61 protein-coding genes (2 of these 61 running past the window's edge) are annotated in these 57,159 nt (G+C 43.0%); 20 read left to right on the top strand and 41 right to left on the bottom strand.

Going from position 1 to position 57,159, the window contains the following annotated elements; translation table 11 throughout:
- Positions 1-3,624 carry the 3' portion of a response regulator gene (locus ACI882_RS02390; RefSeq protein WP_411746405.1) on the top strand. It extends 537 nt beyond the left edge of the window, so 3,624 of the gene's 4,161 nt are visible here — the last part of the coding sequence; the start codon falls outside the window, past its left edge; it ends in the stop codon at positions 3,622-3,624.
- Positions 3,614-4,549, top strand: a complete 936-nt coding sequence (locus ACI882_RS02385; RefSeq protein ID WP_411746404.1) for a diguanylate cyclase — start codon at positions 3,614-3,616, stop codon at positions 4,547-4,549. The genes ACI882_RS02390 and ACI882_RS02385 overlap by 11 nt, the downstream gene beginning before the upstream one ends.
- A 38-nt stretch (positions 4,550-4,587) precedes the next feature.
- Here the strand turns inward: ACI882_RS02385 and ACI882_RS02380 are convergent, their stop codons facing one another.
- The 4 genes from ACI882_RS02380 to ACI882_RS02365 form a co-directional block, all read right to left on the bottom strand.
- The gene (locus ACI882_RS02380) at positions 4,588-5,223 is read right to left on the bottom strand and encodes a YdeI/OmpD-associated family protein (RefSeq protein WP_411746403.1); all 636 of its coding nucleotides are present in this window, start codon (positions 5,221-5,223) and stop codon (positions 4,588-4,590) included.
- Complete coding sequence (locus ACI882_RS02375; protein ID WP_411746402.1) at positions 5,220-6,233, bottom strand: GGDEF domain-containing protein; 1,014 nt, start codon at positions 6,231-6,233, stop codon at positions 5,220-5,222. The genes ACI882_RS02380 and ACI882_RS02375 overlap by 4 nt, the downstream gene beginning before the upstream one ends.
- A gap of 81 nt (positions 6,234-6,314) precedes the next feature.
- Positions 6,315-6,668 (bottom strand): YkgJ family cysteine cluster protein, encoded by a 354-nt coding sequence (locus ACI882_RS02370; RefSeq protein ID WP_411746401.1) that lies wholly within the window; start codon positions 6,666-6,668, stop codon positions 6,315-6,317.
- A gap of 30 nt (positions 6,669-6,698) precedes the next feature.
- Positions 6,699-7,106, bottom strand: coding sequence for a DUF1801 domain-containing protein (locus ACI882_RS02365; RefSeq protein ID WP_411746400.1), 408 nt, complete (start codon positions 7,104-7,106; stop codon positions 6,699-6,701).
- A 282-nt stretch (positions 7,107-7,388) separates the two neighbouring features.
- On the opposite strand from ACI882_RS02365, the gene ACI882_RS02360 reads away from it, so the two are divergent.
- The gene (locus ACI882_RS02360) at positions 7,389-8,762 is read left to right on the top strand and encodes an MFS transporter (RefSeq protein WP_411746399.1); all 1,374 of its coding nucleotides are present in this window, start codon (positions 7,389-7,391) and stop codon (positions 8,760-8,762) included.
- A 56-nt stretch (positions 8,763-8,818) separates the two neighbouring features.
- Here ACI882_RS02360 and ACI882_RS02355 read toward each other — a convergent pair whose 3' ends face one another.
- Genes ACI882_RS02355 through ACI882_RS02345 form a run of 3 tightly spaced genes read right to left on the bottom strand, consistent with a single transcriptional unit; the run spans position 8,819 to position 10,106 of the window.
- On the bottom strand, positions 8,819-9,049 hold the full coding sequence (locus ACI882_RS02355; protein ID WP_411746398.1) for a hexameric tyrosine-coordinated heme protein: 231 nt from the start codon (positions 9,047-9,049) through the stop codon (positions 8,819-8,821).
- 59 nt (positions 9,050-9,108) lie between these two features.
- Positions 9,109-9,498, bottom strand: coding sequence for a DUF1801 domain-containing protein (locus ACI882_RS02350; RefSeq protein WP_411746397.1), 390 nt, complete (start codon positions 9,496-9,498; stop codon positions 9,109-9,111).
- Positions 9,499-9,512: 14 nt separating this feature from the next.
- The gene (locus ACI882_RS02345) at positions 9,513-10,106 is read right to left on the bottom strand and encodes a GNAT family N-acetyltransferase (protein WP_411746396.1); all 594 of its coding nucleotides are present in this window, start codon (positions 10,104-10,106) and stop codon (positions 9,513-9,515) included.
- A 234-nt stretch (positions 10,107-10,340) separates the two neighbouring features.
- On the opposite strand from ACI882_RS02345, the gene ACI882_RS02340 reads away from it, so the two are divergent.
- Both ACI882_RS02340 and ACI882_RS02335 read left to right on the top strand, forming a co-directional pair.
- The gene (locus ACI882_RS02340) at positions 10,341-10,682 is read left to right on the top strand and encodes a zinc ribbon domain-containing protein YjdM (RefSeq protein WP_411746395.1); all 342 of its coding nucleotides are present in this window, start codon (positions 10,341-10,343) and stop codon (positions 10,680-10,682) included.
- A 275-nt stretch (positions 10,683-10,957) separates the two neighbouring features.
- Positions 10,958-12,025: a hypothetical protein gene (locus ACI882_RS02335; protein ID WP_411746394.1), complete on the top strand. Its 1,068-nt coding sequence runs from the start codon at positions 10,958-10,960 to the stop codon at positions 12,023-12,025.
- Positions 12,026-12,028: 3 nt separating this feature from the next.
- On the opposite strand, the gene ACI882_RS02330 is transcribed toward ACI882_RS02335, so the two are convergent.
- The 6 genes from ACI882_RS02330 to ACI882_RS02305 form a co-directional block, all read right to left on the bottom strand.
- Entirely contained in the window at positions 12,029-12,496 is a 468-nt protein-coding gene (locus ACI882_RS02330; RefSeq protein ID WP_411746393.1) for an OsmC family protein, read from the bottom strand.
- Between the two features lie 34 nt (positions 12,497-12,530).
- A complete protein-coding gene (locus tag ACI882_RS02325; RefSeq protein WP_411746392.1) occupies positions 12,531-12,962 on the bottom strand; it encodes a GNAT family N-acetyltransferase in 432 nt (143 codons plus the stop codon).
- Positions 12,963-12,971: 9 nt separating this feature from the next.
- Positions 12,972-13,517 (bottom strand): ClbS/DfsB family four-helix bundle protein, encoded by a 546-nt coding sequence (locus ACI882_RS02320; RefSeq protein WP_411746391.1) that lies wholly within the window; start codon positions 13,515-13,517, stop codon positions 12,972-12,974.
- Positions 13,518-13,875: 358 nt separating this feature from the next.
- Complete coding sequence (locus tag ACI882_RS02315) at positions 13,876-14,871, bottom strand: potassium channel beta subunit family protein (protein WP_411746390.1); 996 nt, start codon at positions 14,869-14,871, stop codon at positions 13,876-13,878.
- 26 nt (positions 14,872-14,897) lie between these two features.
- A complete protein-coding gene (locus ACI882_RS02310) occupies positions 14,898-15,842 on the bottom strand; it encodes an aldo/keto reductase (protein ID WP_411746389.1) in 945 nt (314 codons plus the stop codon).
- A gap of 7 nt (positions 15,843-15,849) precedes the next feature.
- Complete coding sequence (locus ACI882_RS02305; protein ID WP_411745374.1) at positions 15,850-16,836, bottom strand: aldo/keto reductase; 987 nt, start codon at positions 16,834-16,836, stop codon at positions 15,850-15,852.
- A 115-nt stretch (positions 16,837-16,951) separates the two neighbouring features.
- On the opposite strand from ACI882_RS02305, the gene ACI882_RS02300 reads away from it, so the two are divergent.
- A complete protein-coding gene (locus ACI882_RS02300) occupies positions 16,952-17,872 on the top strand; it encodes a LysR family transcriptional regulator (RefSeq protein ID WP_411745373.1) in 921 nt (306 codons plus the stop codon).
- Between the two features lie 88 nt (positions 17,873-17,960).
- Complete coding sequence (locus ACI882_RS02295; protein WP_411745372.1) at positions 17,961-18,881, top strand: manganese-dependent inorganic pyrophosphatase; 921 nt, start codon at positions 17,961-17,963, stop codon at positions 18,879-18,881.
- Between the two features lie 171 nt (positions 18,882-19,052).
- Here the strand turns inward: ACI882_RS02295 and ACI882_RS02290 are convergent, their stop codons facing one another.
- The 5 genes from ACI882_RS02290 to recQ form a co-directional block, all read right to left on the bottom strand.
- On the bottom strand, positions 19,053-19,517 hold the full coding sequence (locus ACI882_RS02290; RefSeq protein WP_411745371.1) for a copper chaperone PCu(A)C: 465 nt from the start codon (positions 19,515-19,517) through the stop codon (positions 19,053-19,055).
- 82 nt (positions 19,518-19,599) lie between these two features.
- The gene (locus tag ACI882_RS02285) at positions 19,600-19,941 is read right to left on the bottom strand and encodes a hypothetical protein (RefSeq protein ID WP_411745370.1); all 342 of its coding nucleotides are present in this window, start codon (positions 19,939-19,941) and stop codon (positions 19,600-19,602) included.
- Between the two features lie 96 nt (positions 19,942-20,037).
- A complete protein-coding gene (locus tag ACI882_RS02280; RefSeq protein WP_411745369.1) occupies positions 20,038-20,559 on the bottom strand; it encodes a GNAT family N-acetyltransferase in 522 nt (173 codons plus the stop codon).
- Between the two features lie 22 nt (positions 20,560-20,581).
- Positions 20,582-21,451 (bottom strand): GNAT family N-acetyltransferase, encoded by an 870-nt coding sequence (locus tag ACI882_RS02275; protein ID WP_411745368.1) that lies wholly within the window; start codon positions 21,449-21,451, stop codon positions 20,582-20,584.
- A gap of 40 nt (positions 21,452-21,491) precedes the next feature.
- Entirely contained in the window at positions 21,492-23,294 is a 1,803-nt protein-coding gene (recQ, locus tag ACI882_RS02270) for a DNA helicase RecQ (protein WP_411745367.1), read from the bottom strand.
- A gap of 88 nt (positions 23,295-23,382) precedes the next feature.
- On the opposite strand from recQ, the gene ACI882_RS02265 reads away from it, so the two are divergent.
- Positions 23,383-23,958 carry a hypothetical protein gene (locus ACI882_RS02265; RefSeq protein ID WP_411746388.1) on the top strand — a complete coding sequence of 192 codons (576 nt, stop codon included), beginning with the start codon at positions 23,383-23,385 and terminating at the stop codon, positions 23,956-23,958.
- Between the two features lie 119 nt (positions 23,959-24,077).
- Positions 24,078-24,527, top strand: coding sequence for a YaiI/YqxD family protein (locus tag ACI882_RS02260; RefSeq protein ID WP_411743220.1), 450 nt, complete (start codon positions 24,078-24,080; stop codon positions 24,525-24,527).
- 85 nt (positions 24,528-24,612) lie between these two features.
- Here the strand turns inward: ACI882_RS02260 and ACI882_RS02255 are convergent, their stop codons facing one another.
- The 6 genes from ACI882_RS02255 to ACI882_RS02230 form a co-directional block, all read right to left on the bottom strand.
- Positions 24,613-25,488: an N-acetylneuraminate lyase gene (locus tag ACI882_RS02255; RefSeq protein ID WP_411743219.1), complete on the bottom strand. Its 876-nt coding sequence runs from the start codon at positions 25,486-25,488 to the stop codon at positions 24,613-24,615.
- Positions 25,489-25,521: 33 nt separating this feature from the next.
- Positions 25,522-26,793 (bottom strand): TRAP transporter large permease, encoded by a 1,272-nt coding sequence (locus ACI882_RS02250; protein WP_411743218.1) that lies wholly within the window; start codon positions 26,791-26,793, stop codon positions 25,522-25,524.
- 2 nt (positions 26,794-26,795) lie between these two features.
- Positions 26,796-27,299, bottom strand: a complete 504-nt coding sequence (locus ACI882_RS02245; protein ID WP_411743217.1) for a TRAP transporter small permease — start codon at positions 27,297-27,299, stop codon at positions 26,796-26,798.
- Positions 27,300-27,411: 112 nt separating this feature from the next.
- A complete protein-coding gene (locus ACI882_RS02240; RefSeq protein WP_411743216.1) occupies positions 27,412-28,389 on the bottom strand; it encodes a sialic acid TRAP transporter substrate-binding protein SiaP in 978 nt (325 codons plus the stop codon).
- Between the two features lie 126 nt (positions 28,390-28,515).
- The gene (locus ACI882_RS02235; protein ID WP_411743215.1) at positions 28,516-29,394 is read right to left on the bottom strand and encodes an ROK family protein; all 879 of its coding nucleotides are present in this window, start codon (positions 29,392-29,394) and stop codon (positions 28,516-28,518) included.
- Positions 29,394-30,104 (bottom strand): N-acetylmannosamine-6-phosphate 2-epimerase, encoded by a 711-nt coding sequence (locus ACI882_RS02230; RefSeq protein ID WP_411743214.1) that lies wholly within the window; start codon positions 30,102-30,104, stop codon positions 29,394-29,396. The genes ACI882_RS02235 and ACI882_RS02230 overlap by 1 nt, the downstream gene beginning before the upstream one ends.
- A gap of 205 nt (positions 30,105-30,309) precedes the next feature.
- Here ACI882_RS02230 and ACI882_RS02225 point away from each other — a divergent pair, with 205 nt between their 5' ends.
- Entirely contained in the window at positions 30,310-31,155 is an 846-nt protein-coding gene (locus tag ACI882_RS02225; protein WP_411743213.1) for a MurR/RpiR family transcriptional regulator, read from the top strand.
- Between the two features lie 12 nt (positions 31,156-31,167).
- On the opposite strand, the gene ACI882_RS02220 is transcribed toward ACI882_RS02225, so the two are convergent.
- Both ACI882_RS02220 and ACI882_RS02215 read right to left on the bottom strand, forming a co-directional pair.
- A complete protein-coding gene (locus tag ACI882_RS02220; protein WP_411743212.1) occupies positions 31,168-32,052 on the bottom strand; it encodes an alpha/beta hydrolase in 885 nt (294 codons plus the stop codon).
- A 70-nt stretch (positions 32,053-32,122) separates the two neighbouring features.
- The gene (locus tag ACI882_RS02215) at positions 32,123-33,280 is read right to left on the bottom strand and encodes an N-acetylneuraminate epimerase (RefSeq protein WP_411743211.1); all 1,158 of its coding nucleotides are present in this window, start codon (positions 33,278-33,280) and stop codon (positions 32,123-32,125) included.
- Positions 33,281-33,440: 160 nt separating this feature from the next.
- On the opposite strand from ACI882_RS02215, the gene ACI882_RS02210 reads away from it, so the two are divergent.
- On the top strand, positions 33,441-33,890 hold the full coding sequence (locus tag ACI882_RS02210) for a YhcH/YjgK/YiaL family protein (RefSeq protein ID WP_411743210.1): 450 nt from the start codon (positions 33,441-33,443) through the stop codon (positions 33,888-33,890).
- A gap of 62 nt (positions 33,891-33,952) precedes the next feature.
- On the opposite strand, the gene ACI882_RS02205 is transcribed toward ACI882_RS02210, so the two are convergent.
- Positions 33,953-35,713 carry an aldehyde dehydrogenase family protein gene (locus tag ACI882_RS02205; RefSeq protein ID WP_411743209.1) on the bottom strand — a complete coding sequence of 587 codons (1,761 nt, stop codon included), beginning with the start codon at positions 35,711-35,713 and terminating at the stop codon, positions 33,953-33,955.
- A gap of 311 nt (positions 35,714-36,024) precedes the next feature.
- On the opposite strand from ACI882_RS02205, the gene ACI882_RS02200 reads away from it, so the two are divergent.
- Both ACI882_RS02200 and ACI882_RS02195 read left to right on the top strand, forming a co-directional pair.
- On the top strand, positions 36,025-37,233 hold the full coding sequence (locus ACI882_RS02200; RefSeq protein WP_411743208.1) for a hypothetical protein: 1,209 nt from the start codon (positions 36,025-36,027) through the stop codon (positions 37,231-37,233).
- Positions 37,234-37,253: 20 nt separating this feature from the next.
- The gene (locus ACI882_RS02195; protein ID WP_411743207.1) at positions 37,254-38,273 is read left to right on the top strand and encodes a DUF6976 family protein; all 1,020 of its coding nucleotides are present in this window, start codon (positions 37,254-37,256) and stop codon (positions 38,271-38,273) included.
- Between the two features lie 210 nt (positions 38,274-38,483).
- On the opposite strand, the gene ACI882_RS02190 is transcribed toward ACI882_RS02195, so the two are convergent.
- Positions 38,484-39,356: a LysR substrate-binding domain-containing protein gene (locus tag ACI882_RS02190; protein WP_411743206.1), complete on the bottom strand. Its 873-nt coding sequence runs from the start codon at positions 39,354-39,356 to the stop codon at positions 38,484-38,486.
- A gap of 105 nt (positions 39,357-39,461) precedes the next feature.
- Between ACI882_RS02190 and ACI882_RS02185 the strand changes: the two genes are divergently transcribed.
- Positions 39,462-40,592: an S-(hydroxymethyl)glutathione dehydrogenase/class III alcohol dehydrogenase gene (locus tag ACI882_RS02185; protein ID WP_411743205.1), complete on the top strand. Its 1,131-nt coding sequence runs from the start codon at positions 39,462-39,464 to the stop codon at positions 40,590-40,592.
- A gap of 79 nt (positions 40,593-40,671) precedes the next feature.
- Complete coding sequence (gene fghA / locus ACI882_RS02180; RefSeq protein ID WP_411743204.1) at positions 40,672-41,517, top strand: S-formylglutathione hydrolase; 846 nt, start codon at positions 40,672-40,674, stop codon at positions 41,515-41,517.
- Between the two features lie 50 nt (positions 41,518-41,567).
- Here fghA and ACI882_RS02175 read toward each other — a convergent pair whose 3' ends face one another.
- From ACI882_RS02175 to ubiE, 13 genes are all read right to left on the bottom strand, one after another.
- Positions 41,568-41,912 carry a HopJ type III effector protein gene (locus tag ACI882_RS02175; RefSeq protein ID WP_411743203.1) on the bottom strand — a complete coding sequence of 115 codons (345 nt, stop codon included), beginning with the start codon at positions 41,910-41,912 and terminating at the stop codon, positions 41,568-41,570.
- A gap of 49 nt (positions 41,913-41,961) precedes the next feature.
- On the bottom strand, positions 41,962-42,843 hold the full coding sequence (locus ACI882_RS02170; protein WP_411743202.1) for a c-type cytochrome: 882 nt from the start codon (positions 42,841-42,843) through the stop codon (positions 41,962-41,964).
- Between the two features lie 32 nt (positions 42,844-42,875).
- Positions 42,876-43,823, bottom strand: a complete 948-nt coding sequence (locus ACI882_RS02165; protein WP_411743201.1) for an SPOR domain-containing protein — start codon at positions 43,821-43,823, stop codon at positions 42,876-42,878.
- Between the two features lie 67 nt (positions 43,824-43,890).
- Positions 43,891-44,709, bottom strand: coding sequence for a shikimate dehydrogenase (gene aroE / locus ACI882_RS02160; RefSeq protein ID WP_411743200.1), 819 nt, complete (start codon positions 44,707-44,709; stop codon positions 43,891-43,893).
- Between the two features lie 72 nt (positions 44,710-44,781).
- Positions 44,782-46,440: a putative bifunctional diguanylate cyclase/phosphodiesterase gene (locus ACI882_RS02155; protein ID WP_411743199.1), complete on the bottom strand. Its 1,659-nt coding sequence runs from the start codon at positions 46,438-46,440 to the stop codon at positions 44,782-44,784.
- Between the two features lie 232 nt (positions 46,441-46,672).
- Positions 46,673-47,431, bottom strand: coding sequence for a twin-arginine translocase subunit TatC (gene tatC / locus ACI882_RS02150; RefSeq protein WP_411743198.1), 759 nt, complete (start codon positions 47,429-47,431; stop codon positions 46,673-46,675).
- Entirely contained in the window at positions 47,412-47,756 is a 345-nt protein-coding gene (gene tatB, locus ACI882_RS02145; protein ID WP_411743197.1) for a Sec-independent protein translocase protein TatB, read from the bottom strand. Before tatB ends, tatC begins: the two co-directional genes overlap by 20 nt.
- 24 nt (positions 47,757-47,780) lie before the next feature.
- Positions 47,781-48,017 (bottom strand): Sec-independent protein translocase subunit TatA, encoded by a 237-nt coding sequence (gene tatA / locus ACI882_RS02140; RefSeq protein ID WP_411743196.1) that lies wholly within the window; start codon positions 48,015-48,017, stop codon positions 47,781-47,783.
- A gap of 14 nt (positions 48,018-48,031) precedes the next feature.
- Positions 48,032-48,391 carry a histidine triad nucleotide-binding protein gene (locus ACI882_RS02135; protein WP_411743195.1) on the bottom strand — a complete coding sequence of 120 codons (360 nt, stop codon included), beginning with the start codon at positions 48,389-48,391 and terminating at the stop codon, positions 48,032-48,034.
- A gap of 22 nt (positions 48,392-48,413) precedes the next feature.
- Positions 48,414-48,746, bottom strand: a complete 333-nt coding sequence (locus ACI882_RS02130; protein ID WP_411743194.1) for a phosphoribosyl-ATP diphosphatase — start codon at positions 48,744-48,746, stop codon at positions 48,414-48,416.
- A 30-nt stretch (positions 48,747-48,776) separates the two neighbouring features.
- Positions 48,777-50,402 carry a ubiquinone biosynthesis regulatory protein kinase UbiB gene (gene ubiB, locus ACI882_RS02125; RefSeq protein WP_411743193.1) on the bottom strand — a complete coding sequence of 542 codons (1,626 nt, stop codon included), beginning with the start codon at positions 50,400-50,402 and terminating at the stop codon, positions 48,777-48,779.
- Entirely contained in the window at positions 50,399-51,031 is a 633-nt protein-coding gene (locus ACI882_RS02120) for an SCP2 domain-containing protein (protein WP_411743192.1), read from the bottom strand. The genes ubiB and ACI882_RS02120 overlap by 4 nt, the downstream gene beginning before the upstream one ends.
- Positions 51,028-51,798, bottom strand: a complete 771-nt coding sequence (gene ubiE / locus ACI882_RS02115) for a bifunctional demethylmenaquinone methyltransferase/2-methoxy-6-polyprenyl-1,4-benzoquinol methylase UbiE (protein ID WP_411743191.1) — start codon at positions 51,796-51,798, stop codon at positions 51,028-51,030. Before ubiE ends, ACI882_RS02120 begins: the two co-directional genes overlap by 4 nt.
- Before the next feature lie 157 nt (positions 51,799-51,955).
- Between ubiE and hemB the strand changes: the two genes are divergently transcribed.
- The 5 genes from hemB to ACI882_RS02090 form a co-directional block, all read left to right on the top strand.
- Positions 51,956-52,948: a porphobilinogen synthase gene (gene hemB / locus ACI882_RS02110; RefSeq protein ID WP_411743190.1), complete on the top strand. Its 993-nt coding sequence runs from the start codon at positions 51,956-51,958 to the stop codon at positions 52,946-52,948.
- Positions 52,949-53,207: 259 nt separating this feature from the next.
- Positions 53,208-53,534, top strand: a complete 327-nt coding sequence (gene trxA, locus ACI882_RS02105) for a thioredoxin TrxA (protein ID WP_411743189.1) — start codon at positions 53,208-53,210, stop codon at positions 53,532-53,534.
- 153 nt (positions 53,535-53,687) lie between these two features.
- The gene (gene rho, locus ACI882_RS02100; RefSeq protein WP_411743188.1) at positions 53,688-54,944 is read left to right on the top strand and encodes a transcription termination factor Rho; all 1,257 of its coding nucleotides are present in this window, start codon (positions 53,688-53,690) and stop codon (positions 54,942-54,944) included.
- 1,211 nt (positions 54,945-56,155) lie between these two features.
- Entirely contained in the window at positions 56,156-56,515 is a 360-nt protein-coding gene (locus ACI882_RS02095) for a MerR family transcriptional regulator (protein WP_411743187.1), read from the top strand.
- A 170-nt stretch (positions 56,516-56,685) separates the two neighbouring features.
- Positions 56,686-57,159, top strand: the 5' portion of a protein-coding gene (locus tag ACI882_RS02090; protein ID WP_411743186.1) for an MBL fold metallo-hydrolase. 375 nt of this gene lie beyond the right edge of the window; only the first 474 of its 849 coding nucleotides appear in the window; it begins with the start codon at positions 56,686-56,688; the stop codon falls past the right edge of the window.

Raw genomic sequence — 57,159 nt, 5'->3', positions numbered from 1 at the left:
ACCCAGCTGACAGCGCCCATAACGTTAGTGCAAGCCTCTGGCGCGGAACAACATGGTTTTTTACTGTTGCACCCTATTTTCCAAACTAGTCACATTCAGCGTTCACCCGAACTACTAGGTTGGGCTTACGCCCCGCTTTTGATCAATGAAATTCTCGATACTATTTTACCAAACAGTCAAAACTATAAGATCAGTATTTCAGATGTTACCGCTACTCCTCAAATTGATTTTTACTCTACACCAACAGAGTCTATAACCTATCGTAATGAGTATAAAGCAACGAACCGAATTGTTGTTTTTGGCCGTGATTGGAGTATCAGTCTTAACCCTACTCAGGGCTTTATCAGTGCTCTCGACTTGCCAAATGCAAACATTCAAGCTTTTAGAGTTATCTTCCTCTCAATTTTATTAATAATTCTCATTTATATTTTAGAAGGCTTTCTCTACCAAAGAGTTTCAAAATTACGACAACGCATAGCATTCGCATCGGTTGTTGATAACTCAAGTGACGGCATAATAGGTGTCGATAGCAATTTCATGATTACGCATTGGAATAACGCTGCTAATGAAATTTTTGATCTAAAAAGCAATCAGGCAAAAAACAAACCTCTGCTAGACTGGCTTGCGCCGGGCATCAATACAAGTGATATTATTAATATATTTAAAAGTGTTTCCAATGGTGAAACCAAGAATAACATCCCATTTAAAACTCATTCGACTGAATTAGAAAGTAATCATCAGTTAAACCTTAATATTTCACCGATCATTGCAAAAAACCTATTCTCAGGTGCAACTATTAATTTTCATGATGTAACTGAAATAACCATGTTGCAAGAGGAGCTTATCAGTAAAAATAAGTTATTTGAGCAAGATAGTTACTTATATGAGCAGTGTATTGAGAAGCAAACTATATTTGAAAGTATCATTAAGTTTAATAGCGATATAGCATTCATAGGGTGCGATAATTCAGGCACCATACTGGTCGCTAGTCGGAAAACTAGCGCTATACTAAATTACCAACACGATGAATTGGTTGAACCGCTCAATATCTTAGATGTAATTAAATTGGAAGTAAATGCTGACCTAGATATACTCAGCTTAGAGTTTCCGAAACTTATCGAAGAGCTGAATATTCCACTTCACTCAACTGTCACTAAAAGGCTCGACTGTTTTTTCAAGCGTAAAGATAGTAGCTTGATTAAAGGTCGTGTTGATATTTCCTCTGTTGCTGACAATGGCATAATTACTGGCTACATTTTTAAATTAGACGATTTAGAAGAAATCTCTCAAAAAGCCATGAGCCATAATCAACAGACCAGCTCGATCAGTAGCAATGGCATTCAAGGTTCAATGATTCAATCACTTTCTAAAATTAGCCCGCAACAGATCAAAAATTTCACAGGCAATGTTTATCACGAATTTAGGTCTCCGTTAACCGCTATAAACGGGTATGTGGATCTAATTGATCAATTGAATGTAGATAGCGTGCAACAAGAATACCTGAACGGCTTAAAGCAATCTGTCATATCTTTAACTCGTGCGATAGATGAGGTTTTAGATTTAGCCTTTCTCGATCATGGCGTTTTATCACTTAGTACTGCAGGGTTTGAATTGGATGAACTACTCAACGAAGTCTCTAGCTATTTGGTCAGCCAAGTGGGTCAAAAACAAATTGAAATACACTTCGATGTTGATATTAACGTCCCGTATGTTTTAAAAAGTGATAAAGAAAAGCTCAAACGCATATTACTCCACTTAGGTGGCAATGCAGTTAAATATACTGAAATTGGTGAGGTGGTATTTGAGATTTCGGTTTTAAAGTCTGACTTATCTTCACAAATTGAGTTACAGGTGGTGGTTAGAGACACCGGAATTGGTATCCCTGCTGCTGACCTCACTCATGTTTTTGATGTATTTATGCAAGTAGATAGTTCAGAGGCTAGAAGATACCGAGGTTTGGGAGTCGGCCTGACTATTGCCAAGCGTTATGTAGAGCTACTTGATGGCCATATAGAGGCTAAAAGCACATTGGGCCGAGGCTCTGAATTTACATTTACCCTGCGCACTGAAACGGCCTCTAATCCACAAAAACTGAATAGAGTTACCCAATTAGACTCACCCATTAAGGTATTGATTGTTGATGATAATTCAACCAGTGTAAATATCCTTTCATCCACCCTTTCTCAAATTGGCTGGACTGTCACGGCTACAAACAACTCAGAAGAAGCTCTGCCGCTTATTTCCGCCGCGATTGAACAGGGCGAACGTTATGATCTTGCCTTAATAGATTGGGTAATGCCTGGTAAAGATGGCTGGGAGCTTGGAAAGACTATTAAAAGCACTGTCGCTGATGATGACTTACCCATTCTTATCATGGCAACTGCTCGCAGCCAGTCTCTATTTTCTGATCAATTTGAAAAGGCTCCTGATATTTTTAACGGATGCCTTACCAAGCCGATCACAAGAACGCAAATTCTTGATGCCTATATAGATGCGGTTCAAACCAAAACCAGCCCTCTCTTTATCGAGACTTCCGCGATTTTAGGTAAAAGCCCATTGGTCGGCATTCGTGTTTTGATCGTAGATGACAACCCAACTAATCAGCTTATCTGTAAAGCCCTACTTAGTTCGCAAGGCGCAAGTGTGGGGCTAGCGTCCAGTGGCAAAGAAGCAATACGAATGTTAGAAAATGAATTGGTTGCTTTTAATATTGTATTAATGGATATACATATGCCGGGCATGGATGGCTTTGAGACAGCCGCTAGAATTAGACAAAACCCAAAGTTTAGCCAAATACCTATTGTCCCAATGACAACAAACCTCAAGCACTCTGATAGAGAAAAATCCAAAGCAGTCGGTATGACAGGTCATATTGAGAAGCCTTTCAATTTAAGTAAAATTAAAAACGAAATAATCACGGAAATATCTGGTAAGCTAGATAATAAAGAGCAACTACTAATAAGCGAAATAGAATATGTCGAATCGACCTTAGATGACCTGATTATCGAATTCTGTAATAATCATGAAATAGACATTGAAAAAGCACTTGAACGGTTTAATCAATTACCTGAAGTATATGATCGAGCGTTGACATTATTTATAAACGATTTAGACGGTTATATAGCCCAGCTTAGTAGCTTTGATTTATCACGTGAAGATCTGGTACTTATTTTTCATACATTAAAAGGCATTGCTAGCTCACTGGGCTTTAATCGTCTCGCTGAGCTAGCCCAGAATCAGGAAAAAGAATTAGCCGAATGGGTTTCAGGTAGCCAACGCTCTGATGCTCAACTAGAAGTTATTAACGACTTCAACACAGCGTACGACAATGCTGTTTCACTAAAAAATATGCTAACCACGACGGTTGTAACTGATAGAGACACCAGTTTAGATATAGATAGCGATGAGTTTTTAATGCAGTTCAAGCTATTAAAACAAGAGGTCGCTAGCTTTAATATGCATGCAATAGAGACCTTTCAGTCCATCATAGAGCCATTAAAAGCCTTGTCTCCTGAAATTACCGATAAAATGATTGGTGCTATAAATGAGCTCAAATTCAAATACGCAGAAGAGTTAATCCAAGAAGTGGATCATCTCATTGAAGGTCGCAATAATGGAAGTTAGTGTAATCGAAGATTTTTCAGAAATTAAATTATCCGATTCAAAAATTTTAGTCGTTGATGACCAACCGATTAACATACAGGCGGTCTATAATATTCTGTCGAGCGAGTACACCATACTTGCGGCTACCAGTGGCCCATCGGCTCTGGAGGTCTGCAAAGATAACCTTCCTGACTTAATACTTCTTGATGTACTCATGCCCGAAATGAGCGGCCTAGAGCTTTGCGACATACTTAAACAAGATGCTCTTACGCGTGAAATACCCGTCATCTTTGTTACCTCATTTAATGAACAACATGAAGAAGATGCCTGCTGGGCTCGTGGCGGCGTAGATTTCATTATGAAACCAGTGAACCCTATGACTCTTAGAAATCGTGTTAAAGCTCATTTAACACTTAAGGCTCAAAAAGATATGCTCCATAAATTGGTCTACGTTGACAGCTTGACTAACGTATTTAATCGCCGCTACTTAGACCTACATATTACCAAATTAAAGAAAGAGGTAACCCGATCAAAAGTAGATGCTTGCCTTTTAATGGTCGATATTGATCACTTTAAACTATTTAATGATCAACACGGTCATGCAGAGGGAGATAAAGTACTTAAAAGTGTTTCCACTGTAATACAAAGTGCTCTCAAGAGACCTTTAGATTTTGTAGCACGATATGGCGGCGAAGAGTTTTCAGTTGTCTTACCCGAAACGGACCTCGCAGGTGCACTTAAAGTTGCAGAGACAATTCGTATGCTAATTTGCGAAATGCATACGACTGAAGCGAAGGTAAGTGACGTACCTGTCACCATCAGTATCGGAGTTGCGACTGTCTTAACTAGTGACGATGGCAGGGTTGTGGTTGCCGCAGATAAAAATTTATATCATGCTAAGGATCTGGGTAGGAACCAAGTTTATCATGAATCAATGGACGAGTAATTTTCTAAATAGTCACACTATACTGGTCGGCATTAAGACTATTTTTTATACTCGTTAAAGCCTAAGCCTGCGATTACTTTTTGCTTGCACTTTTGCGCTCTGGTAAATCGAGTTTTTTCTTGCTTTGCTGAAGAAACATGCAAAAAGTAAGATCGTTGCCTGCCAGGAGTTAGAGCTTCAAAGGCTTCAAACATCTCAGGGTCATTTTCTAGTACTCGCAACAACTCTTCAGGCATAACATAGTTTGCGGTTGACGTTTCAACCTTTTTGCCCGCTTTCACTAGCTCAATACCTTCTTGGATATATTGCTTTAGTACCGTTGTGTATTTTTTAATATCTTTCACATTGGTAAAACGAGCGATTCGACCTGCGTTGGAGTTTTCACCCGGTTTTACAAGAATGTTTTCAGGATCAGTTAACAATGAGCCTTTGAAAAAAGTCATAAACGCATGTTTTTGAAAAGCGCTAACTAACACAATATTTGTACCGTTATAGGTATAACAAGGCTGACTCCATTTAAGTTCTTCGACTAAGCCACTTTCGATAGCTATTGCTCTTAACAGCTGTAACTCATTAGCCCATTGATGCACTTTACACTCTGGTGTACTGCCTTTATCACACCGCCCACAACCAATGCTAAAGAACTCTTCGACCGTTTCTATTTTTTTCTTCATAAAATTGCCTCTTGCTCATTGACGCCAACCAATACTTGCTTATCTCCGAGAATGGAAACTGCATTTTTACCTGAGCTCTTAGCTGAATACATAGCATTGTCTGCTCGTACTAACCATTCATCTGGTTTTTCACCTGCTTGGTACTGTGAAACACCAATCGATACACTAATGGCGCCTTGATCTACTAGGTGACTATTGTAAATAAGCACTCGAATATCTTCTGCCAATATACGTGTCGTTTCTAAGTTAGAATGATTTGCCAATACCATAAATTCATCACCACCATAGCGATACAGATGATCGGTCACTCTTATTCGAGTTTCAACTAACTTAGTTAACCTAACAAGAACTTCATCTCCGGATGCATGCCCGGCCTTATCATTAACGGACTTAAAGTTATCTATATCTATAATAATTAACGACATGGGCTGTTGATCACGCTGATGGCTATGTACTAAGGCTTCTAGTTGTTCACGTAAGGCTCTTCGATTTCCAGTGCCCGTGAGTTGATCCACTTGACTTAACGCATGAAGTTCATTTTTTTGGCGATTTCGTTGCCAAGCAAAAGTATAGGTGAATGCTGCTGTCGCTATCAATGAGAGTAGAACTTTTATCAATGGAAACAGTGCCATCAGCGGGCTGAGAAAGAAAACTACAACAGAAATTGCAATGAGTGACAATATAAGTGCTGCCGCAGGAGGTATTAAGAAAAAAGTCGAAATAATAGTAGGATAAAAAAAGAATAAGTCATTAGAACCCAAAATGAGAATATTAGCTGTCATTCCTGAAAGCATGAGTATGACTAAAATAGGCGCTGTGTATTTCGTTGAACCTGTTTTAACAACATACCCTATGCACGCAATTGCGGTTAGTGCACCTATAAAATCTATCAACGCGACAATAAAATCACCCTGACCTAAACGAATAAAAGTAAATGGAATAAGTCCGCACAAACAAATAGCGCAAATAGCCAGGACGATTATTTCTTCTGCCGATCTTTTACGACTCAATGTCAAAACCTTATTAAAATGGGGTAATGGAGCTTTATAATCGTTAAGTTAAGCATCAACTTCAACCAAAGTTATCCGGAATTAAACCAAAACTTGCCGTGTAGTCGCAATATAATGATGTACTTGGCGTTCAATTTCAGGATCTATCATCTGATCTGGCTTACGCCCATGTGGGCATGCCATTCTGGGTGTTGTACCAAACAAGCGACATATAAGCGGACGTTCACCATAGACAGTGCAGCCATTAGGCCCTAGATGGACGCAGTTAAGTTCATTTAACGCTGCCTCTTGCTCTTGCTCGGTCTTCCTCGGCAAGCGTGACATCTCCTCTGAAGAGGTTGTTACTGGACCGCAGCAATCATGGCAGCCCGATACACATTCAAAGGTGGGAATCTGCTCACGCAAGCGCGCAATAATTTCTGGATTATCGTTCATTCAAATCAAGCCTGTTATCTTTTGTAATTTCTAATGTTTCGAGTGTAGGTAATCTTTTTCTACAATTTCACGCAGTACCTTTAAATCTACATCGGCTAACTTATTGATATACAAGCACGCGACCGATTTTTTGTGTTTGCCTAATATAGAGTAGAGCTCTGCTGCTCCATTGAACCTACCTCCAACGTACAGTGTTAGGTTGGCTTTTCTAGGTGAAAAAGCGGCTGTAGGCATTGTGCCTTGCCGTCCACTTTCGTATGAATATGAGCTGGTCCCGAAGCCAATAATTGAGGGGCCCCACATGACTGCAGGCAAATTGGTCACTGAACAATACATCTCTAGCAACACTTTTGCATCTTCTTGCCGACGCTTCACTTGGACAGTGGCAAGAAAGTCTGAAACAGCAACCTCTGTTGGTTGGGTTTTATTTTCTGTCATAGCTTAGTCCTAACGTTCAATATATGAATGACCATGATTGGTGCACTCCACACATGGAAAGAAATAACACTCGGGACTAACTATAGTGCAATTTCAAACTCAAAATAGTGTAATCTGTTGAAATTCAACTAAAATAATCGTTGCTTAAAAAGTTTAATATAATCGGCTCGCGGAACTTAAACACTCACAATGCCGTCGTGTTATTTCTCTTGTATATCTAGCTAGCAGTACATGTCGCTTTATTTTTTAGCGTTTAATTTTCATCACAGTTTTTGGTGTTTCATGATCCGTTCTCTTATTCCTATCTCCGCCCTGTTAATTTCAGACGCATTTGTACTCTTAGGGCATGGTTTGTTACTTACATTACTGCCTATTTCGGCCAGCCTTTTAGGGTTTTCTGATTTCCAAGTGGGTTTAACTGGCTCAAGTTACTTTGTCGGCTTTGTCTTTGGCTGCTTAATGACGCCTTTTGTTCTAAAGCGAGTTGGCCATATTCGAACCTTTGCGGTACTGGCCTCAGCTTATACAGTGATCATTCTACTCTTTGTATGGAGCCAGAGCTTTGTAGGTTGGATGTTACTGCGCTTTATGTTGGGTGCCATGATCGCGGGAATATATATGATAATTGAAAGCTGGCTCAATGAGCGTGCAGATTCAAGTAATCGAGGCGCCATTTTATCGTTTTATGCAATGATGAACCTTGCCATGATCACGCTTGCCCAACAATTGCTAAATTTAGGCGAAGTTGATCCTCTGCTACTGTTTTCTTTGGCGGGTATTTTTTTATCACTTGCTATTGTGCCTGTATCACTCACCCTCGCCCTAGCGCCAACGCCTATCAGCAAGGTAACGGTCGACTTTGCAAAGGTATGGCGACATTCACACATCGGTATCATTGGTTCGGTATTCACAGGGTTCATTACCGGTGCATTTTGGGCTCTCGCGCCTATTTATGCAAAAGACAGTGGTTTCTCGACGTTTCAAATGGCTAACTTTATGTCTGCAGTCGTACTTGGAGGCGCTATCTTTCAAATTCCTCTTGGTCGTTTCTCCGACAAGTTTGACCGACGGTTAATTTTGGTTTTTATCTCCTTAGCCGGGGCTATTATTTCACTTCTGACCTTTGTGGCTTCGTTTCAGGGCTTTTACGCAGGCACGGTGTCCACCAGTTTGGGCTTTCTCTGGGGTGCTTTCGGTATGACCATGTACGCAATTTGCCTCGCCCACGCGAATGACAATGCAGACAGTAGCGATTTTGTTGATATAGGCAGCGCAATGCTAATTACCTATGGACTCAGCTCAGCCATAGGCGCACCCATTGCCTCTGCATTTATGGGAGTTTTAGGGCATGAGTGGTTATTCGTGTTCATGGGAGGCAGCTTCGCCATTTTTTGCGTCATTTTGATTGCTCGCCGAAAATCACATTCATTGCCAACGGTGGCAGAACACAACGAAGAGTTCCAAGCAACGGCTGGGATGACAACGCCAGAAGTCTTCAACTTAGACCCACGTGCAGATGAAATAACTGAAGAAGTGCCAGAAAGTGAATTAGAGCGTGAATGGGCCGACGTTGATGTGGATTATCATGACATCATCGACGCTCAGGAAGAGCCAGAAGATTCTGTCGACATTGAGCCTGATGCTAACAAGGAGTAGGTCGCGCTAGGAATACAAGCGCGTTTTAAAGACGCGCTTACCGGCTATATTGAGCCTTAATCGCGCCAATAATTATTGGCTGCTGATACCGTCTGAAAATTTATCGCTATGACCTGTGAAGAGGCAATCAAGCTATCTGCATTTTCACCATAAACCGGTCTCAATTTTTCTCGCACTTCCGCAGCAGGCTGCGTGTATTTAATACCCATACGAGACATCTTAATGGCGAGTTCATAGCCTTGTTGAGGTGTTTCTGTTATTAAACTAGTTAACCACTGCTCTGACATACTAATCTCCTAAGTGAACCATTTTACCTGTATGTGTAAGTTAATAATGCTAACTCATCTTACAACAACCTATCTAAACGCCCTTTACGTTTAACGATATTTTTGTAATCCCATTGCACAAGCATAGACTCTTTTAGCCATCGTGCTAATTGCTTAGGGTCTATGTCTTCAACCGAAGTGAAGCGTATTTCAGCGGCTTTAAAGCTACCTGTTTTTTTTAATCCATCCGTTTCAAAAGACTGGCCACTCCAAAACATCAATCGAATACAGTTTTTTAGCTTTCCATAGCCAACGATGGGGTTGCCATCAATAAACCAAACCGGGTGAGCATGCCATATTTTATTCATTGCATTGGGTAAGCCACGATTAATTTCCACAGCAAGCTTATGGCAAATTTCTTCATCACTAGGCCACTGTGTTTCATTGTATTTTCGAGTATCTGGATTCATATTAGCGCCTTGAACTAACCTGAATGTCGGGCTAATCGGTGTTGCAAACTTGTTTTAACTGCTGTCCATTCTAGGTTAATAATTGAGAATACTACTGTATCTCGATATAAACCTTCAGGTGTTTTCTGATGGTTTCTAAGTATGCCGTCTTGCTTTGCACCTAGGCGGGCAATGGCATTTCTTGATGCTTGGTTATGCCAGTGAGTACGGAACTCTACTGCAATAGCATCGAGCGTCTCAAATGCATGACTTAATAATAGCAACTTACATTCTGTATTAATGGATGAGCGTTGAAAACTTTTTGAATACCAGGTGTAGCCAATTTCGACGCGTTGATTGCCTATATCTGCATGGCAAAAACGAGTTGAGCCGATAATTTTACCACTCGCGCGATCTATAACCACAAACGGTAATGCCAACCCTTGTTCCTTTTCGGCCAAGGCTGCCCTTATATAGTCGCCTACTGATTCTTTATTGGGTATTGATGTATACCAGAGCTCCCATAAGTTCCCGTCTGATGCAGCAGAAACAAGTGCTTCAGCATGCTCCGTGCGTAAGGGAGATAAGGTTACTGAATTAGATTCTAACACCACATCTTTAAACCACATTTAACTTCTCCTTTTTTTAAGCGCATTAAATATACCAGCTACCCTACTTTGTTGTTATTGATAATGCTTAAAATATTCTACCCTTTATACTCAACAGCCAATAACTTCGCCTTAACTTGCTCTAAGCGATACTCGCTAACACAACTGCCTATGCTTAAAGGCTTTCAGTTGTGTTAATATGGCGCGCCTAAACCCTAAGATAACTATTAGCCATCTATTGTGAGGTCTCCTACTATGAGTGAGCAATTGCCCCCTTGTCCAAAATGCCAGTCTGAATTCGTTTATCCAGATCAGGATCTTCTCATTTGCCCTGAATGTGCACACGAATGGAACCCAAACCAGCCAGAAGTTGATGAAGATGCCATCACCTTAAAAGACGCAGTAGGTAACCTGCTTGCCGAAGGCGACAAAGTGACAGTCGTTAAAGATTTGAAAGTAAAGGGCTCATCACAAGTCATTAAGGTGGGTACAAAAGCGACCATCAAGCGTTTTGTCGACGGCGATCACGATATTGACTGCAAAGTTGATGGTGCCGGCGACATGATGTTGAAATCAAAAGTGGTTAAAAAAGCTTAGCCGTATTGCTGTTTTAGGTGAACTATAAATCTGTAGGCGTTAATAGCGCCTACTATAGACTCGTAGATTCGCACCGCACGAGCCGAAGCTTTTGAACCGAGTTAATGCAGTAGTATCAAAGTTCATCCGGTAAATGATGATAATTCAAGATATAGACTATTGAATTAACGGTATTTCATTGCTGAACAAAGCACTGAATATTAGAACGTTACAAAGAAAAAATTTTACCTCCACTCTAGTCAGGCAGGAACAAGCTGTTTCAAAAAGAGGTCATAATGCAAGTATCAAAAAAAGAAGCTCGAATTCTCAGTAACGCCATTGAGAATTGGCGCGAGTCTGAAGTTATTTCTGAGCCAGAAAGCCAAAAACTTAAAAGCTCATACGAAGTCACTTTATTTGATTGGAAACGCACAGCAAAATACTCGTTTTGGTTAGCAATTTCGTGCCTCATGATCTCCATATCTTCTGCATTGATGGATAAATGGCTTATTGAATTGTTCAAAAGCCTCTTCCACGCGCCAGTTTCGATGAAGTTTATAAGTTTTACCGGAATTTCAGCGGTCTTTTATTTTTTCGGTGTTAAACGAAAACTGCTACACCCAGAAAAGATTTATAGCAACGAAGCTATATTTTTTCTAGGTATCATGACAACAGCCGCGTCTATCGCCTTTTTAGGTCAAATGATATCCACAGGTACCGGCCATTATTCAATTTTATTGCTCCTTGGCGCAGTAGTTTATGGTTTGTTAGGGCTATGGTTTCCTTCCAAACTAGTCTGGCTGTTCTCATTGTTATCACTCGGCAGTTGGTTTGGTGCCGAAACGGGATATGCATCAGGCTGGGGTGCTTACTATTTGGGAATGAACTTCCCTCTGAGATTTGTGCTATTTGGTTTGGTTTTGATTTTTTGTGGTTCGTATATATTTAACCAGTGGCAAAGCCGAAACGATTTTTTAAAACCAACTCGCGCTATCGGGTTACTCTATTTGTTTATTGCACTTTGGATCATGTCTATTTTTGGAAATTATGGAGACACCGACGCATGGATAAGGGCGAAGCAAATTGAACTGTTTCATTGGTCAGTACTTTTTGCACTCGCATCTGCCGGAGCTATATATCATGGCGTAAAATACGATGACGGCATGACCAGGGGTTTCGGGCTCACATTTATATTCATCAACCTCTATACTCGATTTTTTGAATATTTTTGGGACGACACACATAAAGCAATATTTTTTGCAGTTTTAGCCTTGAGCTTTTGGTATCTAGGCAGTCGTGCAGAAAAAATATGGCAGCTTAGTCTTATAAAAGATTCAATACGCCGAAGTGATCAAAAAGAATAGGAGTTAAACAACTATTTCGACGACAATTTCAGTAGTAACCGAGTTAGCAATAAAGCATTGCTCATGCGATAAATGATGCATTGTTTCAAGATTTTCCAAAGTCGGTTTTTTATCCCCAGAAAACTGAACCATAGGCTTTAGTGTTACTTTGGTCATCGCCATTTTACCAGCGTTGTTATTCGCCATCACGCCCACCGCGTTATCAACGTAAGAATCAACTACATATCTTTTTTTCGCCGCAATAGACAAAAAGAATAGCATGTGGCAACTTGAAATTGATGCAATAAATGCCTCTTCAGGGTCTACATTGGCTTCAACCGAATAAGGCAGTGGTACAACATGAGGTGATGACGATGCAGGTACTGTAGCACCACCATCAAAAGTCCACTCATGCCCTCGGCTATATTTAATATCAATATAGTTTTCATCACTTGCTCTGGCCCAACTTATTTTTGCAAAATATTCTGACATTTCAATTCCATCTTTAAAAATTAAGTTAAAAACTTTAAACCGATTTATAAATATTTGGTTGGTGCAACGCCATGAACTTTTCTGGCGAAGCGAGCGTCTTAAAACCAAATTGTTCATACAAACTGTGCGCATCACGTGTTGCCAATATTATACGGCGCAAACCTTGTAAACGAGAATCATCTAAAATAGTTTGTATCAACCACTTACTAATACCCTTGCCTTGGTGACCTTCTAATACAAAAACATCGGCAAGATAAGCAAAGGTTGCTTGATCGGTTATCAAACGAGCAAACGCCACCTGCTGACCTGCTTCGGTAAACACACCAAAGCATAAGGAATGCGCCATTGCCGTTTGTACCGTTGCTAATGGAATATCTTTTGACCAATACGAACGAGATAAATAACCGTGGATAACGGAGATGTCCATGTCTTCATTGGCGGAGCTGATTTTATAACCTGGAATCAAGGTGGTTCCTTAGCTTTTTAAACGAATTAATTTTATATGTGCACGCAATTTCTTGATAGCCCAATCGTAATGGCTAGGCATAGCTGATACACAATAACTACCAAGAGAGGTAGTTCCTGTCCAATCGAAATACTGCTTAGTAAATAGCATTTCATGAGAGAAAGGGGCTACTAATTTCAAGACAGCTTCATGGCTATCTTTAAGCATATCTTTAGCTTCTTCAAGATCTGTACTTTGGTGTTTTTTCCAAAACTCAATATTCATTTCACCGTATGTTTTAAAACTATATGGCTTAGGTATAAACGGCAATTTGCTTCCCACTATATTAGAGTTTATCCAGGTTAGAAGTAGTTGGTGCCACTCGTAAAGGTGAATCAACACATCTCTAACATTTTTATCTCTTTTCCAGTGGGCCTCTTTCTTTTTTAGGTCTCCTGAAAAATCAAATTCTTTCTTTAAAGCATCCATAGGCATTGAATCAATTATTGACCATAATTTTTCAAAACTCTCATTCGCAGCTTCGATTAATTCATTTTTTGTTTTTGCCCTTGCCATTTATATACTCCATGCGTTATCTAGAGGTGTCCATTAAAATGGGGGAAGTTCACACCCTAGCTCTTTATTTTTTCAATCCAACCATACTGTGACGTTCCGCTTACGTTGTCAATTTAATCACCATAGTAATACGTCGTACAGATATGTAACAACGGCATATAAGTACCGTTAAGTTATTGTTTTCTAAAGGGCTTATAAGTTGTGAACGAGCTTATAAAAAATTGTTTTTAATAAATGTAAGTGGTTTCTAACTGAGGATTTTAAATGATAAAGAAAGAAGCATGAACGTTAACATTGAGATACTAGCGCTCACGCTTTTTAGATAGAGAAGCAGGCTTTAATAGCTTGCTAATAAAGCTTACTGTCCAAACCGCTCACCACCGGCAGGTTTATTCGCGACAATGGTTTCTATACGCTCAATAACCTCTGGAGTTAATTTGGCCACAGCATTCATAGCGTTTAGGTTATCTTCGAGCTGTGATAGCCGAGAAGCACCTAAAATAACAGTACTTACGTTCGGGTTTTTTAAACACCAAGCAATAGATAAGTGCGCCATACTAATGTCGAGCTCTTTAGCCAGTGCAGTCAACTGCTTAATTTTATCTAGCTTTTGCTTACCTTCTTCACTTGTCCATAAATCACGTAGCCATTCGTAGCCTGGTAAATTTAGACGGCTGTCATCAGGAATGCCTTCGTTGTACTTTCCTGTTAATAAACCACTCGCCAATGGCGACCAAATGGTCGTACCCATACCATATTGCTCATAGAGTGGGGTAAATTCGCCATCAACTTTGTCGCGGTGTAACAAGTTATATTGCGGTTGCTCCATAGACGGTGGTGTTAGGTTTTCTTGGCGTGCAATCGCATGTGCCTGAGTAATTTGCTGTGCGTTCCATTCTGAGGTACCCCAGTACATAATTTTGCCTTGCTGCACTAGGTTGTGCATGGCGCGTACAGTTTCTTCAATGGGGGTATCCAAGTCTGGACGGTGACAAAAATATAAATCTAAATAGTCAACGCGCAAGCGTTGAAGCGCAGCATCACAGGCATCGCGAACATGCTTGGCGCTTAAGCCCATTTGAAGTGGTTGGCTACCGCCCCAAAACACTTTTGATGATACAGCGAAGGTATCGCGCGCAAGACCTAAACCTGAAATGGCATCGCCCATAATTTTTTCTGATTCACCGGCTTCGTAGCCTTCGGCATTATCAAAAAAGTTGATGCCTCCATCATAAGCAGTTTTAAGTAACTTCTTGGCTTCGGTGGTATCCACTTGCTTACCAAAAGTAACCCATGAACCTAATGATAGAGCTGAAACTTTAAGCCCTGCTTTACCTAAACGACGATATTCCATTTAATTTCCCTCACACATTTCAAAAATTACCAAGGTAAAAGCTGTTTACCTTGCTTAGTCAATGTCAGCCAAAAGGCTTCGACTTGTTGTTTTAGTTCCGGTGTTAATCGTTGGCCTATGGCCCGAAAGTTATTAATGAGCTGCTGTTCTGAACGCATTCCCGGAATAACGGAGCTTACTTCATCATAGCTTAGCAAATACGCAATCGCTTGATCAGTTAAGGGTACACCTTCTGGTAAAATAGCCTTTAAACCATCAATGGCACTTGCACGTTGCTCTATCTCAGCAACCGACCAACGCTCACGCACACCTTCAAAACGGCTCGCTGCCGTGTATTTACCACTTAACCAACCGCTGTCTAGCGGCACTTTAGTAATGACACCAACATCTTTTTCTTTCACCAAATCAAATGCTAAGCGAACATCTTGATGCAACACACTAAACATAAGCTCAAGTACTTGTGCGTTTGAGGTGTTTAACACGTCACGCACATCATCGGCGTAGTCAACACTTGCACCGTAGTATCTAATTTTTCCTTGTTGTTGTGCTTGGGCCATTGCCGCCCAAACTTCATGTTCGCCATTGAGTACATTTTTCGGAGGCGAGTGAGCCAATATTACGTCAAGGTAATCGGTTTTTAATCGCTCTAATGAACCATGTAGACTCTGCCAAAACCATTGGGCACTGAAGTCCGTTTCACCATCGGGACGATGTCCAAACTTACTTACCAAAACCACATCTTTTCTTTGATGACCCAGCGCCTCACCTAGCAAACGTTCACTATTCGTTTTAGCGTAGTTCGGTGCGGTATCAAATAGGTTGCAGCCTAAGTCTCGGGCTTTGGCAACGAGATTCAAAGCATCGGTATCGGTCATACCGCCCCATTGATCATAGTTACCTAGCTGCCAAGCGCCAAAGGCAACTTCACTCACTTGGAGATTGGTTTTACCTAAGCGTCGTTTATTCATCATGCCCACCTTAAATTGTACCGCGAATATGGCGACGGACTTCGTTCTGGTAAAAATAAGACAACGCCGTATGCAACTCCGCTGACAGCGGCGCTAGATCGGATACTGCGGCATTTCGCTTTATTTGTTCTGCAGAACTAGCGCCGGTGATGACCGAGCTTACGGCGTCATGATCTAGCAGCCAACGCAACGATAAGTCAGCTAACGACATGTTACCTGCATACTTTTCTTTAATTTCTGTGGCGAGCTCGACGCCCATTTCAAACGGCAAGCCCGCAAATGTTTCACCGACATGAAACGCTTGACCATCGCGGTTATAGGTTCGATGATCTTGTTCAGAAAAGGTTTGCTCTTTAGTCATTTTGCCAGACAACAAGCCACTGGCTAAGCCTAAGCGCACAATAATTCCGACATTATTCTCGGCCGCTAATGGAAGTATGCTTTGAGCCATATCTTGGCGTAACACATTAAAAATTATTTGCAGTGATGTTACCTGTGTGTGACCTAAACAGTATTCAGCTTCTTCGATGGTTTCAACACTGGCACCGTAATGTTTGATCAAGCCATCTGCTTTAAAGGTTTCTAACCAATCAAATACCGCGCCGCGTTTTACTTCATCAAACGGAATGCAATGCAGCTGAATGACATCAACACTGTTAACCTGCAAGCGCTCGCGACTTTGCTCAATACAACGTCGCAATTTTTCTTTGCTGTAGCCATTAGGATACAGGTCTGCAGTTCGGCCCACCTTGCTCACAATCACTCGCTTGGGGTTTGGCTGGCGCTGGTTAAAGTCACCAATAAACTGTTCACTTTGACCGCTGCCGTAGACATCGGCAGTATCCCAAAAACTCACCCCAGCTTTATCTGCGGCGGTTAAAATACGGTTGGCGGCATCGACAGTTACCGGGCCCCAATCGCCACCTAATTGCCAAGCGCCGAGCCCTATCTCAGAAACAGCTAGCCCACTATGGCCCAAAGTTCGCAGCTTAACCATGATAATCTTGCTCCTATAAATAATGGCTATTTATTCGTTGAGACGAGTATACTCGTTACTTAACAATAGATAATTAGCTATAAATTAACAGTTTTGGTTACTAAAATTAAACAATATGAGCAAACTGACTGAAATAGAAGCCTATATACAGGTCGCTCAATTAGGCAGCTTTACCGAAGCCGCCGAAGTGCTAGAGCTTTCGCGTGGTCGCGTTAGCCAGCTCATTCAGCGATTGGAAACACGTTTAGACGTATCGTTAATGACACGAACGACTCGTAAAATCAGCCTAACTCCTGAAGGAGAGCAGTTCTTAATAAGTTGCCGAGAGGGCATGAACCAACTGAACAGTGCTGAAACGAACCTTAAAATGATGTCACAACGATTATCTGGCCCGGTGCGTATTAATTCGGTCGGTGGTATTTTTGGCGAGTCATTTTTGTCTTTAGCGTTGAGTGAATTAGTTGTCGATCACCCTGAGCTTTCGGTCACTATTAATTACAGCAGTTCGTTAGTCGATTTTAATCGTGACCCTGTCGATCTGGTTCTGCGTATTGGTCATGCCCCTGCTGAAGATGTGAACTCGATCTTTTTAGGCGAAGTCCATCATGTATTATGTGCTAGCCCAACCTTTGTGAACCGCTATGGCTACCCTGAAAGTCCGGATGATTTAACACGTTTACCCACGGTGTGTGGTACACCCAAAATTTGGGAGTTAGAGCATTGCAAGAGCGGAAATAAACAAGTGATTACGCCACAGGCTCATTGGCGTTCGGGGAATACCCACGCTCAGTGCGTAGCGGCCAAAGCAGGTATCGGTATCAGCCGCATCCTAACGTTAGTGGCGCAGCCGGAGCTTGATGCGGGGAACTTGGTAACCGTATTACCTGAATGGAAAGTAGAACCGACTTCGCTGTGGTTAATGTGGCGTAGTCAAGGTGAGATGCCGTTACGAATTAAAATGGTGCGTGATCATATTATTAATCGCATGGCGGAACTCAGTAACTTTAAACACGCCTCACGCAAAGTGGCTTATTGAACATTGTTAAAGCACTCTCCGACTAATCGCCCCTCACATTTCCTTCAAAATAACGGTAGAATGCGCGCCAAATTACAGGAGAACATGCATGACGGCTTACGTTGTAGGACACAAAACCCCAGATACCGATTCAATAGTTGGCGCGATCACGCTGGCCTACTTAAAAACGCAGCTAGGTGAAGAGACCATCCCCGTTCGCCAGGGTGTTATTACGCCTGAAACTCAGTTTATTTTAGATACGTTTAAGCTACCTGAGCCTATTTTGAAGACCACCTTTGCGGGCGAAAGCATTTATATTGTCGATTACTCTGATCGTGATCAGGCACCTGATGACTTAGATGAAACCACCGTTCTTGGTATTGTTGACCACCATAAGCTCGGTGACATCACCACCTCAGCACCGCTTGAGTGTTGGATTCGCCCTGTGGGTTGCAGTAATACCATCATTAAAGAAATGTACGATTACCACCAAGTGGCCATTCCTGCGCACATTGCGGGCATCATGATGTGTGCCATTTTAAGTGATACGGTCATATTCAAATCACCAACCTGTACACCCATTGACATTAAAGTCGTTGAAGAATTAGCGGTCATTGCTGGCGTTGACGATTACAAAGCCCTAGCGATTGAAATGTTCAAGGTAAAGTCTGCCGTTGATGGCACTCCAGCTCGCGATTTAGTACTTCGTGATTTTAAAGACTTCAACATGAGCGGCAGCAAAGTGGGAATCGGGCAGTTAGAAGCCATTGATAACTCTGTGTTCGATGCAATCAAAGGCGACTTGTTTGCAGAATTAAAAAACCTAAAAGCTGAAGGCGAACGCCACACCATGATGCTGCTATTAACCGACATCATGAAAGAAGGTTCAGAATTACTGATCGTCAGCGACGATGAAACACTAGCCAACCGCGCTTTCAACGTAACACCTGTAGAAGGTAAAGCTTGGTTAGAAGGCGTGTTAAGCCGTAAAAAGCAGATCATTCCACCGATGGAAAAAGCATTCGCTTAATTAAGATTTGAGAACGGATGCCTAAAGGGCATCCGCTTGCTACGGGCTTCGAGCTGCGGGTAAGTTCAAAACACTTAAAGGCAAACGTAAGACTCTAAAAGCTCCGTTAGCGGTGTTCTGTTTTTACTCGCAGCCCAAAACCGACTTTTAATCTTTTACTTGCAGCTTCTTTTAATGACTCATCTTCATTTCTGCCATATCAGCCATTTCCTTTACTTCAAGCTCAACGGTTCTTTCTCCACCGTGCTCAAAGGTTAGAACGACCGTATAAACTTCACCCACTTCAAAGTTCTTTTCCAAACCCATAAACATTAGGTGATAACCACCCGGTGCCAAGGTCACCATGCCATGTGATGGAATCAAGATACCGTCTTTTTGCTCAACCATACGCATCACACCATTTTCTTCAAAAGATTTGTGCAATTCTAGCTTTTTAGCAAAATCACCCTCAACCTTGAGAAGTGTGTCGTCCGTATCATCGTGGTTATGCAGAACTAAAAATCCTGCTGATGGTGCGCCAGGTGCACTGGCTCGTGCCCAAGGTGATTCAATCATAATATTGTCATGTGTGTGTGCAGAAGCGAAAATGGCAACAGCGCTGATCAAAGCGCCAACAAAAAGATGTGATAATTTCATGGATTTACTCTCTAAATTATTTAGTTAATCATGCAGCGTTCTTGCTGCAAACTGCTTTTTTGGGTTTGGTCATTTGATTAATCTAAAAAGAGAACGGCGGTGCTCTAGGTTGAGCGCTGAGGCTCACTTCAAAGGGGCGCGAGCTTAAAGTTACTTTAGCTTGATAGAAAGCACGATGCTCAATGTTCGGCAGTTCATTAGTTGCCGTCGCGATCGCTGTGGTTAAGCAAGTACAAGCATTTTGGTTAGTACCTGCACTATCCGGCGTGGTTTGAACCCAAACTGCGCCCATAGAAGAACACAGCCGTAGGTAGCCAAGCTCTGTTTGAGTGAGCGCGGTTGCAAACGGTGCAAAGGTCAAAATTAGCCAAGCAAAAAAGCCTAACCAATACCCCTTTAGCTGTAAATGAAAGGATAAATGCATAGCGGCAGTTTAAGTGCATCAAGCAAAGGTGACAAGTCCTATGTTTTCGTCATACTCGTTTCAACAACAAAGCAAAGTTATGATTCTAACTATTTATTAATTACCCATAAAATCAACACGTGTAATCTTATAAATCTCTGAAGGCTTACCAAAAACATCTTCGTTATGACTGTAGGATTCACCCACGGCTAGGGCAAGGTTTTTCGAGGCTTTGTTTTCTGGGTGTATAACACTGATAAGCTCATCTACCGCTAGATTTTCAAAGCCCCACTTCATAGCGGCTAACGCCGCTTCTTTGGCATAACCCTTGCCCCAAAACTCAGGCGATATTCCCCAGCCGATTTCAGTGCCCGGCCAGCCATCGGGGTGCCAAATGCCAATACGCCCGACTAACTTTTTGGTCTCAATTTCTTCAACTAACCAAAAGCCAAAGCCATACAACTGCCAATGGCCGGCTATCATAGCCATGACCTTCCAGCTATCTAACCTGCCGATGGGCTCGCCATTGCCAAAATATCGACTAAATTCTGGGCTGGCATTAAGCGCGGCGAAGGCTTCCTTATCGGTTGCTTTGAATTCTCGTAGCCTAAGACGTTGCGTTTCTAAAACCGGAATCATAAACCCTTCCTCTCTAACTTTTTTAACTAGCCGCCAATATATACAAGCCAAATTCACCGCAGTGTCGATATCCAATACTTTCATAAGCTTTCTGAGCGGCTATGTTTGCGGTATCTGTAAACAAGATGGAATGGCTAAAGCCTTTATCGACTGCATCAAGTAATGAGGCTGCGACAACCGCTCGGGCGTACCCTTTGCCACGCAGTTCAACAGGTGTCCATACACCACCAACCTGTACATAAGGATTGGTTTTTGCGTTGAAGTTTGTCGTGGCTAAGGGTGTGTCGCCCGACCACAGTACGTAGGTTGTGCCTTCTTTTATATTTTGAATTAAAGAGTTGGTCACATTGGCCAAGAGTGTTGGGCTCTGCACTTCGCCAAGTGCTTCAATATTGTAGGCAACCCGCCAAGGGATCAGAAAAACTAAGTCGGCCTCTGTGGCTATTTTACAGTCAATATTTTTACCAACAAGAAGCTCAGGCTTGTTAAGTGTGTTTAATTCAAGCTCATAGAGCATTTCTTGAGAGGCTACGCTGTAGCTTTTTTCACCCGGTTCGCTATCAAAATTGCGCCTTAGCGCAAGACATAGATCATCTCGACCGACAAAGCCTTTTACCGAGGTCAGTTCCGTTCTAAATGTTTGCCATAAGTTTTCTACGGCCGAGGCTTCACCTTGCGCCATGATATTTCCGTTCCAGTAATGGACGAGGACACCAACAAGCGCTGAACCTTCAAAGGCACCATAGTAGCGCCCTTCATAAAGTGCACCGGTATAAGCAATTTGCGACTTATTAATGTTACTGAGAATAAACAAGCTGGTACTGGCGTGCTGCATTAATAAGTCGATAAGGCTTGGTTGGTCTTCGTTGTTGAGTAGTCGCTGCTGTAACATTGTGCATTCCAGTGTATTAATTTTTGAATGAGTTGTTCAGTTAGTAGTCGGCTAAAACCGTTAAGAACCCTGCACCGTATTTTTCCTTTTTATTTTCACCAATGCCACTAATGCTGCCGAGTTCGTCTAAATTGGTTGGGCGTTGGGTTAGCATTTCATGCAAGGTGGCGTCATGGAAAATAACAAAGGGCGGTACTTTTTGGCTGTCTGCAAACTGTTTTCGACAAGCGCGCAGTGCTTCCCATAATTCCAGATCGGCTTCGGATATGTCGAGTTGTTTTTTGCCTGTTTTCTTTGCTGAAGGGATTTTTTCTGCTTTGGTTTCTAGGCGTAGCTCAATGGTTTCTTCACCTTTTAATAATGGGCGGCTCATTTCTGCCAGCATCAATTGACCATAGTCATAATTAACATTGAGGTAACCGCGTGCCACTAACTGACGAAAAACAGATCGCCATTGCGCGTCTGAAAGCTCGTTACCAATGCCAAAGGTGGATACATTGTGGTGCTGAAACTGGGTGACTTTATCAGTTTGCTTACCGCGTAATACATCAATTAAATGCGTAACGCCAAAACGTTGATCGGTTCTAAAGACACAGCTTAATGCTTTACGCGCTGCCTCTGTTGCCTGCCAAGTTTCAGGCGGGTTAAGGCAGTTATCGCAATTACCGCACGGCTCATTTAATTGATCACCAAAATACCCGAGCAACACTTGACGGCGACAGGTGGTGATTTCAGCAATACCGAGCATCGAATTTAATTTTTGTTGTTCTAAGCGTTTAAACTGTTCGTTGCCTTGCGAGCCTGCCATCATTTGTTTGAGCTTTATGACATCTTCTAAGCCATAAGCCATCCAAGCATTGGAAGGTTCGCCGTCTCGTCCTGCGCGGCCTGTTTCTTGATAATAAGCTTCAATACTTTTGGGTAAATCAAGATGCGCCACAAAACGAACATCGGGTTTGTCGATGCCCATACCAAAGGCGATGGTTGCAACAATAATGACACCGTCTTCATTTAAAAAGCGTGCTTGGTTTTCTTGCCTTATTTGCCCACTTAACCCCGCATGATAAGGTAACGCGGTCAGACCTTGGTCTTGCAGCCAAGCTGCTGTGGCTTCTACTTTTTTACGAGACAAACAGTAAACGATACCCGCGTGCTCGGCATGCTCCTGATTAATAAAGCGTAATAACTGTTGCTTAGGGTTATTTTTTTGGGTGATCCGATATTGAATATTGGGTCGGTCAAATGAGCAGACAAAGGTTTTAGCCTGCTGTAATTCTAACCGTTGAATAATTTCTTCACGCGTCTTTTGATCGGCTGTTGCAGTCAACGCAATGCGTGGCACGTTAGGAAATTGCTCATGCAATAATGATAGCTGTAAGTAGTCTGCTCTAAAGTCGTGCCCCCACTGTGATACACAATGAGCCTCGTCTATCGCAAACAAGGAAATGTTAAGCTGTTTCAACCAAGCTAATGTCTGCGGCAATATTAGCCGCTCTGGCGCTATATAAAGTAAGTCCATTTCACCGGCTAGGGCTTTGGCTTCAACCTCGGCATTGGCACTGGCTGACATAGATGAGTTTAAACAAGCAGCGCGCACGCCCGCTTGGCACAAAGCACTGGTTTGATCTTGCATGAGGGCAATCAAAGGCGATACAACAATACCAACGCCACTGCGAACTAACGCAGGTATTTGAAAGCATAACGACTTACCACCGCCCGTGGGCATCAGTACAAAGGCGTCACCTCCATCGATGACGGTTGAGATTATCTCGGCTTGAGGTGGGCGAAATTCGCTATAGCCAAATACTGAATTGAGTACCTTGTCTGCATCCTGCATTGTCATGGTAATAATTGTCCTGAATGTTTGCTTTGAAATAAGAGAATATAACGGTTTTCGACACGACCTGCGAATAACATTGAATTCCAGTACTATGACCTATTCAAAAATACTACAACTTAATTGGCACCATCTTGGTACTTTTTTATTTAAAAAAATCATTATTGCACTTCTGTACAGCGAAAAAACTCTAAGATCAACGTATTTGTCACTTAAGAGCCATAGGTATAATAATTGCAGTGATACTCCTTCTAGGAAAAAAAATGCACGTCATTTAGTAGTTTGTAACAACAAGAGAGTAAACACCATGGTTTATAGTAAAGCTCTTATCGATTTAATCTCTGCTGCGCGTCGCCGAGTTCCAAGTAAAGACAAAGCTAATATTAAACTAGCTAACCCTGATATGTTTAAGGAATTGATTAGAATTTATCATGCATCAAACGACTCAGTTTTAAAGGCACTTATTAAAGAAACCTGCCAACTAGCGGGTGAAGGCTGGTTCGATAAACTCATTCATGCTTCAGATACAATTACAGATAATGATCAAGATAAATATACAATAAAGGTCTACAGAGGTATCTCGCAAGTCATCAAGGCAATCCCCGAGAAACAAAGTAAACCCAAAACCGGCCCAAAAAAAATTTACCGAGGTCAGGTGGTCGCTGATTAAAGAAATCTTGTTTCCAAACAGAAAACGCCACATCAGCTATGTTTAGACTATGCCTATATACTAGCGAGCACGCCTTATACGTCCTATCATGTGGAAACTTTATTCAATAGGATGTGCTTGTGAAAATTTGGGTCGATGCAGACGCTTGCCCGCTGCCTATTAAAGAAATTATTATCCGTGCGGCGAACCGAAAGAAGATACACACGACCTTTGTGGCCAACCATAACATTCAAGTGCCTAACTCGCCTTTTTTGCATACACTACAGGTGTCACAAGGCTTTGATGTAGCCGATGATGAGATTGTTTTGCGCTCGGAAGCTGGTGATCTGGTCATGACTCAAGATATACCCTTAGCCTCAGAGCTCATCGCCAAGGGCTGTCATGCCATTAACCCGCGCGGAGAACGTTGGTCCAAGGAGAACATTGGTGCCCGCTTAAATATGCGTGATTTTATGGAGACCATGCGCTCATCCGGCGTACAATCCGGTGGACCTGCCCCGTTCAATAAGCGAGATGCCAATGAGTTTGCTAATGCATTGGATCGGTTGTTGGCGAAGTTGGGGCCATAACTTTTAGGAATAAAAAAGCGCCCTTTACAGGCGCTAGACGCTTACGACAATAAACATCTCTTTAAACTTTCACCATACTGCGGTATTACAACTTATAATCGACCATTGCTTTTTTAAGCATTTCCCAATCGGCATCGGTCAGTTGCGTAAACGGTGCTCTTGGCTCGCCCACTTGTAGGCCTTGCAGTGTTAAGAAGCCTTTAATGCCCGCTAAGAAACCAGGCTTCAAAATGATATCAATGACATCATTGATTTCTTTTTGAATTTCGACCGCACCGGCAAAATCTTTAGCTTCAACACAATTCCATAATGCCAAATATTTTTCAGGCATCACATTATAAGTAGAACCAATACCACCATCAGCACCCATGAGAGCACCTGTTGCTAACATATAGTCTTCGCCGTGATAGATTTTTTTGTTTGGCCATTTTTTCTTAAGACGTTCAATAACAGTCATTTCGGTTGTTGTGTGCTTGATTCCGAAAACATTGTCCCAAGACAGCATTTCATCTAACTCATCAATGCTGAAGCTTACGCCTGTCACACCCGGTGCGTTGTATAAACACATTGGTAAGTTAACGGCATCAACTACATCTTTATAGAAGCCACGTACCATTGCTTTGCTGAAGCCGTAATAAAATGGAGGCGTTGAAGAAACCGCATCGTAGCCTAGGGTTTCACAGTACTGACCCAACTCAATGGTGTTCGGTGTAGAGATGGCGCCAATATGAGCCATTAGTTTTGCGCGACCGCCATTGGCATCGGCAACGGCCTTCAAAAACTCTTTACGCTCTTCTTGAGTTTGCAAATAACATTCACCAGAACTACCGCCAATATAAAACCCTTCAATACCCTTACCAATGAAGTGATCCATTAGGGCTTTCGCTGCAGATGAATCTACTTTACCGTTTTCATCGTAGGGCGTAATCAGCGGTATAATAATTCCGTTAACATCAAACATAAATCTCTCCTATCAACCTATTTAAGGTTGAAGTCAGTTAAGTAATAAATTCGGTAAAAACATAGTGATTTGTGGAAACACAGCGAGCAGTGCTAAAACAACAAGCAGTGGTACTAAAAATGGAATCACGCCACGTGTTAACACATCGAATGGAATATTGCCGACTTTAGAGACAACAAACAAAGCCATGCCCATTGGCGGTGTTAAAATGCCAATCATTAAATTCATCATGACCATGACACCAAAATGCACTGGATCAATGCCAAAGGAAACAGCAACAGGCACTAAAATAGGCACAACTAGTAACAACAGGGCTAACGACTCGATAAACGTACCTAAGAAAATAAGCATAATGTTGATGAGCAGTAAAAACATGAGCGGATTATCAGAGAATGTTAAGAAAAATTCTGCAACCGCCAGTGGTACTTGCTCCATCGCTATCACCCAGCCAAAGAGTGTGACTCCCATGACCATCAATGCGACAACAGCTGTGGTATTAGCAGTTTCACGGAAAATATCTAACAACACCTTCCAAGTAATCTGGCGATAAACAAACGCACCTAAAAATATTGCATATAAGGCAGAAACAACCGCTGCTTCTGTTGGGGTGAAGACACCTGAAAATATTCCACCAATAATGATGGCTGGTGTAAGCAAGGGTAAGAAGGCACCTTTAGCAGCCGTGACTCGTTGCTTAAAGGTAGCTTTAGGCTCGACTGGGTAGCCTCTTTTCTTGGCAATAAAATAGACCATCACCATTAGAGAGACCGCACAAAGAATCCCAGGAATAATCCCAGCAATAAATAATTTGCCAATAGACGAGTTGGACACTACACCGTAAATAACCAAGGGTATGCTTGGTGGCACTAACGGGCCAATAATTGAAGAGGCTGCGGTAATACCACCGGCAACATCATCATCGTAGCCAGCATCTCGCATAGATTTAATTTCGAGCTGGCCTAGACCACCGGCATCGGCTAACGCTGAACCCGACATACCAGAAAAAAGCAAACTCGCAGAAATATTAACATGGCCTAAGCTGCCCGTTACATGACCCATCAACGTTTTAGCGAAGTGAAAAATACGATCGGTTACGCCAGCGGAATTCATGGCATGACCGGTCATTATAAAGAACGGTACGGCCAAAAGTGGAAAGGAATTTAATCCGGCCACCATTCGCTGAGCGGCAAACATCACCCCGATATCACTAAAAAACAGATATGTAACGGAGCAAACAATGAGTGAAAAGCCTACTGGCATGCCCAAAAACAGTAGCGCCAACCAACCTAAAAATAATGCTAGCATAATTATACCCTCGGCTTTTGTCTGACAGATTCACGTGTTTCATCGTGAATAAAGGCTTTTATATCAATAAAGAGACGTTGGATTAACCGCAGCACCATTAACCCCATTGTTATAGGGAATACTGCATAGAACCAGGTCATTTTTAAATCTAAGCTCACCATACTTAACATAGACTGGCGTGATGCTTCGTCATAACCGAGTTTCACGAGAACCACCAAGATACCTACAATGATGACGTCCAAGATCATGGCAATTAACATGCGAATCTTTGTGGGTAAAAAGTTTACAAAAAAATCAATTCGTACATGGCTTCTAGATTTGATAGCCGCACTTGAACCAAACAATGCCAAGTAAATAAACAGCAGACGTGAAACCTCTTCCGTCCAAATTGCAGGGTCATTTAACACAAAACGAGTAAAAACTTGTATTGAAAGAACAACCAATAAAACGGCCATCAATACAACAGATATAGATTCTTCAACGTAGTCGGTAATATCTTTAAACATGGGAACTGGCGCTCCAGCAAAAACACTTCTTTTAATGAAAGGCCTGCCAGTTAAGCATGGACACCTCTTGTTACCAAGGTGTCCATTTTCTAGCAAGTCAACTTACCATCAATTATAGATCGATGATTTGCTGTACTAAGCCTTCTTCTGTTTTCTTCTCAAACTCAACATACAATGGCTTCATTGCCTCTTGGAAAGGCGCAACATCTGGTCGAGTTACTGTTAAGCCTTCACCTTCAAAGAAAGAAATCAACTCTTTTTCACCTTTTATAACTTCTTCAGCCATGAACTGCGCGCCTTTTTCTACAGCGGCAAGTACAAGCTTGCGGTCAGAAGCTTTCAAGTCTTTTAGCGAATCAGTGTTCATAACCGTTAGTACGTCTTGAACCATGTGACCTGTTAATGCTAAGTGGCTTTGAACTTCATAGAACTTCTTAGCATTGATTGTAGGCAATGGGTTTTCTTGGCCATCTACTGCATTAGTTTGTAGTGCTAGGTATACCTCTGAGAATGCGATTGGAGAAGGAGACGCACCCGCATACTTAGCGAAGTCTAACAATGCTTTAGCATTTGGCACTCGAAGCTTCAAACCTTTGAAGTCTTCAATTGAGTTAATGGCACGGTTAGAGGTTGTGTGACGCGTACCGAAGTAACTCACTGCAACTGCTTCCCAGTTGTATTTTTTGGCCATTGTCTTACGCAGATCTTTACCGAAGCTTGAGTCATAGATTGCTTGAATATGATCAAAGTCACGGATTACATACGGCAACTGAGTCACACCCGCTGCTGGAATCCAGTCACCGATACGGCCCATTTGAGTATAGGTAAAATCTAGTGTACCCCAAGTAACCTGCGCTAACATTTCTCGGTCATCGCCTAACTGGCCATCAGGGTAAAGCGCGATTGTTAAGCGGCCATCGGAGCTCGCTGCAAGAGTCTCTGCAGCTAGCTTTGCCGCTTTGTATTCCAAACTCGCAACTGATGCTTGCATGCCAAACTTAAGTTTGACTGTATCTTCAGCGGCAGCAAATACTGAAATAGAAGCAGCCAAGACCAGGCTTATTGATTGGGCTATTAGCTTTTTAGTCATTTTGTATTCCTCTTTCTTATTTTTTTCCTACTAGGAAAATACCTGTAGGGGCTTTATGTGTTTCCGTAACAGTTGTTGCGAAAACGTTAGGTTAAGTTAATTCCTGGCGTGCGATTTAACTCTTTGTTAATGAGACGGAGCTAACGCGGCACCTCCATATAAACCTGAGTCAACGCCCAATGCAGCACTGGCTATTGGTGTTTTATAAGCTGCTGGCAATGACGATAAATAATTTCTAACGAGCGCTTGAAAGTGTTCATTCAAACCAACACCACCGCCCAACACCACGATATCTAGGCCAACAATGGCGTTTATATTCGTAATAAGCTCAGATATGACTTGCGCAGACTGATTAATTACGCTGGCACATCGAGCATCTGATTCATATCGAGAAAAGACTTCAATCGTTGTAAGTGCTTCACCACAAGCCTGACTGGCACGGGTCGATATAGCCGTACCCGATGCAATGGTTTCAACGCAGTTGTAGCGACCACAAGAACATTGAATTTCTTCAACATCACTTAAACTGTGCTGGCTATGGCCCGCGTGAGACCCTAGCCCATTGGCACTGGTCACTAGCTGGCGATTGAGAATAAGACCAGAGCCGACACCGGTGGAAACAGTTAGATAAAGCAGGTTTTCAACGGAGTTATCCGCGCCTTGAGCAAGGTGCCGATACTCACCCCAAGCGGCGGCGGCGGCATCATTGATCACAAAAACAGGCTTAGCGAAGAATGATTCCAGCTTTGCCTTAATTGGAAAGCCAGCCCAGAAAGAAATCATATCGGTATTTAAAGGCTGCAATACGCCGTCAACGATACGACCTGTCGTTGCAACGGCAACCGTTTCAAAGCGCCAGTCGCTGGTGAGCACAGACAGTGCCGCGGCGTAGTCCTGCCAGTTAGAAAACTCTGTGGCGATACTTTTCTTTTCGACAACTTGCAGCTTATCATCAAGCAACGCTAGGGAAGTTTTTGTACCACCAATATCCAGAGCAAGCATCATTATTTTACTCCCACTGCGGTCAGGCTGGCGCTCTTTATAGAATCTAAGAACCAGCCAGAAATATGTTCAATACGGGTAATTGCTGAGCCCACGGTAACAGCCATTGCACCGAGTTCAATTGCCTGGCCCGCCATCTTCGGCGAATTAAAACGACCCTCAGCAATAACCGAGCAACCCGCTTTACTCAGTTGCTGTACTAGTTCAAAGTCTGGCTCTTTTGGAACCACAGCCTCGGTATAGCCTGATAAAGTAGTGCCAATATACTCACAGCCTAACTGCAGGGCCTGCATACCCTCTGCAAAATTAGAAACATCGGCCATGGCTAAGCAACCATGCGCATGGATACGCGCGATAAGCTCTTCAACAGGCACTGGGCGACGACGATCAGTTCCATCGAACGCAATAATTCGAGCGCCCGCCTCAGCCAGTGCGTCAATATCATCGATATAGGGGGAAATTCTGACAGGGCTATCGTCTAGGTCGCGCTTTATAATACCGACAACAGGGACCTTTACTTGCGCAACAACAGCGGCAACATTCACTGCGCCTTGAATTCTTAACCCATTACAGCCACCGTCTTGAGCTGCTTTGGCCATGGCGACAATAATGGATACAGAGTCCATCGGGCCGTCATCAACCGGTTGACAAGAGACTATTAAGCCACTTTGAAGCTGCTCTTGTAGGGTGCTTTTTTCTGTTAGTACATTCATAAATAAAGCTCTAATGTAAAAATTAAATTTCATATCAACAGAATAAGATGAAATATTTCTACAATCAGTATCCACACATAAAATATTATTTCAACCCCTTATGAAATTATTTTTCAAATAAGGAAGAATATGTGAAGGATAATTTGCTAGGCGGTCTCGGCTTTAGTAAAGTAACGTCCTTATTTATCGAGAATAGAACTGAAATATGAGATCACAACCCAAAGTATTAGCACAGTTACTTTCCAATACTGTTGGGCTTTCTCCCGCATTAGAGCGCATCGCTAAGTACGTCAAAAAGGCGCCTGAGACGGTCATCTACCAAACAATTACCGAACTCAGCGAAAACGCTAAATCAAGTGAAGCCAGTGTCATTCGTTTTTGTCGCGACATTGGCTTTAGTAGCTACGCCGATTTTAAGATGGCCTTAGCCATTGAGCTTAACAGCCAAAAAGGCGAGCTGTCTGAGAATGGCAACCATGGCGGGCTTGCGTCAACACCCCTACCCAGCGCCAATGAAACCATTAGTGCTCTGGCTGCTACAGCTGAATTAATAGAATGTGACGACATAAAACAATGTGCCGACTGGATTGCACATGCCAAGTCAGTTGACATCTATGGGGTAGGCGCTTCTTCTATTATTGCCAATTACGCCGAATATAGAATGCTACGGTTGGGCATAACCTCTAGAGCCTTTAGCGATATGCATTTAGGCTTAATGAGTGCAGTAAAGCGCGGTAAAAGAGATGTGGTGATCTGCATTTCAAGCTCTGGCTCTACTGTTGATATCGTGAAAGCTGCCAAATTAGCACAAGAGAATGGAGCCCGTGTTATCGGTATCTCGAACACACGAAAAAGCCCTCTCGCCAAAGAAGCTGACAGCTTACTCGTCGCCAGTTCGCCTGAATCACCCTTAACGGCAGGTAATCTATCGTCTAAGGCGGGTCAGTTATTACTTATTGATGTCATTATGACGGATATTTTCAAGCGTAATTCTAAATACGCACTGTCTCATCAAGAGACCGCCGATGCCACTAGCGGACTGCTTTATTAGGTTAGCGATACGCTAACCTAAATTTTTTACTGTTATAGCACTTGGTGCATTACTGATCGCGCGCTCAATTTCAGCTATAAACTCATTCCAATAGATCGCTTTTCCATAGTTTTCTTGTGTTGTACCTTTCATTTGGAACATTCCAAAGTGGCCACAACCTGGGTAAATGATTTTCTTTAAGTTCAAATGCGACCAACGCTGCTGGTAATCTAGGGTCTGGCTATGCGGTACTGCCTCATCGTGATCACCATGAATTAAAATTATTTCATTCGCTGTAGGTTGCCGCTGGCTAGGGCAAATTACGCTTAATAGACTTTGACTTAGCCGTTGTTCAACACTAAGTAAATGCTCAACTTGTTCTGGTTGACTGACTTGCCCAATACCCTGCAGACCAGAACCCATCATCGCCATTTCCAGATTCAACACTGCTGAAACTAAAATCATTTTTTGTGGCACCAAAGAGTTCGCTCGAAAAAATGGCCAATGTTGGTCTTGCTCCCCCTGCGACCCGGCACAGGCGGCAAGGTGTCCACCGGCAGAATGCCCCATTAAGACGATATTATTCAGATCAAGTCCATATTGCTCAGCAACATTGCGGATAAGCGCCATTGCTTGAGCCACATCACTCACCATATCTAACCCGTTAATATCACCTTGGCTTTGCGCAAAGGCTAAGCGCCGATACTCAATATCCCAGACAACTACTGGCTTATTTTTGAAATACTCAGCAATCTCTTTTGTCGCATAGCTGTCTAATGTGTGGCTTTGCTTCCAATATCCTCCATGTATAACCACCAGCACCGGCAGTACTGTGTTTGAAGCAGGTCGTGTACAACGCACAAATTGCTGATCATTTGACCCATAGAAAATTTTTTTATTGATTTCGGAATAAACCATTCACTTCTCCATGGAAGACAGACAATAACCTCACCGATTACTGCCTGTATTAAGCAGTTAACTTTCTACTTTAGTCGGTATACACAACATCTTTACCGTTCCACTGAACTAGAACCACATCGCCTCGTGCGTTACGCTGGGCATCTTCACCGCCAACATAAAGCAAGCCTTGACTGGTAGTGAACGTCGCGCCATAAGCTAACCCATCGGTCATGCTATTCACCTGCTGCCATTGCCCATTCACTCGAACATATGTTTCAGCATTAAACGCTTTTGGGAATCCGTTGTGCGCGAACCACTGACCTTTAGCTGCAGCATCGCGCGCGCCGTGGAAATTTGCGCCACCAGAAACTATTAAGGCTTCGTTATGTATACCCGCAAATGCACCTGCTACTCCCTCTTGAATTGACTGACCTTTAGGTGCAGGCAAGGAAGATAACTGCTTCCAACTGACACCCGCTGGCGTAAAGCTAACCGATTTAATCATATCGGTGCGTAAACCCGGCTTAATTTCACCACTGATCACCTCAAGAGACTGACCATTCCAAACCGTTGCTGAACCACAGTTTGGTAGGTAAGGAGATTCACCAATAACCGACCACTCAAGACTCGCCGTATCAAACATCAAAACTTGACGATTCCATTCATAACCTTCTGGATCCATGCCCATAAAATCATCAACAATCGCCTGCCACTTTTCGGGCTGGGCAGCTCTATCCGTGGTGCTTACGTCGTACAAATACTTATCAAACTTGTTCTTATTGTAGCCGCCAAGAAAGCCAATTTTTCCGCCACCTAATGAAAATGCTTGTGCACCCAACAAGCCTTTAGGCGTTTTACTCTCTACTAACTGCCATTTGTTTGCAGAGGTATCATATTTGTAGATATCTTCAAAAATAACCGGGGATGGGTCCCCATCTGTTACCTTTCCTGAGCCACCAAAGACATAGACATCACCATCCGCCATTGCTGCAGCAGCACCACTCGTTGCTGGCCCAATAAATTTTGCTGCTTTGCGCCATTGCTTGTTATCTGACTCAAGGTCCATATGGTAAAAACTTTGGCCTAAAGAACCTAAGCCGACAAATGCTTGCTGGCCTACCTGAACGCCAATACCGCTTTTAAACCCTTCGGGTAAATCTTGCCAGCTATCAGCCCAAGCCATAGAAGCAGTAACACAGACACCGGCTACAAGCGCCGTCAGCGCTCTTTTTTTTACGTTTATCATTGCTTTTTCCTTATTTTTATTTTGAGTTTGCTCAGTAGGGCCACTTCACTGAGTAAAAACACTCTATATCAGGCGATAAATTTCTTCAATATAATAATATTTGTTGAAATATTCTTTCATTGGCGCAGAATAGGTTTTCAAATAACAATGGGCATTCAAAATGATTATTGATTTTTTAGATAAGAACCACCGCTATCTCAAAGCACATCCGCTGTTTGCCGAGGCATTTGAATTTATTTTGAACACCGACTTGCATAGCCTGCCCTCAGGGCGAAACGACATAAAAGGGGAGCAAATTTTTGCGAATCGCGCGAGTTACCATTTAGGCGACCCAGAATTGAAGCATGCTGAAAGCCATTTAAAATATATTGATTTACACCTAATTATCAGCGGCCGAGAAACTATTGAAGTGAGCCATATGCAGCAGGCTGTTCGCTTTACTGACTACGAAAGCAAAGATGATTTTGAGTTATTTATCGTGGATGGCGACCCATTGCACCTCACCCCAAATCAATTTTTAATTTTGTATCCAGGTGAAGTTCATAAAACAGGCATAGGAAAAAGTGATGAGCAGGTAGAGAAGGTTATTTTAAAAATTTTGCACGACTGACCCGTTTTACTGGCTTTCGTATTATTTTCTGAATGCCCTGCTGGGCGCGAGCTTAAATAAACTCAATGGCTAAAGGCGAGCCTTTTTTTATTCATTAGGTGCTCATAACCGACATTATCACTGGTAGAACCACCGCCGCCTGTACCACAGCCTAACGTCCAAGATAACTGAAGCCCGTTGCATGCACCGATGCAACCTTGTGTTCCGGGCGAATTAACTAGCACTCGGCTTACATCTACAGCGAGTGTAAAGGTCTCTATCGCCTGCCGATCGTTGGAGTGGATAATGGCGGTATGTCCACGGCCTTCATTTTCTAGTATTTTTTGTGCCAGAGCTAGGGCTTCCTCGTCATTAACAACTTCTATGAGAGAGACTGTTGGCGCAAGTTTTTCGCACAACAATAGGTTTGAATAATCGTCTTTGGCAACAGGGCAGACTAATAGTTCTATTGGGTAGGTACGGCAAATACCAGCGTGCTCGGCAATCGCTGCTGCACTTTTGCCTAACCATATTCGTTGTATGCCTTTGGTATCAAAACAGTGCGCAATGAGTAGGTGCTCTTCTTCAGGTGTTAGAACAGCAGCATTGTATTTAACCATATTCTCTGTAAATAACTTAGAAACAGCACGGCTTACTATAATATTATTCTCTGACCCACACACCACACCATTATCAAAAGCCTTACTATTGACGATCATATTCGCGGCTGTTTCTAAATTCGCGTCTTCGCGCACCCATACCGGTGCATTGCCTTTGCCCACGCCAATACTCGGTGTGCCTGAGCGATATGATTCTTGCACAACGCTTTCGCCACCCGTTGCCAAAATAAAGCTCATATCTTTGTGACGCATCAATAGCTGAGTCACCTTCCGACCAATTGGCACATCGGGTAACTGAACAATGTCTTCCTCAACGTTATGCTCTCTTAACACTCTGCGTATGATGGTAACTGTCGTCCGGCTTACTTTTTTTGCATCTCGATGGCAACTTAATACAATGGCATTACGTGACTTTAAAGCAATGAGAACTTTAAATACCAATGTTTCTACTGGATTGGTGATTGGAATTAAACCCAGAATAACGCCCATCGGCATTAACATTTTTTCGACACCGTCGGCTTCAATGCTGAGTGATCCAACACCGGGCTTCCCTTTTAACGAGGCCGCCACCTCTAAAGTGCCAAGCATGATTTTTTGGATTCTATGCTCCAGCCTACCCATGCCCGTCTCTAGAATGGCTTGTTGCGCAAGCGACCAAGCTTCACGGTTTACACGATCAGCGATTTCGACAATGACTTCATCGAGTGACGTTTCGGTGATGTTTTTTAGAGACGCTTGAGCGTTCTTAGAACGCTGTAATATTTTGTCGATAACAGGGCTATGTATGTCTCGAATTTCACCTGCTGCCGTATTTGTCTGTGCGGTGAGTGTTTCACGCATTAACTGAAAAAAGTACTTTGATTGAGGCAGTGAGCCATCCATTAGAGCGTGTGTAGTGTCTCTATCTAAAACACACAAGGCTGTACTTTGGAGGGCGCGAGCATTGACATGATGATGGTGACCTTGATCTGAAGGGTTAGCAAGCAGTTGTCCTATTCCAAATTTTCTATGATTGGTTTCCATTTCGAGTATTTCATCAAACTCGAATGTTTCTACCTCACCCTCGACAATCAAAATTGTCGCGTTCGCTACTTGACCTTGCTTAAAGATTAAGTCCCAACTGCAAACTGTCATTCGCCTACCAAGTTCCAAGATATGGTTAATCGCACCCTGTCTTGAATTAAGCGCCACTGTGTCTTGTTGAGAGTAAATTGAGTTCATCATACAGCCATCCAACCTGAGAATTCATAAAGGCACCGAATTTAACTAAAACATCTAAATGACCAAAGATTATGTTAATTGCGTCTAAGAATTGACGAATGGGTAGGCAAAGAAGGCATAAATTATCAATTTACTCTAATAGTTGTGACGCACGTCTATAAATTTGTGGTCTTAATTTGACGGTTGAGCAGATACAACAATACTCAATACACATTCAAATTTTTATATTAACCAAAATAGATTTTTTTGATCGATAACTTTAAGAAAAAAACGAGCAATGCTCTTAAACTATTGTTTTAGAAATTGGGAAAAAAATGGAAAGTTTAAAAAATGACGACTTTGCGAAGCTACTCGGGATATACCTCCCTTGGGTGATCAAATCGCTTGAAATATCCGCCGATTCCGAGACTTTAACGATCATTGTCGAGAAACAATCTGACAAAGGCCGGTTTTCTTTTTTGGCTGCCAGCAAAAAGGGGCAACAGGTCACACGGCGTTGGCAGCACGTTCGCTTAGGGCACTATGCGACTTATATTCAAGCATCAATGTCTTTAGATGAGTTAGCCGAGTTATCTGAAACACATTGCCCCGCCTTTTTAGGGTTAGAAGGTAAAAAAATAACACGCGAACTAGACGAGTCGATTCGCATAGCCTATTCACGCAGTTCTATCCCTGACATTATTAGTGGTCTATTGGGCATCAAGTCTGAACTAATAGAATCAAAAATACGAGAAATTGAAACTGAAGAGTCACAGCTTAAAACTTTGCCAACACTGCCACTTGAATCTGAAGCAATTTGGCGAGAAATATTATTGGATAAAGTTAAGCTATCTACTCGCCTGTTACCTTTAAAGCTACTGCTATCGCGGTTAAAGCTTGATATCAATAGGAACCCTGACGACAAAGCTATGTTGCAACGTGCATCTGCTGAATTGCGAAACTTTTTTAATCGTCACGCACTGCAGTTAAAAAGCGAGTATGAGCAGGTCGGCGCAACAAACAATAGAACCAATCAAGCCAGCTCAAGTGGCAAGTTAAAACTAGTTCTCCCTAGTACTCAAAATAAAATATGGCATGAACTACTAACCAATAGTTTAGAGCTAGAAACCAACAGTATGCCAATGAAATTGAATTTGGCCAATAAGCGGCAAAGTTATACCGCGGCAAAATCCGATGTTGATCGGCTCGAAGTTGTTCGCTCACTGCAAATTTTCTTTAAAAATAATGCCCGTACGCATATTCATGAACTTAGATTCTTGACTGAGTTACTTGAAAAACAAAAGAGTAACCTTGATGAGCTACCAGATGAGAACCATGAAATTTGGAAACAGCTGCTTGCAGATGACCAGTTGCTAAATAGCGAAAAAATAAACTATCGCCTCTTCCTCTCCCGAGTAAAACTTGACTACTCGCGCGACCATGATGGCAATAGCGCCAAAAAATTACATGATTTTTTTAGTCAAAATTCAAAATACATGACTGAAGAAATTGGAAAAATAAATTCACTAGCCAAAGCCCTTTAACTTATATCCAGGATAACACAATGTCTAATAAACAATCAGTTCGAATTGAAAGTAAAATGCTAGACTTGGATACGGTTAAAGCTAAGATCCAGGCGGGTGAGTTTTTGTCTATAGCTGCTGATGAATCTATTCTTTCACAGTTGCCTTCTGGTAACTGGATTGGCGGCACTATCCCCTACTTTATGGATGAATCAGGGGGTGTTATTAGCAAAGAAAAAATATTTGTTAACTCCATCGAGGGTATACAAAGCAATAACCCGCCACGCATAACTATTTACGATAATAGCTCTATCAACCGCATTGCAAAAGACGCACCTAGTCATGGCTTTACGTTGTTAATATTACCCGCGTCTTCGGATGTACATCTAAATTATTCTCAGAACGCGCCTGATTTTCCGAATATGTTTTTTACACCTATTGTTGGCTGGATATCAGGTTTCCACCTAGAAGAAAATGGCGCTAGTGCAAAGGTAGGTTTTGGTCCTGGTGGTAATATGCTCTTAGATCAACAAGCCGTTGCCATGCATATACCTCTGCCTGAACATCAAATGGCCAATGTGAGTATTATTAATTTATTTGAAGAAGGCGAGGGTGCTGCTATCGAGTTCCCAACAACCGGGTTCTCCGCGGGCACTTGCACCATTGATGGTAAGGCGAGTAATTTTGCGCAATACATTCAAGAGCAACAAATTGATACTCGCTTGCCGTTAGTTGCTGATTATTCGGGCATTAAAGTTAACGTCAGTGTAAAAGCCTTAGATGCAGAAGCAGGTCGTGTTGATTTATATGCACCCGTATTCGAAGGTATTCGATACCACTTTGCTAAACCCATTGGCAATTATGTCTCTGAATTTGAAACCGAGTTAAAGAAAAATGATGCAAGCGATATTGCATTTTCATGTAACTGCATTTTGAATTTTTTATATTCAGAATTAGAAGGCAAGAAAACGGGCAGCATGACAGGCCCTATCACCTTTGGTGAAATTGCCTACCAGCTCGTTAACCAAACGATGGTTTTTATGACGCTATCTGAAAGTTAAGACAATGATCACTGTTTGCAATAAATATCTCACAAATTAGGTAGGGTTCAGCAGCCCATTACTTGAAATTTCGGTCGCGATAAACCCATCCATGGGGGCTTGATTGAAACATCCATGTTTCAAACACCCGAATTCCAAGCAATGGGCCGCTTCTAAACTATGGGACATCTGAGTAGCATCAGAAAGTAGGGTTAAGGGGTTAAGAAAAGCTCAAGCCCCTAACTCAAGCTTGAAAAAATCGACCAGTTGTCTAATTTTCGCCGATAAATGACGGTTATTGGGGTAAACGGCCCATATTGTTTCTGCGGCACTGGCATACTGTGCCATTACTTCAACTAAGTGGCCTTGTTCTATATAAGCATCGACATAGTAGTTAGGCAATTGCACTATTCCAATACCCTTAAGGGCGGCATCGACCAGACTGTAACCACTGTTACAACTTAAGTTAGCGGTTACTTTTACTGAGTGTTCTTTACCTGCGTTTTCAAATTTCCAATATCCGTGCTGTCCGACCAAGCAATTATGTTTCGACAATTCAGTAAAGGCATGCGGGGTGCCATAACGTTTCAAGTACGCCGGTGATGCACAGACGCGATAGCTGCGCTGACTAATCGGCGCAGCCATTAACGTGGAGTCTTTTAGCTTTCCTAGGCGTATTGCTAGGTCGTATCCGCCTTCGATTAAGTCTAACGATTGATTCGTTAAGTCTGATACCACCTCAATCGCAGGGTGTTGTCCCATGAAATCATGAACCAATGGCATGATGAAAGTTTCACCATACATAACCGGTGCTGTTAGCTTAATAGTACCTTGCGGTGTATTTTTTAGATTTCCTAAAGCTCTTTCTGCCTCTAAAAGGTCGGCCAATACGCGTCTACATCGCTGATAATAGGCCTCACCTTCTGCACTTAAAGATACTTTTCGGGTCGTTCTATAGAGCAACTGTGTGCTTAGCCGCTTTTCTAGCTTGGATACTTGGCGGCTGACTTGTGCTACTGATACACCTAGCTTATTCCCTGCAGCAGTGAAGCTACCGAGCTCAGCAACGGCTACAAACTCAGACACACCTTCCCAAACATCCATCTATTATTACCTATATGTAAAAGTATTTTGTAGTTTAGCTAGATTATATTTGCAATGGAATTAATTATAGTCACTGCACGTAACTAGACAAAAAAGGAACACACCATGACCGATAAATTTATTAAATCAAAAGCAGCCATTGCTTGGGGTCCTAAGCAACCACTTAGCATCGAAGAAGTCGATGTCATGATGCCACGTAAAGGCGAAGTCTTAGTTAAGATCATTGCAACAGGCGTGTGTCACACTGATGCATTTACCTTATCGGGAGAGGACCCAGAAGGTGTATTCCCTGCCATTCTAGGTCATGAGGGTGGCGGTATTGTTGAAGCGCTCGGCGAAGGAGTAACCAGTGTCGCCATTGGTGATCACGTTATTCCGTTGTACACGCCGGAATGTGGTGAATGTAAGTTCTGTAAGTCAGGTAAGACTAACTTATGCCAACAAATACGTGAAACTCAAGGCAAAGGTTTAATGCCCGATGGTACAACGCGCTTTTACAAGGATGGTCAGCCAATTTATCACTATATGGGTACTTCTACTTTTTCTGAATACACAGTATTACCGGAAATTTCTTTAGCCAAAGTCAATAAAGAAGCACCGCTAGAAGAAGTTTGCTTACTCGGCTGTGGCGTAACCACCGGCATGGGCGCGGTCATGAATACAGCAAAAGTTCAAAAGGGAGATACAGTTGCAATTTTTGGCTTGGGCGGTATCGGTTTATCTGCTGTGATAGGTGCGGCAATGGTCGGCGCTTCTCGCATTATTGCGATTGACATTAACGAAAGTAAATTTGAACTAGCGAAACAGTTAGGCGCGACTGAATGCATAAATCCAAAAAACTTTGATAAACCCATTCAAGAAGTGATTGTTGAATTAACGGATGGTGGAGTAGATTTTTCTTTTGAGTGCATTGGTAATGTCGATGTGATGCGATCAGCACTTGAGTGCTGCCACAAGGGTTGGGGCGAATCTGTCATTATTGGTGTTGCTGGCGCAGGCCAAGAAATTTCTACTCGGCCGTTTCAATTAGTGACTGGGCGAGTTTGGCGCGGTAGTGCTTTCGGTGGCGTTAAAGGTCGTAGTGAATTACCTGGCATTGTTGAAAAGTATATGGCGGGTGAATTCAAACTCAACGATTTCATTACCCACACAATGGCGTTAGAAAATATTAACGATGCCTTTGATTTAATGCACGAAGGTAAGAGTATTCGCACCGTCATTCATTACAACAAATAGTTTATGCCCAAAGCCTAACGTTCGTTTAGTTTAAATAACTCGTTAGGCCCATTCTTCATTTTTGAAAGTGAGGTTCATTATGAGCTTAGAAAGTTTGAGTAGTTCAAAGAGTTTTGATGGTTGGCACAAACAGTACAGCCACCAATCAACGAGTACAAATTGTACTATGCGTTTTGCAATATTTTTACCGCCTCAAACAGCCACAGGGCAAAAAGTGCCGGTTTTGTATTGGTTGTCGGGGTTAACTTGCACCGATGAGAACTTTATGCAAAAAGCCGGTGCGTTTGAAGAAGCGGCAAAACTAGGCATTGCGATTGTTGCACCCGACACCAGCCCTCGCGGCGAAGGTGTTGCAGATGATGCAGAAGGCAGCTACGACTTTGGTTTAGGTGCAGGGTTTTACGTTAACGCAACTCAAGCGCCATTTAATCAGCATTATCAGATGTACAATTACGTGGTTAATGAGCTACCCAAACTCATTGAAGCTAACTTCCCAGTGACATCGCAGCGGGCAATCAGTGGGCATTCAATGGGCGGGCACGGTGCTTTAGTTATCGCATTGAGAAACTCTGAGCGCTATTCATCTGTCTCGGCGTTTAGCCCTATAACCAACCCGGTGAATTGCCCTTGGGGACAAAAAGCATTTTCTGGTTTCTTAGGAGATGATAAGCAAAGCTGGTTGGAATATGACAGCAGTGAGTTGATGAAAGCAAGTAAAGGTAACAAGCTAGTACCTGCGCTGGTTGATCAAGGTGATGCGGACAACTTCTTAGCAGAACAGCTAAAGCCTGAAGCGTTAGAGGCTGCGGCGAAGCAAAGTGGCTATCCGTTAACCTTACGCATGCAAGCTGGATATGATCATAGCTATTACTTTATTAGTAGTTTTATTGCTGAACACTTAAAGTTTCATCACGAACACTTTTAAGCGTTTAATGTAGATTAAAAGGCCAATTTTAGAATTGGCTTTTTTTTCAGCTATTTTTTATTCAATACATTCTTGTTTTCAAAACTAACACCCTTCCAACCTGACTTCATAAAGGCACGAATATTTTGATGGCTTGTGCCATTCACATTCGCTAAAACTTCAGCATAATGCTCGGCAAATAATTTTAATGTATGCGATTCTGACAAGCCCGCTTGATGTGAGAAAGCAAATATTTTGCAGGATCCTTGGTTTTCACTCGCTTGGCTATGCGTTTTACCATTGGTAAACGCACTCGGTGTAAATTCAAACTCAGATTCAATTGCAGCAATTACCTCAGCAAAAACTAGAGCTTTGGGATCGGTATGCAGTGTGGCAAGCAATTCTTTAAGTGTCATCGGTTGGGTTATCTCACATTAAGTGTGTTTAAGTTAGGTCGCTAGTGTATTACCGTTTCACTAACGAAAACAAATATTTAGCAATGGCGGTGCGATCTTCAACCGACATCGCAGAGGTACCGTGATCAATAACTTCCACCATTGAGCCTCCCACATAATCACCATCGGGTAACATGCCATCGTCTAAGAAATAAATCAGGTCATCTTCTGTCCAATCCATTTGCAACAACGCATCACCAACGATTGCGGGGACCCAGCCGCCATTGAGATCGGCACCGCCTAAATAAGGAGGAATCGGTGCACCTATGCTATTTCTAGGTGTATGGCATTCACCGCAATGCGCAACGGCATCTACTAAGTAGCGGCCACGCCCTTCTGCTGTAGATTGGTCGATGTTAATAGGTCGTACGGTAGAGAACATCCAACGCCAAGGCTTGAGCCCTAAACGGATATTAAAAGGAAAGCCAACATCGTGGGCTCGATAAGTCAGCTCGACAGGCTCTATGGCTTTGAGTGCTACAAATAAATCAGCTACGTCTTGATCAGTTAGGCTTCGATAGCTCATATATGGAAATGCTGGATAATAAGACTTGTTATGCGGGCTCACACCTTGGCGCACTGCACGCTCAAAAGTCACTATATCCCAACTTCCAATGCCATGAACGCTGCTAGAGGTTATATTCGGTGCGTAGAATGTACCAAATGGGGATTCAAGCGGCGGGCCACCTGCAAAAGCATCGCCTCCTTCTTCGACATTAGTATGGCAGGCAAAACAACCCGCGGTCTGCAGTAAATGAGCACCGTTAGAGGCATCACCTTGAATCAAAATGGCATCGCGCTCTTCAACATTTAGATCAATAATCAACACCGCTATTAGCGTAACCAAGGCAAAACTGACAAGCCCGATTAGCCATTTATATTTTAAACTCATCACAGCTCCTTAGGTTTTTGGTGGCGCAAATATTAGGGCTTTTGAAACAGCAAACTATCTAACTTTAATCGTTTCATTTCCGCGAGCATAACCTGAGCTTGGGGTTTTTCATAGGGTCCAAGCAATAGCCGATAATGCAATCGTGAAGGATCATACCAAGCCGTAAGTTGTTGTTCATATTTGGCTAGCCTTACGTCTTCTTCTAGCTCTACCATGGACTTTCGCTGGCTAAACAACCCTAGTTGCACATACCAAGGCTCTTCTATGGCCTCTTTCTGGGGTGTCTCTTTTGTTGCCGTCACTTGAATGGTTGGTTCACTGGTCGACGGTTTGGCTGTTGACAGCGGATGAGGGTTATCTGATAGCTCTGGGATAGCTTTTATCGCTGGCGGTGCGGATGGCTCCGACTGCGGTATATTTTGTTCTTGTACTATGCTTGTTTGCTCTGATTCAAGCTCAATGGTATTGGTACTCGTAACCGGCTTACCTGCACGATAAATGGCACCCATTGGCTGAGAACTTCTCACTCTTGTATCTAAAGAAGAAAAACGATCCAGCCAGATCCGTATTCCGGCTTTGAAACGAAAGCGGTCACTTTGTGTGCGCCAATTTGCTTCAAGGAAATACCCTGCTTCAGGTATGGCTTCCTTTTGAAAACCGATACCTAACCAAGGATCTAGCTGATTTAAATCTGACTGCCAGGAAACACTGGCCTGTGGATACCATTGGCTGGTCAAACCAGCTGAATACAGTAAACGCCCATTGAGAGCGACTAAAACAGCACGCTGGTTATCGCCATTAGGGTCGGTAATACCAATATCACTGCCGATAACTGTCCGTACGCCAAAGGTATTGGCATATTCTAAAGAAACGCCAGGGTTTAAAGCTCGCCCGGGCGTTGCATTTGCAAAAATAGAAAGGTGGGGGTCGTAGGCATAAGCCGCGGACACCAACCCGCATAAAATTAACCAATAACGCACGATAGAGCGCCCAACTTAGAAGCTTCCCGTTAAGCATAGCAGGGAAATTTAAGCTTCGTTTACTGATTTAAGTCGCGATCGTTAACCGTTGGCGTAGCTCATCTATAACTGGCTGAACCTCTGGCGATACACCACGCCAATAGTTAAAGCTTTCTGCCGCTTGTCCGACCAACATTCCTAAGCCATCGGATAAGTCTACGGCACCTAAACTTGTTGCCCACTTTAAAAATGCAGTGGGTTCGGCGCTGTACATCATGTCATAGCACTTTACGCCAGGGTTAATTAGGCTTTCAGGAATGGGAGGTAGCATGCCTGATAGGCTAGCTGAGGTCCCATTAATGATTAAGTCGAATCGGCCACTGAGTTCAGCAAAGGAGCAAGGTGTTATTTCAGGAAAATCATCCGCCAGCTCCTCAGCCTTTTCAAGAGTTCGATTTGCGAGTGTTAACGAAGCGGGGTTTGCCTCTATAAGAGGCTCCAAGACCCCTCTTACTGCACCACCAGCGCCTAGCATAAGAATATGGGTATCTTCTAGGGTCCACTTTAAGTGCTGCTGTAAATCATTGAGCAAACCAACGCCATCGGTGGTATCACCAATGGTTCGGCCATCGGCCAAAATTTTGATGGTATTAACTGCCCGAGCCCGCTTAGCGCGCTCGGTTAACTCATCGACAAAATCGAACGCATCACCTTTAAAGGGCATCGTAACGTTAAAGCCAAGATAGCCCTCTTTAATGAGCTGCCATAACCGCGTTTCAAAGCTAGTTAAGGGCAGTTCAATACCTTCATAGGTTAATGATTGCGTAGTTTGTGCGGCAAATAGCGTATGTATTTGCGGTGACAAACTGTGTGTAATGGGATGGCCAATAACAGCGTAACGATCCATGCAGTACCTTGTTTCAAGTATTTGAAAATGAAGATAAATGCCTTAGCAGCAAAAGTCCAATACCTAACGCGACTAAGTTTTTAAACCCTGCTTTGTATCTACCCTGTTAAATTCACGAACGAAGTCTATAAACTGATCGAGTGGCAATGCTTTTGCAAAATAGTAACCCTGCCCTTGTTCACAGCCCATTGATTTTAGGGCATCAAGTTGTTCGATCGTTTCTATACCCTCGCCCACCACTTCCAAATTAAGCCGATGAGCAAAACTGATGATCGATTCAACAATGTCATGGGTTGAGCGATCTATCTCCATTCGTTGTACAAAACTTTTGTCAATTTTCACCACCGATATTGGGAACTCTTTAACATGCACTAACGCTGAATAACCAGTACCGAAGTCATCTAAGGATATTTTTATGCCCATGTCGTGTATCGCCGTTAAGGTGGCTTTCACGAGTTCAGGGTTGCTGAGCACCGCGGTCTCGGTAAGCTCGAACTCCAACTGAGATTGGCTATACTGCCAATGTTTAATACGGGCCGGCAGCGTTTCGCAAAATGCCAAATCTTGCAGTTGTTTAAAGCTGAGGTTTACCGCTATATTCAGACCAATAACGCCTTGAGATTCTAGTGTTTTAATGTCCTTTTCAGCTTGACTGAGCACCCAATTACCAAGAGGAAGTATCATGCCACTGCTTTCCGCTACATAAATAAACTCGGTCGGCGGAATATTGCCATGCTTGGTGTGCGGCCAGCGCAGTAACGCCTCCATGCCAAGGACCTTGCCTGATTTAAGGTCAATGCGTGGCTGATAGTGCAGTTGAAATTCATCCTCACGAAGTGCTCGACGAATTTCCGCCGCCATATCCATTGTAAACCAAGGTGAGGAATCTCGGTCGTACAGGTAAATATTTTTATTGTGTCGCTTGCCCGTCACCATGGCCTCATGCGCTTGCGCAATTAGCTCTTCAGAATTACCAAACGTTTCAGGGTATAACAGTGCGCCGATATAGGCTTCTACCTGAAGTCGCTTACCGTAAAGTTCAAAATGGTGGCTAAATGCACCCCGTACAATATCAAGCACCTCACCGAGCTCGCGTTTATCGGCAAGTTCTTCAATCAGCAATAAAAATTCATTGCCTCCGAGACGGCCAACACTAAACCGCCCACCGAGTATTAAGGCCAAGCGTTGAGCAACTAGACATAGCAGCTGATTCGCAAAAGCGTAGCCGTGTGCTTCATTAATTTTTTGAAACTTTGATATATCGACAGAGATAACACCAAATGGCTTGCCACTTTTGGAAACGGCTTCAGCGGCTCTATCTAGATGTGCAACGAAGCCTTCCGCATTAAGGCTGCCCGTGAGTGAGTCGTGCAGAATCGTACTTGATACTATTTCTCGACGATGAAGCGCGCGCAGTAACGACTGGCTGAGGCTTTTTCGGGTGAGTTCATCTAACGTGAGTACATCGTGTACGCCTAGCTCTAGCAAGGCACTGAATCGAGGCTCAATAAACTCGGATTCAACTGCGAGCCACACGCCGTTTTCTCGATGCATTTTAAAAAATTCTAGCGCTTTTTCGCCAGGCGTAAACAGGATGAGGTCGATATCCATATTTGAGAAGATCGACTCTACTTCGCTGATAATGTGACCGGATTCGGCCAGCATTGGAGATAAAACGTCTTTAACTTTATCTTCTAAGCAAAATAACGCTATTCGTAAGGTTTCCTGCATAGCAGTGAGAACGCTTTCAAGACTATTTACAAGGTATAGCTGCTAAATGCCATTGCTGCGCATTCCGCACGCACTATATGTGAACTGATTGGCAAAAAAAGAGGAATTAACTCACGTTTTGCTCGGGAATATGCAATTTCGGGGCAGGTTTAATGTGCCCAAGCGCTATGATAGTAACGTGGGCACTCAAAATATTATCAATATGGCTATCTTCAACAATAGCACAGTTGATTTACTGAGGGTCTTCTTCTCTAACTGCTTTCGGTAAGAACCGGCTCATTAATAGGCCTAGTTCAAATAACGCGTACATTGGAACCGCTAAGATACTTTGAGATATAACATCAGGCGGGGTTAGTAACATGCCTATGACAAAGCAGCCGACGAAAATGTACGGTCGTTTTTCACCTAATGCTTTAACAGAAACAAAACCGCCCCTAACCATTAAAAAGGTCGCTATCGGAATTTCAAAGGCAATCCCAAACGAAAAGAACATTTTCAAACAGAAATCAAGAACGTTAGATATATCTGGCATGATGTTGATACCTTCTGGGCCAGATCCAGTAAAGAATCCAAACACCAATGGCAAAACAACAAAATAAACGAAGGCAACACCGCTATAAAATAAAATAACACTGGTGATAAACAAGGGTACCGCAAGCGAACGCTCATGCTTATAAAGTGCCGGTGCAATAAAACCCCAAACCTGGTGCAATATATAAGGCATGGCCAGTAACGCAGCCATAACGAATGCTAGCTTCAGAGGCACTAAAAAGGGTGAGGCAACGCCCGTAGCGATTAAGGATGCATTTTCTTTATTGGCGATAAGCGCATTGAGTGGCTCAACCAATATCAAATACATTTCACCAGAAAAGAAATACAAACCAACAAAAAGAACTAAAATGGCTAAAACTGATCTTAGCAACCGATCACGCAGTTCTTTTAAGTGCTCAACCAAGGGCATAGCGTTTTCATTAGGATTTTGAGACGTCATCTTGTTCTGTTTTTTCCGCTAAGGTTGGAGAATCTTCCTGAACAATAGGCTGTTCGGGTGCGCTTGCTGGAATCTCTGCATCTTCAGTTTCATGAGGCGACAGTATTTTATTTTCAAGTTCTTTTTCTTGCGCCATGATTTTTTTATTCAATTCATCGAGTTTAACTTCTTGCTCAATCTGATTTTGAATGCCGGTAAGAAAGCGACGAGCTTGGCCCGTCGCTTTGCCAACAGTTCGCATAACGGTCGGCAGCTTTTCTGGCCCAATAACGACCATACCAATAACTGCCAACACTAGAAGTTCAGTGAATCCGATATCAAACATGATTATCTACTTCCGCTTAAAAGCTTACTTTTTTTCTTCAACTTTTTCTTCAGATTTCACTTCACTGAAGTTCGCATCTGTTTTGTCTTTGCCTTCAAGAGACTCAGGCTTTTTCTCATCTTCGTTCATCGCCGTTTTAAAACTCTTGATTGCGCCACCCATATCGCCACCAATGTTCTTCAAACGCTTAGTTCCGAAAATTAGAATCACGATTGCCAATACAATTAATAACTGCCAAATAGAAATACCACCAAAACCCATTTTAAGATCCTCTTTTAATTATCTTGTAGCGGAAAACCACTCCAGGTTGCCTTACGGACATCGCCTAGAATGTGAAAATGTATGTGCCCTACTTCTTGACCACCCCCATCACCGGTATTCACAACCGCTCTAAAGCCGTCGTTTAACTCCATAAGCTTGGCAATTTCTGGCGCTTTACTCATCATGCCCTGAACCACACTCACATTACTATCATCCAAATGGTATAGACTGGTGACATGTTTTTTGGGTATGAGCAAAATATGAACAGGTGCTTTTGGGGCTATATCCCAAAAGGCTAAATATTCATCGTCTTCATAAACCTTTTTCGATGGAATATCTCCAGCGATGATCTTACAAAACAAACAATCTGACATAATTAAGCCTCGATTGAACTCTTTATTTTTGCCGACTGGCTTTTTCTTCGAGCCCAGATAAGCCTTCACGTCGGGCAAGCTCGGCTAATATTTCATCTGGATGAATATTTAACCGCGATAACATGACTAACGTATGAAACCACAGGTCGGCGGTTTCATAAACTACCTTTTCTCTTTGCTGGCTATCATTTTCAGCATTTTTCGCCGCTAAAACCGTTTCGAAAGCCTCTTCGCCCACTTTTTCAAGTATTTTGTCGAGCCCTTTAGCATGTAGAGAAGCGACATAAGAAGAGTCAGGGGTCGCTTTTTTACGCGCTTCGAGCGTTTCGGCCAATTGGGAGAGTATCTCGCTCATTTAATTTCCTTTCACTGATTTCTATCTATGTTATGGCCACAAAAACAACAATACGCCGATTACCACAGCAAGCCACTGACTATTGTTAAGGCTTGGCATCCAATTCTCAGCATTGGGAACGACAATAGCGATACCGACCACCACAACCGCCAACCACCGGCGACGCTGCTTTTTGCGTTGAACCTGGGCCTGTTTTTCCATTTGCGCTAGGTGATCGGCGATATTCTGCTCCGATCTAGACCCTAATTGAACCTGAGTTAAGGCGGTATGGATTAAGTCTGGCATTTCAGGGGCTTTGGCTATCCAGCTAGGCGCGTGCTGTTTAATAGTCTCGAAGAAGCGTTTTGGCCCTACTTGGTCTTTCACCCATTGTTCTAAAAAAGGCTTAGCGGTTTTCCAAAGGTCGAGTTGTGGGTACAGCTGACGACCTAAACCCTCAATATTCAACAGTGTTTTTTGCAGTAAAACGAGTTGAGGCTGCACAGTCATATCGTAACGTCTTGCCGTTTGAAATAAACGTATCAACAACAAACCGAAAGATATCTCGCCCAGCGGCTTTTCAAAAATAGGTTCACAAACACTGCGAATGGCGGCTTCAAACTCATTGACGCGAGTAGTAGAAGGTACCCAGCCTGACTCAACATGCAACTGCGCCACGCGATAATAATCTCGGTTAAAAAAGGCCAACAGGTTCTGCGCTAAATAAGCTTGATCTTCGCGCGAAAGCGAACCCACAATACCGCAATCAATACCAATGTATTTTGGTTGCGCAGGATCTGATATATCGACAAAAATATTGCCAGGATGCATATCGGCATGGAAGAACGAGTCTTTAAATACCTGCGAGAAGAAGATTTCTACGCCGCGTTCAGCCAAGACTGACATATCAGTACCTTTGGCTTTTAGCGCATCGATGTCTGCTATCGGAACACCGTAAATGCGCTCCATAACCAGCACAGAACGCTTAGTTAGCTCGAAATCAACCCATGGTACATACAACTTGCCTTCTTCTAAGCTGTTACGGCGCAGCATGGAGGCATTGGCTGCTTCTCGTAGTAAATCGAACTCATCTAAGATGGTGCGTTTAAAGTCTTCAACCACTTCGACTGGGCGTAAGCGACGGCCATCGGTACTGAGCTCTAGCAAGCGCGCCAACAAATGCATTAACCGCACGTCTTTACGAATGGTCGGCTCTATATTAGGTCGAATCACCTTCACAACCACTTCCGCACCATTGTGCAGGGCCGCTGTGTGTACTTGAGCGATAGATGCCGAAGCCAGAGGTTCATTGTCAAAGCGCGCAAAGGTTTCAGTCACGCGCCGGCCATGTGCCTTTTCAATGGTCTTTATGGCTAAGTCGCTAGAAAAGGGCGCAACGCGATCTTGTAAAAAAGCCAACTCGGTGGCCATATCTTCCGGTAACAGGTCACGACGAGTAGAAAGTATTTGGCCAAACTTCACGAACACCGGACCAAGATGCTCTAATGCTAAGCGTAAACGCCGACCGTTACTGCCCGTTGCGCGAAAAAACCAACGCAAAGGGAAGCACGCAATCGCAATGCGGACATACCAAGGGAGTGAAGAGATATCGAGCAAGGTGTCTAAGCGGTAACGGCCAAACACCCAGATAATTTTTAATAATCGCAGTGAACTCACTGGGGCTTTCCTTCGTTTGACTTCTCAGGCAGCGTTGCGGCTAGCTTTCGGATTCTTGCCGCAACACGGTCTGCATCCATTCTTAATGTTTGTATGGCATCTTTGTGGGGTTGCCATAAATTGCTAGGCACAAGCAATTGGCTTTCTTCACGGAAAAAGTTGCGAGACGTCCGCTCAAAAGAAGTCAGTTGGTTCTTTAAAATAGACCCGAAAAGCTTGATCCCATCGGCAACAACATGGGCTGCTGTATCACCAATTTTATCGCCAATGGCCATTTCCCAATCGATATCGAGATGCGACATAATTTCTTGAATGGTAAAAAAGGTGCGCGTATCACCTTCGATGGTAATTTGATGCGCCATCATAGCAGCAGTGCGGTCTTCTGCTTTCATCACTGCAAATAAGTCACTGGCTTTACCAGCAACTAGGGCGTCGAAGGGCTCTATTTTCCCCGACTCCAAAAATACGAAACCATCTGACTCTATCGTAACGCTTATAGCCAAGTTTGGTTCACTGGTTTCTAAAACCAAGGTCTTTCCCGCTAATCGAGCAACCTTATCTTTAGAAGCGAGATCGTATTCTAGGCCATCATTAATTAATTTCTGCAATGGCCATAACCATTCACTCATGCTTTCACGCCTCGATGCATTGCCACAATGCCACCGGTTAAGTTATGGAAACTCACCCGAGCAAAGCCGGCATCGAGCATCATTTGCTTTAAGGTTTCTTGATCAGGGTGCTTACGAATAGATTCCGCCAAGTACTGATAGCTATCAGCATCTTGTGTTACTAACTTGCCCATAAGCGGCAACGCCTTAAACGAATACAAGTCATAGGCTTTGCTGAGCAGTTCACTCTTAGGTTTAGAGAACTCCAATACTAGTAAACGACCGCCTGGCTTCAACACCCGAAGCATTTCAGCAATAGCTTTATCTTTATCGGTGACGTTACGTAAACCAAAAGCAATGGTGACAACATCGAAGTAATCTGTCGGGAACGGCAGCACTTCGGCATTAGCCTGTACCACCTCTAAATTACCGGCAACGCCTTTATCGGCCAGCTTATCGCGACCTACTTTTAGCATTGATTCGTTAATATCGGCTAAGATAACCTGGCCTTGCGGCCCAACACGCTTTGAAAAGGCGCGCGTTAAATCACCCGTACCACCGGCTATATCTAAAACACGGTTGCCGACTCGCACACCCGACATTTCAATGGTGTATTTTTTCCAAACACGATGAACACCGAACGACATTAAGTCATTCATGATGTCGTATTTAGCCGCAACCGAATGGAAAACATCAGCCACCATGGCCTGTTTTTCTTCTGATTTAACGGTTTTATAGCCAAAATGGGTGGTGTCTTGATCGGGCTTAGGGTTTTGTTGGTCGGTCATGGTCGGCTCAAATTGGAGAAACTGGCGACATTGTAACGGTTTCCTAGGCGTGGGGCGACTGTCATATATCATGTAAAAAATAGAACAGGGCTTTGCCCTTTGCAGCGCCGCTCGCTACCCTATGTGAAAATTAGCTGATTTTACTAAGGTAGACCTGATGCGAGCATTTCCAAACACCCGTTTGCGCCGATTACGCGCACAAGATTTTTCACGTCGCCTAGTTAGGGAAAACAAACTCAGTGTCGATGACCTGATCTACCCAGTCTTCGTATTAGAAGGTACAAACCAACGTGAAGCCGTGCCCTCAATGCCGGGCGTAGAGCGTTTATCCATTGATTTACTGGTAGAATCGGCCAAAACTTGGGCCGACTTAGGCATTCCTATGCTAGCCATATTCCCAGTTACACCCATCGAAGCAAAATCTGAAATGGCCGAAGAAGCCTACAACCCAGATGGTTTAGCCCAACGAGCCGTACGCGCGTTAAAAACAGCACTGCCCGAGTTAGGCATCATGACTGACGTCGCCCTTGACCCGTTCACCACCCACGGCCAAGACGGCATCATCGACGACAACGGCTATGTGTTAAACGACATCACCAAAGATATACTAGTTAAACAAGCCCTATCACACGCCCAAGCCGGTGCCGATGTCATCGCCCCAAGCGACATGATGGACGGCCGCATCGGCGCAATACGCCAAAAGCTCGAAGCAGAAGGCTTCATCAACACCCTAATCATGGCCTACGCCGCCAAATACGCCTCAAGCTTCTACGGCCCCTTCCGTGACGCCGTTGGTTCAGCCGGCAACCTAGGCAAAAGCAGCAAAGAAACCTACCAAATGGACCCCGCCAACAGCGACGAAGCCATTCACGAAGTACGCCTAGACCTAGAAGAAGGCGCCGACATGGTCATGGTTAAACCAGGTATGCCCTACCTAGACGTCGTACATCGCGTAAAAACCGAACTATCAGCCCCAACCTTCGCCTACCAAGTCAGCGGCGAATACGCCATGATCCAAGCCGCCGCCCAAAATGGCTGGCTAGACCACGACAAAGTGATGATGGAAAGTTTGTTAGCGTTCAAACGCGCCGGCGCGGATGGGATTTTGACTTATTTTGCCGTCGCCGCGGCGGAGCTTTTACGAGGTTAGAAGCTGCAAGTTTTGAGCTGCAAGCTGCAAGTAAAAGATTAAATACGGTTTTGGGCTGTGGGCTGTGGGCTGTGGGCTGTGGGTAATATCGGAACACCACGGACAGAGCAACGAAAGCTCAGCAGCGTGATTGTATCATTTGAACTTACTTGCAGCTGGCAGCTATAAACTTGCAGCTTTTTTCAACCCAACTATTGGACAGAGGTCTCGGAAAGGGTAAACTCTGGAACTCAACTCTAAGCGAAACTATATAACCAACATGAGCGAAAATATTCTTAACGTAACTGATGACAGCTTTGAATCTGATGTATTGCGCAGCGAACAGCCTGTACTAGTAGATTACTGGGCAGAATGGTGTGGTCCGTGCAAGATGATAGCGCCGGTTCTTGAAGAAGTAGCAAATGAATACAGCGGCAAGATGTCTGTGGCCAAATTGAACATCGACGACAATCCGAATACACCACCAAAGTATGGTATTCGTGGTATCCCAACGTTGATGATCTTTAAAAATGGCGAAGTAGCCGCAACTAAAGTTGGCGCGCTGTCTAAGTCTCAGCTGCTTGAATTCATTCAAGCAAATAGCTAAAAAGTGAATCCCTGAAGCACTTTTTATGTGTTTCAGGGAAATTAACGCTGGACAGCCTTAAAATCACCGCCTATATTAACTGAATCGAACAAAAAACCCTCAAATATAACCCTCTGAGCAATCAGCTCCCCCTACTTTCAAGTTAAAAAATCTATGAATCTTAGTGACTTAAAAACCAAAGCCGTCCCAGAACTTCTCGACATTGCGAAGGAAATGGGATTAGAAAACATCAATAGAACACGCAAACAAGACCTTATTTTTACTATTTTAAAGCGACATGCTAAAGGTGGCGAAGACATCTACGGCGAAGGTGTGCTTGAAATATTACAAGACGGTTTTGGGTTCTTACGAAGTGCGTCAGCTTCTTATTTAGCCGGTCCAGATGACATCTATGTATCGCCGAGCCAAATTAGACGCTTCAACCTCCGAACGGGTGACACCATCGCAGGGAAGATCCGGCCACCAAAAGACGGCGAGCGTTATTTTGCCCTCTTGAAGGTAGACTCGATCAACTTCGCGTCGTTAGAAAGCTCGAAGAACAAAATCTTATTTGAAAACCTCACTCCTCTCTTCCCAGAAGACCGTCTTAAGCTAGAAACCGGTAACGGTTCTACTGAAGATATGGCGGGTCGTATTCTTGATTTGGCTTCGCCAATCGGGAAAGGCCAGCGTGGTTTGATTGTTTCGCCGCCGAAAGCCGGTAAAACTCTTTTATTACAAAACGTTGCTCAGGCCATCAAAAATGATGACCCAGATGCACATTTAATCGTTTTGCTTATTGATGAGCGTCCTGAAGAAGTAACTGAAATGCAGCGTTCTGTACGCGGCGAAGTAATTGCTTCGACGTTCGATGAGCCGCCAGCACGTCACGTTCAAGTGGCTGAAATGGTTATCGAGAAAGCCAAGCGTTTAGTCGAACACAAGCGTGACGTTATTATCTTATTAGACTCTATTACGCGATTAGCACGTGCTTACAACACCATTGTACCGAGCTCAGGCAAAGTACTAACGGGTGGTGTCGATGCGAACGCGCTTGAGCGCCCTAAGCGTTTCTTTGGTGCGGCTCGTAATGTCGAGGAAGGTGGTTCTTTAACCATTATCGCGACGGCGCTGGTTGATACCGGTTCTAAGATGGATGAAGTTATCTACGAAGAATTCAAAGGCACGGGTAACATGGAAGTGCATTTGGATCGTAAGATTGCTGAAAAACGTATTTTCCCTGCAATTAACATTCGCCGCTCTGGTACTCGTCGAGAAGAAAAACTCACCTCGCCAGAAGAGCTACAACGCATGTGGATTTTACGTAAACTGCTTGCAGAAATGGAAGACGTTGCCGCAATCGAGTTTTTGATGGATCGCTTAAAGATCACCAAAACTAACGCTGAGTTCTTCAACAGCATGAAGGGGTAAAAACAAGTTCGAGCTACGCTCTGAACTGTTTTTATAACCTAACACGAAGCCCCTTTTAATTTGGGGCTTTTTTTATGTTTAGTGCCACGATACCCGCTTTTGGGTTCCGGTATAAATTTAAGCCGTTCATAACAACTCGCTTCGCTCAAACAGTCATTCACTTTTAAATTCACCCCCTCACCCACGCATGTATCTGATACAGCCCTGAGCTCCAGCCCCACAAAATTCACTTGTAGGAGCGACCGAACCCTGCGCAGGCGCGATGTAACGACAACGGGTTTTACTTGCAGCTAATCAGCCGTCATATTTCAATTGACTGGATATGACTCGGAAGCTTTATTCTAGGTATTAAAGTTGTTTTTGATTGGCCTTTCGCTGTTACCCTAATATATTTTTCAATTGCATATAGTAAAAATCAACTTTATGCTCGCGACTTGAAAAACTAATATCGCGCGACAGGGATAAACCGCGCCAAAAATACGCTTCGTTACGGATAGGGAACAACTTCTATGAATTTTAGACTACAGCATTACGGGCTTGGAATTTTTTCTGTACCAGTTACATACTATTTTGTGTCAGTATACCTAGGTGAATATGAATCGAATTTTCAAAACTTTTTACCTATTTTAGTGTCCACTGTAATCGGTTTTGCTCTAGCTGGAGTTTTCGCTGAACTTTTTTCTAGAAAAATCACTCAGCTATATTGGCTAGTAACACTCATAGTTGGGCTTACCTTGATGAGTATAATATTCCTCTTAAAATGGAACGAACTCTCATTAATTGACCCACTAGTCATTAACCTGTCATTTTGTTTACTAGGGTTTAGTTACAAAGAAGAAGTACTGTCCAAACTAAGCGGATAACAACCAATTAGGCTAATAATAGGGGGAGATGATCAACACAACGCATGTGGATTTTACGTAAACCGTTTGCCGAAAAGGTATACGTTGCCGCAATCGATTTTTTGATGGATCGCCTTAAGATCACCAAAACCAACGCTGAGTTTTTCAGCAGTATGAAGAGTGGTGTAAGCTCGATAACGAAGCCCCTTTTAATTTGGGGCTTTTTTATGACTAATTTTTAGTAGCTGGCAAGCCGTCTTATCACCGGTAGAATCTGATGAAAGACAGAATCTTGAACCTGGATAAAGAAGTTAAAATCAAAAAATGAATAGTACTATAAATAACGTAATCTTGAATGGCAGTAAGAATATGAAAATTGGTAAATTCTCTGCTCTAGCTGACGTCAGTATTCGGACAGTCCACCACTATGAGTCAATTGGGTTAATACCTACCGCTAATCGCGAAGGAAAATACCGCGTTTACAGTGCGACTGACCTGAAACGAATGGAATTTATAAAAACTTGCAAGGAGTTCGAACTAACCCTTAAAGAAATATCTGAATTGATGCATTTCTTTGATAAACCTTCAGAGACATGGTGCAAGGCAGCCGTTAGTGTGGTTCATAATAAAATGGCTCAAGTGAATCAGGATCTGGTAAAAAAACGGACTCAGCTTGAGCGTTTGGAAAATCTTGAGTTACGGATTCAGTCGATTTTAAGTAGTAAATAATTGTTTAATGACTCTTGACTCTAACCTATAGGTAAGACTTTAGACTGTTCGCTCATGCCAAATATGTGAACACAATGACTTACCTTACGAATTTTTTAAAAGTGATTATCGTGATACTAATATTACTTGTAGCTTTGCTTGCGGGTTATCTGTTTACAGTAAAGATTTCAATGCCTGAAACCATGGAGTTTCAGACAGCGAGACCAAGTCAAAGCACTTGGGAGTCGATTTTTGCTTCCCCCGTAGATTTGGAACTTAAAACCTTGCACGCCGGCGATATTTTAATAGATCGCAATCAGCTTCTACAAGAAGGACCCGAGCAGTGGCAAGACCGATATAAATCTTTGCCCGTATTATCTCATTGGATATCACACCCAACTCAGGGTGAGTATTTATTTGATTCCGCCTTTTCAGAGCAGTTTACAAATAAAAATACAGGCAATTACGGTGTATTGATGAGCTTCATTTCGAATATAAGTGGTATTAAAAATACGCTTTCAACACCATTGGCTGGGCAGTTACCAGCTGGAAATAAATCAATTAAAGGCGTTTTTTTGACTCACTTTCATCCTGACCACAGCTCTGGATTAGACGACTTACCTATTAATATTCCTATTATTGCAAACTTAGCTGAATATGACCTC

This window comes from Reinekea sp. (genome assembly GCF_046710285.1).
In the GTDB taxonomy this organism is placed as follows: Bacteria; Pseudomonadota; Gammaproteobacteria; order Pseudomonadales; family Natronospirillaceae; genus Reinekea.
This window is presented reverse-complemented; position numbering and strand designations above follow the sequence as displayed.

Excerpts from the sequence above, each read along its gene's own strand:
- ubiE (WP_411743191.1), bottom strand. The coding sequence starts at position 51,798 with ATGACCGACCAACAAAACCCTAAGCCCGATCAAGACACCACCCATTTT.
- ACI882_RS02220 (WP_411743212.1), bottom strand. The coding sequence starts at position 32,052 with ATGGTTTATTCCGAAATCAATAAAAAAATTTTCTATGGGTCAAATGAT.
- ACI882_RS02360 (WP_411746399.1), top strand. The coding sequence starts at position 7,389 with ATGATCCGTTCTCTTATTCCTATCTCCGCCCTGTTAATTTCAGACGCA.
- ACI882_RS02340 (WP_411746395.1), top strand. The coding sequence starts at position 10,341 with ATGAGTGAGCAATTGCCCCCTTGTCCAAAATGCCAGTCTGAATTCGTT.
- ACI882_RS02245 (WP_411743217.1), bottom strand. The coding sequence starts at position 27,299 with ATGTTTAAAGATATTACCGACTACGTTGAAGAATCTATATCTGTTGTA.
- ACI882_RS02275 (WP_411745368.1), bottom strand. The coding sequence starts at position 21,451 with ATGTTACAGCAGCGACTACTCAACAACGAAGACCAACCAAGCCTTATC.
- ACI882_RS02285 (WP_411745370.1), bottom strand. The coding sequence starts at position 19,941 with ATGCATTTATCCTTTCATTTACAGCTAAAGGGGTATTGGTTAGGCTTT.
- ACI882_RS02170 (WP_411743202.1), bottom strand. The coding sequence starts at position 42,843 with ATGAGTTTAAAATATAAATGGCTAATCGGGCTTGTCAGTTTTGCCTTG.
- recQ (WP_411745367.1), bottom strand. The coding sequence starts at position 23,294 with ATGACAATGCAGGATGCAGACAAGGTACTCAATTCAGTATTTGGCTAT.
- ACI882_RS02385 (WP_411746404.1), top strand. The coding sequence starts at position 3,614 with ATGGAAGTTAGTGTAATCGAAGATTTTTCAGAAATTAAATTATCCGAT.
- ACI882_RS02350 (WP_411746397.1), bottom strand. The coding sequence starts at position 9,498 with ATGAATCCAGATACTCGAAAATACAATGAAACACAGTGGCCTAGTGAT.
- ACI882_RS02195 (WP_411743207.1), top strand. The coding sequence starts at position 37,254 with ATGTCTAATAAACAATCAGTTCGAATTGAAAGTAAAATGCTAGACTTG.
- ACI882_RS02280 (WP_411745369.1), bottom strand. The coding sequence starts at position 20,559 with ATGATTCCGGTTTTAGAAACGCAACGTCTTAGGCTACGAGAATTCAAA.
- ACI882_RS02355 (WP_411746398.1), bottom strand. The coding sequence starts at position 9,049 with ATGTCAGAGCAGTGGTTAACTAGTTTAATAACAGAAACACCTCAACAA.
- ACI882_RS02230 (WP_411743214.1), bottom strand. The coding sequence starts at position 30,104 with ATGAATGTACTAACAGAAAAAAGCACCCTACAAGAGCAGCTTCAAAGT.
- tatB (WP_411743197.1), bottom strand. The coding sequence starts at position 47,756 with ATGTTTGATATCGGATTCACTGAACTTCTAGTGTTGGCAGTTATTGGT.
- hemB (WP_411743190.1), top strand. The coding sequence starts at position 51,956 with ATGCGAGCATTTCCAAACACCCGTTTGCGCCGATTACGCGCACAAGAT.
- ACI882_RS02310 (WP_411746389.1), bottom strand. The coding sequence starts at position 15,842 with ATGATGAATAAACGACGCTTAGGTAAAACCAATCTCCAAGTGAGTGAA.
- ACI882_RS02235 (WP_411743215.1), bottom strand. The coding sequence starts at position 29,394 with ATGATGCTTGCTCTGGATATTGGTGGTACAAAAACTTCCCTAGCGTTG.
- ACI882_RS02290 (WP_411745371.1), bottom strand. The coding sequence starts at position 19,517 with ATGAAATTATCACATCTTTTTGTTGGCGCTTTGATCAGCGCTGTTGCC.
- ACI882_RS02135 (WP_411743195.1), bottom strand. The coding sequence starts at position 48,391 with ATGTCAGATTGTTTGTTTTGTAAGATCATCGCTGGAGATATTCCATCG.
- ACI882_RS02175 (WP_411743203.1), bottom strand. The coding sequence starts at position 41,912 with ATGACACTTAAAGAATTGCTTGCCACACTGCATACCGATCCCAAAGCT.
- ACI882_RS02330 (WP_411746393.1), bottom strand. The coding sequence starts at position 12,496 with ATGTCAGAATATTTTGCAAAAATAAGTTGGGCCAGAGCAAGTGATGAA.
- ACI882_RS02380 (WP_411746403.1), bottom strand. The coding sequence starts at position 5,223 with ATGAAGAAAAAAATAGAAACGGTCGAAGAGTTCTTTAGCATTGGTTGT.
- ACI882_RS02095 (WP_411743187.1), top strand. The coding sequence starts at position 56,156 with ATGAAAATTGGTAAATTCTCTGCTCTAGCTGACGTCAGTATTCGGACA.
- tatC (WP_411743198.1), bottom strand. The coding sequence starts at position 47,431 with ATGACGTCTCAAAATCCTAATGAAAACGCTATGCCCTTGGTTGAGCAC.
- ACI882_RS02315 (WP_411746390.1), bottom strand. The coding sequence starts at position 14,871 with ATGGAATATCGTCGTTTAGGTAAAGCAGGGCTTAAAGTTTCAGCTCTA.
- ACI882_RS02210 (WP_411743210.1), top strand. The coding sequence starts at position 33,441 with ATGATTATTGATTTTTTAGATAAGAACCACCGCTATCTCAAAGCACAT.
- ACI882_RS02190 (WP_411743206.1), bottom strand. The coding sequence starts at position 39,356 with ATGGATGTTTGGGAAGGTGTGTCTGAGTTTGTAGCCGTTGCTGAGCTC.
- ACI882_RS02300 (WP_411745373.1), top strand. The coding sequence starts at position 16,952 with ATGAGCAAACTGACTGAAATAGAAGCCTATATACAGGTCGCTCAATTA.
- ACI882_RS02255 (WP_411743219.1), bottom strand. The coding sequence starts at position 25,488 with ATGTTTGATGTTAACGGAATTATTATACCGCTGATTACGCCCTACGAT.
- ACI882_RS02365 (WP_411746400.1), bottom strand. The coding sequence starts at position 7,106 with ATGACAGAAAATAAAACCCAACCAACAGAGGTTGCTGTTTCAGACTTT.
- ACI882_RS02200 (WP_411743208.1), top strand. The coding sequence starts at position 36,025 with ATGGAAAGTTTAAAAAATGACGACTTTGCGAAGCTACTCGGGATATAC.
- ACI882_RS02240 (WP_411743216.1), bottom strand. The coding sequence starts at position 28,389 with ATGACTAAAAAGCTAATAGCCCAATCAATAAGCCTGGTCTTGGCTGCT.
- ACI882_RS02265 (WP_411746388.1), top strand. The coding sequence starts at position 23,383 with ATGACCTATTCAAAAATACTACAACTTAATTGGCACCATCTTGGTACT.
- tatA (WP_411743196.1), bottom strand. The coding sequence starts at position 48,017 with ATGGGTTTTGGTGGTATTTCTATTTGGCAGTTATTAATTGTATTGGCA.
- ACI882_RS02155 (WP_411743199.1), bottom strand. The coding sequence starts at position 46,440 with ATGCAGGAAACCTTACGAATAGCGTTATTTTGCTTAGAAGATAAAGTT.
- ACI882_RS02345 (WP_411746396.1), bottom strand. The coding sequence starts at position 10,106 with ATGTGGTTTAAAGATGTGGTGTTAGAATCTAATTCAGTAACCTTATCT.
- ACI882_RS02305 (WP_411745374.1), bottom strand. The coding sequence starts at position 16,836 with ATGGTTAAGCTGCGAACTTTGGGCCATAGTGGGCTAGCTGTTTCTGAG.
- ACI882_RS02205 (WP_411743209.1), bottom strand. The coding sequence starts at position 35,713 with ATGATGAACTCAATTTACTCTCAACAAGACACAGTGGCGCTTAATTCA.
- ACI882_RS02120 (WP_411743192.1), bottom strand. The coding sequence starts at position 51,031 with ATGAGTGAATGGTTATGGCCATTGCAGAAATTAATTAATGATGGCCTA.
- ACI882_RS02215 (WP_411743211.1), bottom strand. The coding sequence starts at position 33,280 with ATGATAAACGTAAAAAAAAGAGCGCTGACGGCGCTTGTAGCCGGTGTC.
- ACI882_RS02185 (WP_411743205.1), top strand. The coding sequence starts at position 39,462 with ATGACCGATAAATTTATTAAATCAAAAGCAGCCATTGCTTGGGGTCCT.
- ACI882_RS02250 (WP_411743218.1), bottom strand. The coding sequence starts at position 26,793 with ATGCTAGCATTATTTTTAGGTTGGTTGGCGCTACTGTTTTTGGGCATG.
- ACI882_RS02335 (WP_411746394.1), top strand. The coding sequence starts at position 10,958 with ATGCAAGTATCAAAAAAAGAAGCTCGAATTCTCAGTAACGCCATTGAG.
- ACI882_RS02370 (WP_411746401.1), bottom strand. The coding sequence starts at position 6,668 with ATGAACGATAATCCAGAAATTATTGCGCGCTTGCGTGAGCAGATTCCC.
- fghA (WP_411743204.1), top strand. The coding sequence starts at position 40,672 with ATGAGCTTAGAAAGTTTGAGTAGTTCAAAGAGTTTTGATGGTTGGCAC.
- ACI882_RS02225 (WP_411743213.1), top strand. The coding sequence starts at position 30,310 with ATGAGATCACAACCCAAAGTATTAGCACAGTTACTTTCCAATACTGTT.
- ACI882_RS02295 (WP_411745372.1), top strand. The coding sequence starts at position 17,961 with ATGACGGCTTACGTTGTAGGACACAAAACCCCAGATACCGATTCAATA.
- rho (WP_411743188.1), top strand. The coding sequence starts at position 53,688 with ATGAATCTTAGTGACTTAAAAACCAAAGCCGTCCCAGAACTTCTCGAC.
- aroE (WP_411743200.1), bottom strand. The coding sequence starts at position 44,709 with ATGGATCGTTACGCTGTTATTGGCCATCCCATTACACACAGTTTGTCA.
- trxA (WP_411743189.1), top strand. The coding sequence starts at position 53,208 with ATGAGCGAAAATATTCTTAACGTAACTGATGACAGCTTTGAATCTGAT.
- ACI882_RS02320 (WP_411746391.1), bottom strand. The coding sequence starts at position 13,517 with ATGGCAAGGGCAAAAACAAAAAATGAATTAATCGAAGCTGCGAATGAG.
- ACI882_RS02130 (WP_411743194.1), bottom strand. The coding sequence starts at position 48,746 with ATGAGCGAGATACTCTCCCAATTGGCCGAAACGCTCGAAGCGCGTAAA.